Source organism: Shewanella sp. BJSY2023SW005 (assembly GCF_047314585.1).
In the GTDB taxonomy this organism is placed as follows: Bacteria; Pseudomonadota; Gammaproteobacteria; order Enterobacterales; family Shewanellaceae; genus Shewanella; species Shewanella algae.
On sequence record NZ_JBKORJ010000060.1, the window covers coordinates 1 to 55,443 of the forward strand.

57 protein-coding genes, 1 tRNA gene and 1 rRNA gene (1 of these 59 only partly in view) are annotated in these 55,443 nt (G+C 54.1%); 39 read left to right on the plus strand and 20 right to left on the minus strand.

Going from position 1 to position 55,443, the window contains the following annotated elements; translation table 11 throughout:
- The first annotated feature begins 132 nt into the window (after positions 1-132).
- The 3 genes from rrf to ACMHXI_RS18730 all read left to right on the plus strand — a co-directional run bounded on the left by rrf (position 133) and on the right by ACMHXI_RS18730 (position 2,687).
- Positions 133-248 (plus strand): 5S ribosomal RNA (rrf, locus tag ACMHXI_RS18720).
- Positions 249-828: 580 nt separating this feature from the next.
- A complete protein-coding gene (locus ACMHXI_RS18725; protein WP_187575486.1) occupies positions 829-2,433 on the plus strand; it encodes a DKNYY domain-containing protein in 1,605 nt (534 codons plus the stop codon).
- A gap of 177 nt (positions 2,434-2,610) precedes the next feature.
- A tRNA-Trp gene (locus ACMHXI_RS18730) sits at positions 2,611-2,687 on the plus strand.
- Positions 2,688-2,834: 147 nt separating this feature from the next.
- Here the strand turns inward: ACMHXI_RS18730 and ACMHXI_RS18735 are convergent.
- Complete coding sequence (locus tag ACMHXI_RS18735; RefSeq protein ID WP_208135457.1) at positions 2,835-4,937, minus strand: TonB-dependent siderophore receptor; 2,103 nt, start codon at positions 4,935-4,937, stop codon at positions 2,835-2,837.
- 125 nt (positions 4,938-5,062) lie between these two features.
- Here ACMHXI_RS18735 and ACMHXI_RS18740 point away from each other — a divergent pair, with 125 nt between their 5' ends.
- Positions 5,063-6,217: a PepSY-associated TM helix domain-containing protein gene (locus ACMHXI_RS18740; RefSeq protein ID WP_413735790.1), complete on the plus strand. Its 1,155-nt coding sequence runs from the start codon at positions 5,063-5,065 to the stop codon at positions 6,215-6,217.
- Positions 6,217-6,687, plus strand: coding sequence for a hypothetical protein (locus ACMHXI_RS18745; protein ID WP_044733879.1), 471 nt, complete (start codon positions 6,217-6,219; stop codon positions 6,685-6,687). The genes ACMHXI_RS18740 and ACMHXI_RS18745 overlap by 1 nt, the downstream gene beginning before the upstream one ends.
- Here the strand turns inward: ACMHXI_RS18745 and dpsA are convergent, their stop codons facing one another.
- A complete protein-coding gene (gene dpsA, locus ACMHXI_RS18750; RefSeq protein ID WP_025009858.1) occupies positions 6,688-7,158 on the minus strand; it encodes a DNA starvation/stationary phase protection protein DpsA in 471 nt (156 codons plus the stop codon). It lies immediately after the preceding gene.
- Positions 7,159-7,438: 280 nt separating this feature from the next.
- On the opposite strand from dpsA, the gene ACMHXI_RS18755 reads away from it, so the two are divergent.
- Entirely contained in the window at positions 7,439-7,774 is a 336-nt protein-coding gene (locus tag ACMHXI_RS18755; protein ID WP_107111520.1) for a DNA polymerase III subunit psi, read from the plus strand.
- Complete coding sequence (rimI, locus tag ACMHXI_RS18760; RefSeq protein ID WP_413735792.1) at positions 7,771-8,229, plus strand: ribosomal protein S18-alanine N-acetyltransferase; 459 nt, start codon at positions 7,771-7,773, stop codon at positions 8,227-8,229. The genes ACMHXI_RS18755 and rimI overlap by 4 nt, the downstream gene beginning before the upstream one ends.
- A 149-nt stretch (positions 8,230-8,378) precedes the next feature.
- Here the strand turns inward: rimI and lipA are convergent, their stop codons facing one another.
- From lipA to ACMHXI_RS18785, 5 genes are all read right to left on the minus strand, one after another.
- Positions 8,379-9,344, minus strand: coding sequence for a lipoyl synthase (gene lipA / locus ACMHXI_RS18765; protein ID WP_028781164.1), 966 nt, complete (start codon positions 9,342-9,344; stop codon positions 8,379-8,381).
- Positions 9,337-9,996, minus strand: a complete 660-nt coding sequence (gene lipB, locus ACMHXI_RS18770; protein WP_025009862.1) for a lipoyl(octanoyl) transferase LipB — start codon at positions 9,994-9,996, stop codon at positions 9,337-9,339. The genes lipA and lipB overlap by 8 nt, the downstream gene beginning before the upstream one ends.
- A gap of 137 nt (positions 9,997-10,133) precedes the next feature.
- Positions 10,134-10,400 (minus strand): DUF493 family protein YbeD, encoded by a 267-nt coding sequence (gene ybeD, locus ACMHXI_RS18775; protein ID WP_028781166.1) that lies wholly within the window; start codon positions 10,398-10,400, stop codon positions 10,134-10,136.
- A gap of 135 nt (positions 10,401-10,535) precedes the next feature.
- Positions 10,536-12,344, minus strand: coding sequence for an aminopeptidase P family protein (locus ACMHXI_RS18780; RefSeq protein WP_208162020.1), 1,809 nt, complete (start codon positions 12,342-12,344; stop codon positions 10,536-10,538).
- A 140-nt stretch (positions 12,345-12,484) separates the two neighbouring features.
- A complete protein-coding gene (locus ACMHXI_RS18785; protein ID WP_025009864.1) occupies positions 12,485-12,748 on the minus strand; it encodes a hypothetical protein in 264 nt (87 codons plus the stop codon).
- A 115-nt stretch (positions 12,749-12,863) separates the two neighbouring features.
- On the opposite strand from ACMHXI_RS18785, the gene ACMHXI_RS18790 reads away from it, so the two are divergent.
- From ACMHXI_RS18790 to ACMHXI_RS18800, 3 genes are all read left to right on the plus strand, one after another.
- Complete coding sequence (locus ACMHXI_RS18790; protein ID WP_338402372.1) at positions 12,864-13,520, plus strand: MFS transporter; 657 nt, start codon at positions 12,864-12,866, stop codon at positions 13,518-13,520.
- A gap of 11 nt (positions 13,521-13,531) precedes the next feature.
- The gene (locus tag ACMHXI_RS18795; RefSeq protein ID WP_338402373.1) at positions 13,532-14,053 is read left to right on the plus strand and encodes an MFS transporter; all 522 of its coding nucleotides are present in this window, start codon (positions 13,532-13,534) and stop codon (positions 14,051-14,053) included.
- Positions 14,054-14,137: 84 nt separating this feature from the next.
- The gene (locus tag ACMHXI_RS18800; protein WP_025009865.1) at positions 14,138-14,914 is read left to right on the plus strand and encodes an ROK family protein; all 777 of its coding nucleotides are present in this window, start codon (positions 14,138-14,140) and stop codon (positions 14,912-14,914) included.
- A 30-nt stretch (positions 14,915-14,944) separates the two neighbouring features.
- On the opposite strand, the gene ACMHXI_RS18805 is transcribed toward ACMHXI_RS18800, so the two are convergent.
- Entirely contained in the window at positions 14,945-15,265 is a 321-nt protein-coding gene (locus tag ACMHXI_RS18805; protein ID WP_107353230.1) for a hypothetical protein, read from the minus strand.
- A 158-nt stretch (positions 15,266-15,423) separates the two neighbouring features.
- Here ACMHXI_RS18805 and ACMHXI_RS18810 point away from each other — a divergent pair, with 158 nt between their 5' ends.
- Entirely contained in the window at positions 15,424-16,641 is a 1,218-nt protein-coding gene (locus tag ACMHXI_RS18810) for a M24 family metallopeptidase (RefSeq protein WP_101060099.1), read from the plus strand.
- A 55-nt stretch (positions 16,642-16,696) separates the two neighbouring features.
- On the opposite strand, the gene ACMHXI_RS18815 is transcribed toward ACMHXI_RS18810, so the two are convergent.
- Positions 16,697-17,167, minus strand: a complete 471-nt coding sequence (locus ACMHXI_RS18815) for an FKBP-type peptidyl-prolyl cis-trans isomerase (RefSeq protein ID WP_044733888.1) — start codon at positions 17,165-17,167, stop codon at positions 16,697-16,699.
- A 469-nt stretch (positions 17,168-17,636) separates the two neighbouring features.
- Between ACMHXI_RS18815 and ACMHXI_RS18820 the strand changes: the two genes are divergently transcribed.
- Positions 17,637-18,947, plus strand: coding sequence for a short-chain fatty acid transporter (locus ACMHXI_RS18820; protein WP_096141595.1), 1,311 nt, complete (start codon positions 17,637-17,639; stop codon positions 18,945-18,947).
- Here ACMHXI_RS18820 and ACMHXI_RS18825 read toward each other — a convergent pair.
- The gene (locus ACMHXI_RS18825; protein ID WP_025889887.1) at positions 18,934-19,482 is read right to left on the minus strand and encodes an HPP family protein; all 549 of its coding nucleotides are present in this window, start codon (positions 19,480-19,482) and stop codon (positions 18,934-18,936) included. The two genes, ACMHXI_RS18820 and ACMHXI_RS18825, sit on opposite strands and share 14 nt — an antisense overlap.
- Positions 19,483-19,598: 116 nt before the next feature.
- Here ACMHXI_RS18825 and ACMHXI_RS18830 point away from each other — a divergent pair, with 116 nt between their 5' ends.
- Positions 19,599-20,159, plus strand: coding sequence for a TetR/AcrR family transcriptional regulator (locus ACMHXI_RS18830; RefSeq protein WP_190534940.1), 561 nt, complete (start codon positions 19,599-19,601; stop codon positions 20,157-20,159).
- 44 nt (positions 20,160-20,203) lie between these two features.
- Here ACMHXI_RS18830 and ACMHXI_RS18835 read toward each other — a convergent pair whose 3' ends face one another.
- The 3 genes from ACMHXI_RS18835 to ACMHXI_RS18845 all read right to left on the minus strand — a co-directional run bounded on the left by ACMHXI_RS18835 (position 20,204) and on the right by ACMHXI_RS18845 (position 22,589).
- Positions 20,204-20,833 (minus strand): DUF1294 domain-containing protein, encoded by a 630-nt coding sequence (locus ACMHXI_RS18835; protein ID WP_413735797.1) that lies wholly within the window; start codon positions 20,831-20,833, stop codon positions 20,204-20,206.
- Positions 20,830-21,996 carry a DUF418 domain-containing protein gene (locus ACMHXI_RS18840; RefSeq protein ID WP_243880921.1) on the minus strand — a complete coding sequence of 389 codons (1,167 nt, stop codon included), beginning with the start codon at positions 21,994-21,996 and terminating at the stop codon, positions 20,830-20,832. Before ACMHXI_RS18840 ends, ACMHXI_RS18835 begins: the two co-directional genes overlap by 4 nt.
- Before the next feature lie 98 nt (positions 21,997-22,094).
- On the minus strand, positions 22,095-22,589 hold the full coding sequence (locus tag ACMHXI_RS18845; protein WP_208146466.1) for a hotdog fold domain-containing protein: 495 nt from the start codon (positions 22,587-22,589) through the stop codon (positions 22,095-22,097).
- Between the two features lie 399 nt (positions 22,590-22,988).
- Here ACMHXI_RS18845 and ACMHXI_RS18850 point away from each other — a divergent pair, with 399 nt between their 5' ends.
- From ACMHXI_RS18850 to ACMHXI_RS18910, 13 genes are all read left to right on the plus strand, one after another.
- Positions 22,989-23,909 (plus strand): DUF368 domain-containing protein, encoded by a 921-nt coding sequence (locus ACMHXI_RS18850; protein WP_413735799.1) that lies wholly within the window; start codon positions 22,989-22,991, stop codon positions 23,907-23,909.
- Between the two features lie 301 nt (positions 23,910-24,210).
- Positions 24,211-25,167, plus strand: coding sequence for a YbgA family protein (locus tag ACMHXI_RS18855; protein WP_413735801.1), 957 nt, complete (start codon positions 24,211-24,213; stop codon positions 25,165-25,167).
- Positions 25,157-26,128 carry a MerR family transcriptional regulator gene (locus tag ACMHXI_RS18860; RefSeq protein WP_413735803.1) on the plus strand — a complete coding sequence of 324 codons (972 nt, stop codon included), beginning with the start codon at positions 25,157-25,159 and terminating at the stop codon, positions 26,126-26,128. Before ACMHXI_RS18855 ends, ACMHXI_RS18860 begins: the two co-directional genes overlap by 11 nt.
- A 1-nt stretch (position 26,129) precedes the next feature.
- Positions 26,130-27,629: a deoxyribodipyrimidine photo-lyase gene (gene phrB / locus ACMHXI_RS18865; RefSeq protein WP_413735805.1), complete on the plus strand. Its 1,500-nt coding sequence runs from the start codon at positions 26,130-26,132 to the stop codon at positions 27,627-27,629.
- A gap of 27 nt (positions 27,630-27,656) precedes the next feature.
- Positions 27,657-28,151, plus strand: coding sequence for a nuclear transport factor 2 family protein (locus tag ACMHXI_RS18870; RefSeq protein ID WP_413735807.1), 495 nt, complete (start codon positions 27,657-27,659; stop codon positions 28,149-28,151).
- A complete protein-coding gene (locus ACMHXI_RS18875) occupies positions 28,148-28,897 on the plus strand; it encodes an SDR family NAD(P)-dependent oxidoreductase (RefSeq protein WP_413735809.1) in 750 nt (249 codons plus the stop codon). Before ACMHXI_RS18870 ends, ACMHXI_RS18875 begins: the two co-directional genes overlap by 4 nt.
- The gene (locus tag ACMHXI_RS18880; RefSeq protein WP_107005601.1) at positions 28,894-30,165 is read left to right on the plus strand and encodes an NAD(P)/FAD-dependent oxidoreductase; all 1,272 of its coding nucleotides are present in this window, start codon (positions 28,894-28,896) and stop codon (positions 30,163-30,165) included. Before ACMHXI_RS18875 ends, ACMHXI_RS18880 begins: the two co-directional genes overlap by 4 nt.
- Positions 30,162-30,953, plus strand: a complete 792-nt coding sequence (locus ACMHXI_RS18885; protein ID WP_062793357.1) for a DUF1365 domain-containing protein — start codon at positions 30,162-30,164, stop codon at positions 30,951-30,953. Before ACMHXI_RS18880 ends, ACMHXI_RS18885 begins: the two co-directional genes overlap by 4 nt.
- Positions 30,954-31,111: 158 nt before the next feature.
- A complete protein-coding gene (locus ACMHXI_RS18890) occupies positions 31,112-32,371 on the plus strand; it encodes a cyclopropane-fatty-acyl-phospholipid synthase family protein (RefSeq protein WP_335923608.1) in 1,260 nt (419 codons plus the stop codon).
- Between the two features lie 3 nt (positions 32,372-32,374).
- Positions 32,375-33,016 carry a DUF2878 domain-containing protein gene (locus ACMHXI_RS18895; RefSeq protein ID WP_413735811.1) on the plus strand — a complete coding sequence of 214 codons (642 nt, stop codon included), beginning with the start codon at positions 32,375-32,377 and terminating at the stop codon, positions 33,014-33,016.
- A 12-nt stretch (positions 33,017-33,028) separates the two neighbouring features.
- Complete coding sequence (locus ACMHXI_RS18900; protein WP_413735813.1) at positions 33,029-33,724, plus strand: hypothetical protein; 696 nt, start codon at positions 33,029-33,031, stop codon at positions 33,722-33,724.
- A complete protein-coding gene (locus ACMHXI_RS18905; protein ID WP_165565478.1) occupies positions 33,712-34,311 on the plus strand; it encodes a DUF3833 domain-containing protein in 600 nt (199 codons plus the stop codon). Before ACMHXI_RS18900 ends, ACMHXI_RS18905 begins: the two co-directional genes overlap by 13 nt.
- A gap of 414 nt (positions 34,312-34,725) precedes the next feature.
- The gene (locus ACMHXI_RS18910; protein ID WP_413735815.1) at positions 34,726-34,956 is read left to right on the plus strand and encodes a hypothetical protein; all 231 of its coding nucleotides are present in this window, start codon (positions 34,726-34,728) and stop codon (positions 34,954-34,956) included.
- On the opposite strand, the gene ACMHXI_RS18915 is transcribed toward ACMHXI_RS18910, so the two are convergent.
- Positions 34,957-35,298: a DUF3634 family protein gene (locus ACMHXI_RS18915; protein WP_144220263.1), complete on the minus strand. Its 342-nt coding sequence runs from the start codon at positions 35,296-35,298 to the stop codon at positions 34,957-34,959.
- A gap of 208 nt (positions 35,299-35,506) precedes the next feature.
- Between ACMHXI_RS18915 and ACMHXI_RS18920 the strand changes: the two genes are divergently transcribed.
- On the plus strand, positions 35,507-35,689 hold the full coding sequence (locus ACMHXI_RS18920) for a hypothetical protein (protein ID WP_025890124.1): 183 nt from the start codon (positions 35,507-35,509) through the stop codon (positions 35,687-35,689).
- Between the two features lie 129 nt (positions 35,690-35,818).
- Here ACMHXI_RS18920 and ACMHXI_RS18925 read toward each other — a convergent pair whose 3' ends face one another.
- The 4 genes from ACMHXI_RS18925 to ACMHXI_RS18940 form a co-directional block, all read right to left on the minus strand.
- Positions 35,819-36,541, minus strand: coding sequence for a TorF family putative porin (locus ACMHXI_RS18925; protein WP_371873320.1), 723 nt, complete (start codon positions 36,539-36,541; stop codon positions 35,819-35,821).
- A gap of 119 nt (positions 36,542-36,660) precedes the next feature.
- Entirely contained in the window at positions 36,661-37,023 is a 363-nt protein-coding gene (locus tag ACMHXI_RS18930; protein WP_071238084.1) for a cupin domain-containing protein, read from the minus strand.
- An 18-nt stretch (positions 37,024-37,041) separates the two neighbouring features.
- Complete coding sequence (locus ACMHXI_RS18935; RefSeq protein ID WP_025009888.1) at positions 37,042-38,526, minus strand: CoA-acylating methylmalonate-semialdehyde dehydrogenase; 1,485 nt, start codon at positions 38,524-38,526, stop codon at positions 37,042-37,044.
- A gap of 16 nt (positions 38,527-38,542) precedes the next feature.
- A complete protein-coding gene (locus ACMHXI_RS18940) occupies positions 38,543-39,880 on the minus strand; it encodes an aspartate aminotransferase family protein (protein ID WP_115389116.1) in 1,338 nt (445 codons plus the stop codon).
- 255 nt (positions 39,881-40,135) lie between these two features.
- Here ACMHXI_RS18940 and ACMHXI_RS18945 point away from each other — a divergent pair, with 255 nt between their 5' ends.
- Positions 40,136-41,632 (plus strand): aldehyde dehydrogenase, encoded by a 1,497-nt coding sequence (locus ACMHXI_RS18945; RefSeq protein ID WP_096141580.1) that lies wholly within the window; start codon positions 40,136-40,138, stop codon positions 41,630-41,632.
- 322 nt (positions 41,633-41,954) lie between these two features.
- On the opposite strand, the gene ACMHXI_RS18950 is transcribed toward ACMHXI_RS18945, so the two are convergent.
- Complete coding sequence (locus ACMHXI_RS18950; protein WP_096141579.1) at positions 41,955-42,176, minus strand: hypothetical protein; 222 nt, start codon at positions 42,174-42,176, stop codon at positions 41,955-41,957.
- An 87-nt stretch (positions 42,177-42,263) separates the two neighbouring features.
- Positions 42,264-43,571 carry an NAD(P)/FAD-dependent oxidoreductase gene (locus tag ACMHXI_RS18955; RefSeq protein ID WP_159353326.1) on the minus strand — a complete coding sequence of 436 codons (1,308 nt, stop codon included), beginning with the start codon at positions 43,569-43,571 and terminating at the stop codon, positions 42,264-42,266.
- 209 nt (positions 43,572-43,780) lie between these two features.
- Between ACMHXI_RS18955 and ACMHXI_RS18960 the strand changes: the two genes are divergently transcribed.
- From ACMHXI_RS18960 to gabT, 11 genes are all read left to right on the plus strand, one after another.
- Entirely contained in the window at positions 43,781-44,329 is a 549-nt protein-coding gene (locus tag ACMHXI_RS18960) for a cupin domain-containing protein (RefSeq protein WP_028780691.1), read from the plus strand.
- A gap of 369 nt (positions 44,330-44,698) precedes the next feature.
- Positions 44,699-45,463, plus strand: coding sequence for a gamma-glutamyl-gamma-aminobutyrate hydrolase family protein (locus ACMHXI_RS18965; protein WP_028780690.1), 765 nt, complete (start codon positions 44,699-44,701; stop codon positions 45,461-45,463).
- Between the two features lies 1 nt (position 45,464).
- Positions 45,465-46,814 (plus strand): glutamine synthetase family protein, encoded by a 1,350-nt coding sequence (locus ACMHXI_RS18970; protein WP_028780689.1) that lies wholly within the window; start codon positions 45,465-45,467, stop codon positions 46,812-46,814.
- Positions 46,815-46,824: 10 nt separating this feature from the next.
- The gene (locus ACMHXI_RS18975) at positions 46,825-48,198 is read left to right on the plus strand and encodes an aspartate aminotransferase family protein (RefSeq protein ID WP_096141576.1); all 1,374 of its coding nucleotides are present in this window, start codon (positions 46,825-46,827) and stop codon (positions 48,196-48,198) included.
- A gap of 155 nt (positions 48,199-48,353) precedes the next feature.
- Positions 48,354-49,451, plus strand: coding sequence for a polyamine ABC transporter substrate-binding protein (locus ACMHXI_RS18980; RefSeq protein ID WP_025009893.1), 1,098 nt, complete (start codon positions 48,354-48,356; stop codon positions 49,449-49,451).
- 118 nt (positions 49,452-49,569) lie between these two features.
- Positions 49,570-50,706, plus strand: coding sequence for a polyamine ABC transporter ATP-binding protein (potA, locus tag ACMHXI_RS18985; RefSeq protein WP_025009894.1), 1,137 nt, complete (start codon positions 49,570-49,572; stop codon positions 50,704-50,706).
- Positions 50,703-51,602, plus strand: coding sequence for an ABC transporter permease subunit (locus tag ACMHXI_RS18990; RefSeq protein ID WP_037436682.1), 900 nt, complete (start codon positions 50,703-50,705; stop codon positions 51,600-51,602). The genes potA and ACMHXI_RS18990 overlap by 4 nt, the downstream gene beginning before the upstream one ends.
- Positions 51,599-52,414 carry an ABC transporter permease subunit gene (locus tag ACMHXI_RS18995; protein WP_025009896.1) on the plus strand — a complete coding sequence of 272 codons (816 nt, stop codon included), beginning with the start codon at positions 51,599-51,601 and terminating at the stop codon, positions 52,412-52,414. The genes ACMHXI_RS18990 and ACMHXI_RS18995 overlap by 4 nt, the downstream gene beginning before the upstream one ends.
- A 165-nt stretch (positions 52,415-52,579) precedes the next feature.
- Positions 52,580-53,866, plus strand: coding sequence for an NAD(P)/FAD-dependent oxidoreductase (locus tag ACMHXI_RS19000; protein ID WP_044733905.1), 1,287 nt, complete (start codon positions 52,580-52,582; stop codon positions 53,864-53,866).
- 46 nt (positions 53,867-53,912) lie between these two features.
- Positions 53,913-55,355, plus strand: a complete 1,443-nt coding sequence (gene gabD, locus ACMHXI_RS19005; protein ID WP_044733906.1) for an NADP-dependent succinate-semialdehyde dehydrogenase — start codon at positions 53,913-53,915, stop codon at positions 55,353-55,355.
- A gap of 47 nt (positions 55,356-55,402) precedes the next feature.
- Positions 55,403-55,443 carry the 5' end (the start) of a 4-aminobutyrate--2-oxoglutarate transaminase gene (gene gabT / locus ACMHXI_RS19010; protein WP_044733907.1) on the plus strand. The gene runs 1,231 nt beyond the window's last position, so only the first 41 of its 1,272 coding nucleotides appear in the window; it begins with the start codon at positions 55,403-55,405; the stop codon falls past the right edge of the window.

The following is a 55,443-nucleotide window of genomic DNA, read 5'->3' on the forward strand; positions in this document are numbered from 1 at the left end:
AAAGGTTAATGACGCAGGTAATTGTTTGGCTGACAAAGCCGTGACGAGCGAGCCGCGCAGTGTACTGAAGTACATGAGCAGCGTAGCGAGGAAACAATACCGTCAGACGGACAATTAACCAGTAAGAATATGTCTGGTGACAATAGCATTGTGGTCCCACCTGATCCCATCCCGAACTCAGAAGTGAAACGCAATCGCGCCGATGGTAGTGTGGGGTCTCCCCATGTGAGAGTAGGTCATCGCCAGACGCCTAACAAACAGAAAAGCCCTAGCATTTAGCTAGGGCTTTTCTGTTTGTCTCGCTTCCAGCGAGAACGACTTAACATGCAGCCCAAAGCTGCTTACGCAGTGCGGGCCCCTCAGCTCGCAGCCAAGCTGCTTCGCGCTACAGCCATCTATCAAGCTGTGCTTGATGAGCAGATGTCTTTCGCCCCCATGTGAGATGGTGCTGTGGAGATATTGAGAATAGATTGACCCGCTTGTCTGGGCAGATTTATCCAGTCTCTGGAGCACAAAGACTTCACCCAACCGGTATCCTCAATAAAGGTACTCGAGGCTTAAGTAAAGAAGCCACCTGAACAAGGTGGCTTTTTTGCGTTTGGAACCTGTGAATTTTGCATTAATCCAGCTCTAGATGTCTGGCGCTGTATGGTGATGACTCACCTATCTTGCTAACCTATCATCGTTCACCTTTCCATTATTCCCTCAATTACTATTTGATGCCGCTTGGATGACAGTTACCGGACTCCCAGGAAATGAATCGATCACAGCTTGTGCTTCTTTTGGGGTTGTTTATGATCTTGGGATTGCCAGAAAAAGGAGTCAGGCATGAAGCAGACCAATTCCCAAAAGAAACTCACGGTTGAACGCTTGCTGAGAGTCGATAGCACTGAGGCTAATCTATACCGGGGGGAAGAGAACATCTTTTTCTTAGCGGATGATAAGGGTTGCCTGTTGCCGATTAAAGATAAGGAAGGAGCCACTATCTATGGCATAGATACTAAGGCTTTTGCCCATCTTGGCGGCCACTTCTACGGCGATAAGACTCATCTCTATATACGTCCTGAGCGCAGCGGTCGCTGGGGTGTCTTTCCTCTGGTCCACGGTCACTTGAGAATATTGAATGAATGGTATGCATTTGATGAGCGCTATCTTTACTCCGGGATGTTTGGCGCTCGTAGGCGTATTGAGGGGGAACTCAGGATACCTCCGGGAAAGGGATACTATGCTGTCGATAGTAAACATGCCTACATAAATTCGACCAGAATAAACAATAGCTGCGCTGTCAGTTTCATCGGCCTGGAGTGCGATTATGCCCGAGATGCGAGTCAGGTGTATTTTCGTGGCAAGGCCATTGAAGGCGCTGACCCTGATAGTTTTCTGAGCTTTAACTTCAACGAACGCACGGGATTAGGCTTCGATGCCATCGACAAATACAGGGGCTACAATCTGGGGAAGGCCGACTTGAATAGTGCGGAGATAAAAGATCTTCAACTTTTCTTCAGTCTCTATCCGGGAAGTGAAAAGACATACTCCTGGCTGTTAAACAGCAAAAGCAGTACCGACGAAACGGAACCCAGCTGGCAGTTTTTGGGTGATGGTTTTGCCGTTACTGAGCAGGCGGTTTATTTCACGCTACCGCCTTTTGCCTTGGCGGGAGAAAGTCTGCAAGGAAACCATGCAGGACGACTGCAGGATAAGGACAAGTATCAATGCTTGACTGAACTGGCACCGGGCAAGTTCCAATATTTACAGCAGGGTTATTATCTGTATGACTGCCAACTCTACTGGCGAGACCTTGAAGACAGGTACCATTTTTGTGCGTTAAAGCTCAGTAAGGTCAATACCGCGACGTTTACTTGTATTGGTGGTGAGTATTTCACTGATGGGAGCAAAGTCATCTGTCGTGGCAAGATATTGAAAGGTGTTCAGCCAGACGTTGTACAGCTTTACTCTGAATACCTATTGAGTGACGGCCTGTCGCTCTATTATCGGGGCAAGAAATTGAGTCGTGTGATGCTGGAGAACTTTGAATACCTCGGACACCATTATTTCAGTATTGCAGGACAGCTTTATCGTCATGACCGCGAGTTGAAAAACGCCAAGTCTCAATCGGTTTACCAAAGCAATTGCCGCTTTATCTCCGCTGAGTGTCTTGCCCTGAATAATGGCAGGGTGATTTATCGTAATCTTTTGCAAAACAAACAATTGGATGGTGCAAGTTTGGTAGTTTTCAATCACTACTTTGCCAAGGATGGTAATCATGTATATTGCATCGACTGGAATGACAGGTTTCATGTAATAGCTGAGGCTGATCCGAAAACCTTTCAAGCTCCAGATTTCAGACAAGATGTTAAGTTGCAGCAAAAAGGGCATGATAAGCAACGGACTTTTGATTGGCGGCAGTTGTTACCTGAGCCCGAATATTCCTGAGTCTTTGGCTTATGTTCTGGGCTGGTTCGCTGTTTACGGCTGCTTGGTTTTGTCTAGAGAAAACCCTGGATGCCCACCACGGCTTGGCTTTGCCTGAAAAAGCTGCAATCAGAGGTGTTTGTGCCAAAAAGTCCTTTACCTTTAGGAAGGCTTTTTGCATAATGCCCCTCGTTCCACAGGGGTGTAGTTCCAATTGGTAGAACAGCGGTCTCCAAAACCGACGGTTGCGGGTTCGAGTCCTGCCACCCCTGCCACATTCCAGACGGCCTGCATAGCAATATGCGGGCCGTTTTCCTTTATGGCTGCATTCAAAGTTTCTCTGTTCTCGATATAAAAACAGCAGCCCTACAGGCTGCTGTTTGAGCTACCACTTTGCTTACTGAACCATGAGCAAGCAGGGATTACCAGGTGTAGTTGATACTCAGCTCCAGGCTTCTCGGTTCACCAAAGAAACCCTGGTTGTAAAAGTCGATGCTGGAATAATACTTCTTGTCGAACAGGTTCCGGACATTTAACCTGGCAACTAGATTGTCCTGTATTTGATAGCTGGCCATCAGATTAGCCAGGAAATAGCTATCCTGCCTGGAAGAAGCTTTGTTAGGGCCTACCTGGTCTTTGTAGGTTTTACTTTGCCAGCTGATGTTGCCTCCCAGAGTCAGATCGCTCAGCGCCCCGTCGAAGTGATACAGGCTGGAAATACGCAGCAGATGCTTGGGCAAATGAGTCCCGAAGGGGCTGCCATCGGCCTTTTCTGATTCGCTATAGGTATAGCTGAAGAACACGTCCAAGTCGTCGCTGGGGTGGCCGCTAAGCTCCAATTCAAAACCTTTATTGTTGGTGCCTTTCACCGCTCGTTGAGGGAAGCTGCCATCCGGTAGCGGTGGTTGCCCGGGATCGGCTTCGGCGACATTATCTTTTTGCACCTTGAATACCGCCAGGCTTGCTGTCAGCGCTTCGTTGAAGAAGTCCCCCTTGGCCCCCAACTCTATGTTGTCGCCTGTGACGGGATCCAGGTACTGGTTATTAACGTCTTTGGCATTCTGGGGTTGAAAGATTTCGGTATAGCTGGCGTAAAGCGACAGGGTATCGTTGAGCTTGTATACCAGTCCGGCGTAAGGCGTGAAAACATCATCATGTTTATAATCCTTGTTGTCCTGGTTTACCTCCATTTCATATTTACTCAATCTGGCACCCAAGATAAGAGTGACATCGTCATGCAGAGATAATTGGCTAGCCAGATAGGCACCCTGCTGGGTTTCGGTCGATTCGCTGCGCTGGGGAGTTTGTGTGTAGGTGGGTTCATTGATGCTGCCATCCCACTCAAAGAAATTACCCACTTGCAGAGTGTCGCTGCTGTAATATGAATCGGCGTCCACTTCCTGTTTGGAATAGAGCAGACCTGCAGTCAACCTGTGGCTACGACCAAAGAGTTCGAAGGGACCCGAAACAAACAGCCTGGCTGCATCTTGATCGCGCCAGGATTGGTAAATCATGGGAAGAGCCCCCATTCCCAGGCCGGTTGTTTTATCGGGATAACCGGACAAGTACAGCAGATGGCCATCCATTTCATCTTCTCTGTGCTCCAAGTCGATTCTCAGATCCCAGTCGCTATCGAAGCTGTGCTCAACTGAAGCGAAAACATTGGTGCCTTCCCGTTCCCAACGGGACCAGGATGCGGCAGTGGTACTGGAGGTGGACAGATCGTCTGCCAGGCTCCCATCGGCATAAAACAGTGGTAACCCACCCCAAGTTGAGCCTTTGGGATCGCGTTTACTATGATCGGCTCCGATCAACAGTTTGGTTTGGTCACTGAGAGCGGCGCTGAACACAGCATAGAGTTGTAGATTTTGCTCTTCCGAGAGATTAACGTAGCTTTCTTTATCCTCGTAGGCTGCAGCAACCCGCGCCTGGTACTTACCATCCTGGTCCAGATCAAATGAGCCGTCACCCTCGACTCGATAACTATTCCAGGAGCCTAGCTTGGCACTCAGATAACCTGATGGATAGGCCTTGGGGCGTTTGCGGATCAGGTTGATGGCGGCCGAGGGTTCACCTGCACCTGTCAGGAGCCCTGTGGCACCACGGACTATCTCCACTCGGTCAAAGATGATGGTATCTGTAACCGCATCGTTGAAGAAGCTGCTGTAGTTGACCGGCACCCCATCAAACTGAAAGTTGGTGATAGGATTGCCTCTGGCATTGAAAAAGTAACGATTGGTTTCAGCCTGCTGGGCATAGATCCCTGGGCTAAGGGTCATGATCTCGGCAATATTATTCAAAGAGAAACTCTGAATAAATTCCTGATCTATGATGGACACAGATTGCGGCGTTTCCCTGAGTGTCAGTGGCAGTCCAGTTGCCGTGGCAGCCTTGTCCAGGCGACTGCCCTTGATCTGTATTACTTCAATATCGCTTGAGTCTGTTGTGGTTTCCTGGTCCTTTGCGTATGCCTGCGGTACCAGACTGATGCCCGCCAACAGGCTGGCAGTGACGACTCTGTGCATATTTCCCCTCTCAATATGATGGCTTGTGTTAGCTGAACTTGGTTTTTCTGTAGTTATTATTGCGATATTGATAATGATTTCTATTGTATTTACAATTCAGCTTTATTTTTTAGCCATGAGAAACTATGCCGAAGATAAGTAATCGCATGTGGTTCCTGTTTCACGGATGGTGTTCATTGCCTATCTGGTTGCTGTTCTGCTTCGTATGTTTGACCGGGACAGTGGCTGTTTTGAGCCATGAGATTACCTGGCTGACGAATCCCGCGGCCAGGGCATTGAATCCGGATGCTTTACCGGAAAAGAGCGTTGCCGAGTTGGTGGAGAATGTGCAGCGTGCTTACCCTGATGCCGATGTCAGCAATGTGATGCTGTTTGAGCCTTATCTGGTGAATGCCGTGGTGTTCTCCGATGTCGACAAGCCCTTTGCTATCGCTTATGTGAACCAGTACAGCGGAGAGATCCAGGAGGTGAACAGTGGTATTACCTTCATAGGATTTATGCGCTCATTGCATGGTTGGTTGCTGTTTCCCTGGCAAAACGGTTTTAGTGTCGGGTATTACCTGGTCAGTGGTTTATCACTATTGATGTTGGGGTCTGTGATATCCGGGATGGTTATATACAAGCGTTTCTGGCGTAGTTTCTTCAGCCCCAAATTAAGATTCAACCAAGGTAAGAGAACCCTGGTGACAGATTTGCATCGCCTGCTGGGTGTCTGGTCTATCTGGTTTATTGTCCTGATGAGTCTTACCGGTCTTTGGTATCTGGCACAAGGAATAATGTGGCATGCCGATGTCGATATCGAGCCCCACACGCCTCTGGTTGATATCGCCGATGTGCCAATGGGCGAAGCCAGACCTCAGCCCTCTTTGAGTCTTAAACAGGCTCTGTTACAGGCCAAAGAGCAGTTTCCCGACTTTCATCCCAGTTATATCAGTTTGCCGGAGCACAACCGGGACCTCTATCGTTTGCAGGGCAGTGGCGATTTCCTGTTTTATGACCAGTATGCCTACGGACTGGAACTGGATCCCTGGAGCGGCGCAATCGTCAGTAGCAAGTCACCACAAACCATGACCCCATTGCAAACTATGATGCATATTGCCGATCCCTTGCATTACGGCACTTTGGCTGGCGTTTGGACCAAGATAATATGGTTCCTGTTTGGCTTATTACTCAGTGGTATGTCTATCACCGGATTTATGATCTGGAGCAGTCGCATATTCAAGGCGAGCAGGCGTCAACAAGAGGTGCCATTAGTGGCAGAGCAACAGGAGAGTTATTGATGAAGAAACGGCTTTCTTTTTGGCAGCGCAATAAATTCAAGCTCAACGGAGTGTTGTTATTGCTGCCCATCTGGTTTCTCTATCGCTCCTTGACGCCTGAATTACCTGTGAGCTGGTCATCAGTAAGTGCCGGGCCGTTCGAGGTAGAGGCCACTCCGGCCGATATGGCGCCGGCTTATCTGCACCATGGTGAATATGTGAAGGACTTTGCCCTGAGGTTTATTGCAGGAGAAGTGAGTGATATTCGCCAGGGATACCTGAATATTGGTCCTGAGCCACTGGCGCTGGAGGTGTTGCAGCAAGGTGAGAGTGGCATCTTGCACGGAAGTCGCCACGGCCAACATGTACACGCCATAGCTCCGGCCGCGTTTGGCGCGGCCGATAAGTTATGGCTAACTCTCGAAGACTGGCACGGACGGTGTTATGTCGCTCATTGGCCTTTGCCGTCGGCTTGGGTGTTAGTGCAGTAATTACTGCACTAACAAGCTGCGAAGCATCCAGGCGGTCTTTTCATGTAACTGAATACGCTGGGTCAGCAGATCTGCCGTTGCTTCGTCATTGGCCTGGTTCACCAGAGGGTAGAGTGCCCGGGCGTTTCGAATAATGATCTCCTGGCCTTCCAGCAGTTCCTCAAGCATCTGTTTGGCATCTGTGATGCCTGAGTCTTCTTTTATTTCGGTCTGAGCGGCGTAGGCGCTGTAGGATCCCAAGGCTCTTTCACCCAGGGCTCTGACCCGCTCTGCTATGACATCCACCGCGGCAGCCAATTCGGTGTACTGCTCTTCAAACAGTTGGTGTAGGCTGGTGAACATGGGACCTGTCACGTTCCAGTGGAAGCTGTGAGTCTTAAGATAAAGGCTGTAGGTGTCAGCAAGTAAGCGATTCAAACCGTTGGCTATTTCCAGGCGATCGGCTTGGTTGATCCCGATATTGATATTCATAATATAACCTCCGTAAATGATCTGTTTTCTATATTACTCCGGAGGCTAATTAGTTAAAGTGGATAAAGTAGATGTCTGCAATCGATTTTGTTTAAGTAAATTGCCGGGGGATTTGCTCTCAGGTCACAGACAGTTGCTGAGCAAGCTGGTATTCTAAAGCGCTTAACTTGGAAGCTCTGTTGCGGGTTTCTTTCAGTCATTTTTTGCCCTTCTTGTTCGTCCCTCGGCTATGGGTTTTGGGCGACATTTTCAAACTGCGTTAAAGCGGAGCGCAATCACCATGAATAAATATCTGCACGCCATGGGAATAGAGCTGTGGCGCAGTAGACAAGACTCTCCCTCCCAGGTGCCTTTCATGCTGTTGGTGCCTGATGCTGACGAGAGCGTATTGCAACATCCTCTGGTGCTCAAGGTGTTGACGTTATTGGGACTGGAGGCCGGGCAGTGCAGCGTCGGTAATCGGCCTGTGGCTGGGCAAGAGGTGATATGGAATATGTTCCCTGAACCTGTTGAAGGGGCCTGGCTGAATTCATCGCAGCCGGCGCAATTAATGTCAGGCAGTGAGGGCAAGCGCGGCCTATGGCAACAGATTTGGCACAGGTTGGAGGCGAAGTGACAGAGGTTATTGCAATCAGAGCCTTGGAGGCCGATGACCTCGACGAGATGATGAAAATTGAACAACTGGCCCATGAGTTTCCCTGGAGTGAGGCGACTCTGGGCAGTTGCTTTGGCCGTTTTTACCGGGCTCTGGGGTTATATCTAGGACCGGAGCTTCAAGGCTTTTGCTTGCTGCAGGTCTTGTTCGAGGAAGCGACCCTGATGAATATCTGTATCGCTCCTGCCGCACAAGGTCAGGGGGTGGGGCGGCAATTATTACAGGCGGCAATCGAGCTGCTTAAAGAGACTGGTGTGGAGAGATTATTGCTGGAAGTCAGGGTGGGTAATGCCGCGGCTATCGCCTTGTACCGGCGCCTGGGCTTTATTGAGACCGGCTCCAGGGCCGATTACTATCAGGCCAAAGAGGGCCGGGAAGATGCTCTGTTGATGGAGTTGTCTCTTCACTCATCTTAGTCTCTTGGTTCTTCTTCGCTCATCCCGGCTAATATGGACAGAGACTGCTATGTCAGAGCCTTTGCCGCTAATCTTTAGGCCCATCATTGTACCTATGAATAGAAAAACAGCGCCTTTGGGCGCTGTTTCTTTAGGTGCTTGGGCTTGGTCTATTTGACCTCTTTCCCCTGGGCCTGAAGGTCTGCATGGTAGCTTGAGCGAACCAGCGGGCCACAGGCGGCGTGGGTAAAGCCAAGTTCGGTTGCCAGGTTGTGGAAGTCGTCAAACTCCTTGGGAGTCACGTAACGCTCCACCGGCAAGTGGAACTTGGATGGCTGCAGATACTGGCCCAGAGTCAGCATGTTGACATTGTGAGCGCGCAGATCTCTGAGCACCTGTTCAATCTCTTCATTGCTTTCACCCAGTCCGAGCATGATCCCCGACTTGGTCGGGATATCCGGATGGCGTTCTTTAAAGCGTTTGAGCAGATCCAATGACCACTGATAGTTGGCACCGGGACGGGCCTTACGATAGTGAGCCGGAGCCGTTTCCAGGTTGTGGTTGAATACATCCGGTGGCTCGGTCGCCAGAATATCCAGTGCCTGATCGATACGGCCGCGGAAGTCAGGCACCAATATCTCTATCTTGATCTCAGGGTTGAGTTTGCGGATCTCACGGATACAGTCGGCGAAGTGCTGGGCGCCGCCGTCACGCAGATCGTCACGATCCACAGAGGTGATCACCACATACTTGAGCTTCATATCCCTGATGGTCTGTGCCAGCTTGAGTGGCTCTTCGGCGTCAGGCTTGAGTGGACGGCCATGGGCTACGTCACAGAAGGGACAACGCCGGGTACAAATGGCGCCGAGGATCATAAAGGTGGCAGTACCATGGTTGAAGCACTCGGCCAGGTTCGGGCAGGAGGCTTCTTCACACACTGAGTGCAAACCATTTTTACGCAGTGCCTGTTTGATATCCAGGATCCGCTGATTGGAAGATGGCAGCTTAACCCGCAACCAATCGGGCTTGCGCAGCATGGTGTCGCGCTCTGATGGCACAACTTTGACCGGTATTCGGGCGACCTTTTCGGCGTCCCGCAATTTCACACCGGGCTGTAATCTTTCTGGCCTATTCATATGACTCTGCTAATCCTTGGTGATGCACTGTTTGCTCATAGCCCAAACGTTGGCTAAAAGTTTCAATCAGGTGTTGGCCTGCCTCCTCGACACTCTGGGGGCCACCGAGTGCTTTGCACTGGGCCATTTCGAGTCCGGCATAACCACAGGGGTTGATACGACGAAAAGGGGCGAGATCCATGTCGACATTCAGCGCCAAGCCGTGGAATGAGCATCCCTTACGGATCCTCAGCCCCAAAGAGGCGATTTTACGCTCCTCGACATAGACACCCGGCGCATCGGCCTTGGCGTAGGCTGGAATATCGAAGCGCTTGAGCAGCTCCACCAGGCTTTGTTCTATGTCGGTAACCAGCTGTCTTACCCCAAGCTTGCGCCGTTTGATGTTGATAAGAGGGTAGGCGACCAACTGCCCCGGGCCATGGTAAGTTACCTGGCCACCGCGATCCACCTGGATCACCGGGATATCGCCGGTGTTGAGTAGATGCTCACTCTTACCGGCCTGGCCTTGGGTGAAAACCGGTGGATGCTCCACCAGCCAGAGTTCATCTGGGCTGTGTTCGTCACGGGTGTCGGTATAGTGCTGCATGGCATGCCATACAGTCTCATAATCCATGTTACCCAAGTGGCGGATATGCAATGTATTGTCTGGCAAGGGCAACGTCTCCCCCTCTGTTTGAGATGATACCAATCAGTATCAAGCTGTGCTCACTCTTTGATACCGGCAGGTATTATACGCTTCGGCAGGTAAAATGTAATCCAGATCACACTTTCTCTGCCGAGTGCCAGGTATCAGAGTACTCGGCGAACGCCTTCAATAGCGGCAAGTTCAGTGTACAAGGTTTCGATATGTTCCTTGCTGGTCACTCTCACATTTATAGTCACCGAGATATAGGTGCCTTTGCTGGAGGCCTTGGTGGTGGGGCTGTAATCGCCGGGGGCGTGCTTCTGGACGACTTCGACTACGCGGTCGGCCAGGGTATCGCTGGCATCGCCAACCACTTTAAATGGGAAGGAGGTTGGAAACTCCAGATACTGATCAAAGGTGGTACTTATCATGGGATTGAGATTCTCATGGCAAAATAATAACGGCTATATGGCGGCTATTATATCCCAATTCAAGGGGCGGATCTTCTCGCGAATAGCTCAGAGAGTTTGACAAAGGGCGCCGGCCATTGACGGCGCCCTTGGGCGTTACAGCGGCGAGGTGGCCTGTTCGAGCCAGGCCAGTGATTCGCCACTCATCAGCGGTGACAGGGTCTGATAAACGCGGCTGTGATAGTCATTGAACCAATTGAGCTCAGCTTCAGTAAGCAGACTCTTGTTTATCAAGCGTTTATCCATGGGGATCAGAGTCAGAGCGTCGAACTCGAATATCTCCCGCTCGGCCCCTTTGAGCGCTTCACAGGGGCGTACTTCCACCAGGTTTTCCAGACGGATACCGAAGGCATCTGTACGGTAATAGCCGGGCTCGTTGGAAAGCACCATTCCGGGCAGCAAGGGGATGGCATTGAGGTTCTTGCCTATTCTTTGTGGGCCTTCATGAACGCTGAGGAAGTGGCCAACACCATGGCCCGTGCCGTGGTCGTAGTCAAAACCGTGCTGCCACAAGTATTGACGGGCGAAGGCATCCAGTTGTTGTCCCGTAGTGCCCCGTGGGAAGCGGGCCTGATCCAGGGCGATATGCCCCTTGAGCACCAAGGTCACCATCTTTTTCTGCTCGGCGCTGACTTCACCTATGGCTATGGTGCGGGTAACGTCCGTGGTGCCGTCCAAATACTGGGCGCCAGAGTCCACCAGATAGATGCTGTTCATCTCCATCATGGCCGGAGTGCCGTTGAGATGGTTATAGTGGCACATGGCCGCATTGCCGCCGGTGGCGGAAATAGTGTCAAAGCTTGGCTCGCGGTAGAGCGGATCCTCAAGGCGATAGCTCTCGAGCTTATCCGCCAGAGTGCCTTCATCATAGAGTCGGCCAGCAGCCACTTCGGCATCCAGCCAAGCCAGGAAACGGCTCACGGCAACGCCGTCACGGATATGGCTGGCGCGCATTCCCTGCAGTTCGGCACTGTTTTTACAGGCCTTGGGTAGTGCCACAGGATCGAGTCCGGCGATCAGTTTGGCGCCAGCGGCTTTGGCCTGTAATTGGCTGAAGGCGTTGGCATTATTGGGATCGGCTAAAAGCTTTCTGCCTTCAAGCGCTTGCAACGCTTCGGCGAGCTCCGACTCGGCGCGGAAGCTGACACCGGCCCCTACGTGGGCTTCAATCCCCTGGGGTAATTTGGCAAGCTCGGTAAACAGTGTCATCTCACCATTGGCTTCCAGCAGGGCACAGCCCAGTACCACGGGCAACCTGGGCACGTCCTGACCGCGGATATTGAGTAACCAGCAGAAGGAGTCCAGCGCCGCTATCAGCGCTACATCGGCCCCGGCCTTTTTCACCAGGGCGCCGATTTCACTGCGCTTCTGTTCGCTGCTCTTGCCGGCAGACTCGGCATTGAAGAGGATAATGGGCTTGTTTTCCGGCACGGGTCTGCCTTGCCAGTGCAAATCCACCGGGTTGTCGTCAAGCGCCACCAGTGTCATACCCGCCTTGCTCAGTGTGGCTTCGGCATCTTGCTGCCAGGCCAGGGTATGCAACCTGGGATCGTAGCCAATGCGGCAACCGGCCGGCAGCTTTTCCGCCAACCATTGTGCCTGGGGCATATCTGTCAGGCTCTCATAACTGAACAGGGTCGAGTCCACCTGTTGCCTCACCTGCACTGTGTAGCGACCATCAGTAAAAATGGCGGCGCTGTCCTTCATCACAATCGCCATCCCCGCCGAGCCGGTAAAGTCGGTCAGCCAATGCAAACGCTCGTTGTGCGCCGGCACATACTCGCCGAGATACTCGTCGGCACGGGGCTGGATAAAGGCATCGAGTTGGTGTTTGGCCATTTCGCTGCGCACGGCATTAAGCCGTGATGCGATATGGGGGCTCTTGGGCGATTGTGATTGCAACATAGGGGCTCCGCTGATGGTCGGCTTGGGTACCCTTGGCCGACCTTGTCTTTATGAGTGATAGCGGATTATGGCAAGCCCTGAAGTCGCTTCGCAAGGGTGGGCATGTTGAAAAAACTTTAACTGCTGTAAAGGGGGCCAAGTTAATTGCTGCCAAACAGAGTCGCTATGCCGACCAAAAAGGAGCTAACCAGAGTAGCCATCACTCCCTTGCTGACATCTTCACTGCGTACTCTGTCATCGCTTGGTTGTTGATCCCGCGCCAGCTTTTCATTGCGCTGCTCGACATTGTCGGCCACGTTGTCATAGAGATCCTGAGAAGGAGAGTATGGCTGGTTGCTGCAGCCTGCTCCGATGCCCAGAAGCAAGGTCAACAGTAGCACTCTGATACAGTTTCGCTTTCCCACAGTGTTCTTCCTTGAATGAAAATGTTAAAACTGATTGGCTTAGGTTAACTCTATGTATGTTTGTTGACCTGTTCAAGGTTTTTATCTGTCTCGACTTTTATTCAAGGATGCCTTTATGCCGCTAAATGTTTGGGTGTTGATGTTGGCGCAGGCCTTTGCCATGAGTGCCACACCTATCATGGTATTGCTCGGAGGCATCATAGGGGCAGAGCTGAGCCCGGTTCCCTCGCTGTCGACACTGCCTATCGCCATGATGGTAGTCGGAGTCGCTGTAGCGATTGTGCCCATCAATATCTTGATGCAGCGTTTGGGTCGGCGACGGGTATTTATCGGTGGCGCCCTGCTGACCAGTGTGGCCGGCGCTATGGCGGCGCTTAGTGTTTGGTATGCCCAGTTCTGGGGATTTTGTGGCAGTGGTCTGCTGCTCGGATGCGGCGGCGCCATTATTCAGCAATACCGTTTTGCCGCCATGGAGTCAGTGGCGCCGACTCTGTCTGCCAAGGCAGCCAGCCGGGTGTTGCTTGGTGGTTTACTCGCCGCCTTCCTCGGGCCAGAACTGGCCTTGCTGGCCAAGGATATTTTGCCGGTAACCTACACAGGTGCATTTTTGATGGTGACTCTGGTCGGTGTGCTGGCGTTGGCCTGCCTGCTGTTTTATCAAGATGAAGACCCAGAGCTCAAAGCCTCCAAGGTTGAGAGTATGGATATTCGGCCATTGCCAATTATTTTGCGTCAAAGCCGACTCTGGTTGCCTGCGGCGCCGCAGTTATAGGCTACGCCTTGATGAGTTTTATCATGACGGCGACCCCGGTACATATGCATCACATAGAGCATCACAGCCTGGAGGATACCAAGTGGGTGATCCAGAGTCATGTGATTGCCATGTATCTGCCCTCGCTGATAAGTGGCTACCTGATAGCCCGCTTGGGTCACACCCGCATCATGTTGGCCGGGCTGGCGCTTTACTGCCTGACCTTGGCTCTGGCGCTGGCGGGGCGTGACCTGCTCAACTATTGGAGTGCGCTGGTGATGTTGGGTGTGGGTTGGAACTTCCTGTTTGTTGCCGGCACTTCGCTGCTGCCTGGCTGTTATCGCCCCGAAGAGAGATTCACTGTGCAGTCTTTCAACGATTCTCTGGTATTTGGCTCTCAAGCATTGGCGTCTCTGGGGGCCGGCTGGGTCATTTATCAGCTCGGCTGGCAATTGCTGCTGGTGATCTGTATTCCCGCCATTGCGACCCAACTTATCCTGATAGCATGGTGGAAGTTAAGTAAAAGCAAAGCGTTACAAATAACAGAACCTTGATGATTAGGTGCGGTGCCGGCAGCACTGTGCTAACATCTTAGGCCGTCTACCGCCTCTGGCGGTACGGTAAAAAGGGGTTTATTGATGTCGACATTAACGATCGAAGTGGGGACTGAAACCGCGCTGTTTCAGCTGCGGCAAGGGGAAACAACAGAACAATATAAAATCCCCACCGGAGAGAGTTTCACCATAGCAGATCTCAATCGGCAATTGGCTGAACTTGAATCTGATTATGGGCTTGCAAACTACCGTCTGGCTCTGGCCTTCCCCGGCATGGTGCGAGACAACCAACTAATATCCTGTCGTGCCTTGCCGGCGCTGGTGGGGCTCAACCCGGAAAAACTCAGCAGCCGTGGTGAACTGGTGGCTATCAGCAATGATATCCACGCCGGTCTGCACGCCATTGCCAGCGTAAAACACCAGTGCGAACTCTTGGTGATGTGTGGCACAGGGATCGGCATGTCACTGGCGCTCAACGGCCGGGTGTTCAGTGGTGCCAATGGCCTGGCCGGTGAGCTTGGGGCTTGCCGGGTGATGACGGAGTCGGGGGAATTCAGCCTCGAACAGTTGGCCAGTGGCGAGTCGGTGCGGCGTCGACGCTTGCGCAACCCGGTAGAACTCTACCGCGCCGGGGCCTATCTGGGAATGGGCATTGCCTGGGCGGTCAATCTACTCAACCCGCAAAAACTCTGGCTCGCCGGTAACATGTTGGCCAATGCCGACTACTACAAGGGCTGTGTCAGCGGTGTTAAAGACTTGGCGGTTCCTGCCACTGTCAGTCAGTGTCAGATAAGTCGGGTCGACGATATGGAGACCTTGGTCTGCCGTGGTCTGCAAGTAATGCTGATGCAACAGGCCTGATAGTCTGATTCAAGGGGGAGACATCCCCCTTCAAGCCGGTTCCTGGCAGGCCTGACGCATCTTCAACCAGAAGGCCCTTTGGCACAGGTTGCTGAAGGCTTTTTGTTTTGGGCTGATATCGTTTCCTTTCAGCACCCGATAACGGGTCCAGTTATCTTCACAAAGCTCGCCGATATTGGACTGGCTTGGCTCCTGTTCCAGCTCCTGCTGTTTTTCTATAATGGCGCCATCGGCAAAGTGATATTGCCATAAACCTTCATCGTCCGTGGTGTGAATTTGCACCGACTCCAACAGTTCAGCGCTGCTTGTCCGTCCTTCTATGGCCAGAATATAGTTGGCAAGATCCTGCATATTGTACTCCCGCGTTTGGCGCAAGCAGCATACCAGCGGTCGCCGGAAATTGGCAATTTCGTTTGCCGCTTTAAAATTTGCATACAATATGCTAAAACTCTCGAGCACATTAATACCCAAGCAAATAACGACTAAAAGTAATCAAGCAGGAGAATTCTATGAGCACAGGCGTTGGTGGCTCAACCCCGGAGCAGGAGTTGGCAAAGCTGGTGGATATGACCCGGGATGTCACAGCGGTGGAAGCCGCCGAATTCAAAACCAGGCAACAAAATGCCCAGACGCTGATGCAAGAGTTGGGGATAGATGCCCTCTATCTCAATGCCGGCACCAATCTCTATTATTTCTCCGGCCTGCGTTGGTATGCCAGTGAGCGTATGGTAGGAGCGATTTTGCCCTGTCGTGGTGAGCTGGAATACCTGGCGCCGGCATTTGAGCTCGACACCCTCAAGGGCTTTATGTTGCAGCCTGGACGGGTTAACACATGGCATGAGCACCAGATTCCCTATGAGCTGTGCCGCAATGTGCTTGAGCGCATGGGCTGTCTGCGTGCGGGCGCCGTTCTGGCTATAGATGAATCTGCCCCTTTCTTTTTGTTTGATGGTCTGCGTGAGGCTTGCCCCGAGCTTGCCTTTGTCAACGGCGCCAAGATTAGCGCCCAACTGCGAATGCATAAATCGGTCGCCGAGCTGAGGCTGATTCAGCGGGCGATGGATATGACGCTCGAAGTGCACAAGGCCGCCGCCAGAATATTACGCCCGGGGATCAGTACCGCCGAGGTGGAAGATTTTATCGACAAGGCCCATAGAGCCGTGGGGGCCAGTGGCTCCTATTTCTGCATAGTGCTCTTTGGTGAAGACAGCGCCTATCCCCATGGGGTCAAGTCGCCCAAGACGCTGGAGCCAGGCGACACTGTGCTGATAGACACAGGCTGTCAGCTGCATGGTTACAACTCGGATATTACCCGCACCTACGTATTTGGTACGCCAAGCGAGCGGCAGCGGCAATTGTGGGAGCTGGAGCAGGCAGCGCAGCGGGCCGGTTTTGAAGCGGCGGCTTTAGGTGCGCCCTGCAGTGGTGTCGACAAGGCGGCCAGAGCCGTGTTGGAAGCGGCCGGTTTCGGGCCCGGATATCAACTGCCGGGACTGCCCCATAGAACGGGCCACGGCATAGGCTTGGATATTCATGAGTGGCCCTACCTGGTTGATGGCGACAACACCTCACTGGCAGTTGGTATGTGTTTTTCCAATGAGCCCATGCTTTGTGTGCCCGGCGAGTTCGGCGTTCGCCATGAAGACCACTTCTATATGACGGCAGAGGGGCCACGCTGGTTTACCCAGCCGGCCAAGTCGATTGACGAGCCCTTCGCGCAGGGTTAACAGCTGTTACTGAAACAACAAACCCGGCTTTGGCCGGGTTTGTTGTTGGGGATTGTTAGTTGATCTTGAGTAATTCCACATCAAAAATCAGCACCGAACCCGGCGGGATGGAGCCGGCAGAGCGATTGCCGTAGCCCAGGCTGCTGGGTATAAAGAAGCGCATCTTGTCGCCTTCTGTCATCAACTGAACCCCTTCGGTCCAGCCCTTGATCACCTGATTGAGTGGAAAGGCGATGGGCTCGCCGCGATCGACCGAGCTGTCAAACACAGTGCCGTCAATCAGGGTGCCATGGTAGTGCACTGTCACCTTATCCTTGGGACCCGGATGAACCTGGCCTTGCCCCTTGTGCAGCAACTGATACTGCAGCCCTGAGTCTGTGGTGACCACACCCTCTTTATGCTTATTGGCCTCAAGAAATACCTCGCCCTTGGCAATATTCTCTTTTGCCAGTTTTTGGCCATTCATGGTGGTGAAAAAGTAAAAAATAACTGCGGCGATAACCACCACGGCAAGCAACATTCTCATTTGGGGATCCTCTGTCCTGAAGGTGGCGCTATCTTAACAGTTGGACTGCGGCATTTACAGCTAAGGGAAGGTGCGAACAAGTCCCATGTGTACTCTGCGTCGGCTTACGGGCTTGGATGTAAGGCGTGGTTCGCCGCAAATGGCCCTAGTCCTTTGCAAGAAGCACAACACAGCAGGCAGGCCTGTAAGCCACGCCCTTCGGGGCTTTCACAGCAACCGGCTCTCTGCGTTATCCGACTTCGACAGGCCCCGGCATGCCTTCAGTCAGATGCCTTGAACGCCAATTGCTGTGCAAGCCACTCTCTACAAAAGAGAAGGCCACGAGGACTTATGCGCACCTTCCTTAGGGTTATAGTGTACTTTTGTCGGGCTTTATCCCACAGGCAGACTTGTGTAGGCTATTGATAAAAAAGTGAAAGCTAAATCAGCTCTCCGCAGAATAATCATAATAAGACTCAAGGAAACCCCTATGCTCAATCGCGCCTCCCGGCCACTGGTCAAGCTGGTGGATAAGTATCTGCCCGATCCCTATATCTTTGTGCTCCTGCTCACTCTGTTGGTGTTTGCCGCCGCCATGCTCGGCCAGCAAAAGACACCGGTAGAAGTGCTGGGTTATTGGGGCAGTGGTTTTTGGAATCTGCTCAGTTTCTCGATGCAGATGTTGCTGGTGCTGGTCGCCGGTTTTATGCTGGCCAGCTCTCCACCGGTGAAGAAGCTGCTGGACGCCATAGCGTCTCTGGCCCGCAGTGCGCCGCAGGCTATCATACTGGTGACCTTGGTCTCCTTGGCGGCCAGTTGGCTTAACTGGGGGTTTGGTTTGGTGGTCGGTGCCCTGTTTGCCAAGGCGTTGGCGCGCCGGGTCAAGGTGGATTACCGTTTGCTGGTGGCCAGTGCCTATTCGGGCTTTGTGGTCTGGCACGGCGGCTTGGCGGGCTCTGTGCCCTTGACTGTGGCCACACCAGGACACTTTGCCGAGGCGCAGATAGGCATTATCCCTACCTCGGAAACCATTTTTGCCGATTTTAATCTGCTGCTACTTGCCTTGCTGTTTATCATAATGCCGCTGGTCAATCGCTTTATGCTGCCGGATGACAAAGAGTCTGTGATAGTCGATCCTGCGCTGCTCGAGGATGCTGCGCCGACTCAGAGTGAGAACAAACGCCCGGCCGACTATCTGGAGAATAGCCGGATACTCGGGATCCTGGTGGGCCTGTGTGGTCTGGGGTATCTGGGGTATTGGTTCTTTGTTCAGGGGGGCAGCCTCAACCTCAACATAGTCAACTTCCTGTTTCTGTTTCTGGCGATAACCCTGCACCAGACGCCGCGCAGTCTGCTGGTCAGTCTCAATGAGGCGATCAAGGGCGGCGCCGGGATAGTGATCCAGTTTCCCTTTTACGCCGGCATCATGGCGGTGATGGTGCAGTCCGGGCTGGCACAGAGTATCTCTTCGGGTTTTGTTGCCATTGCCAGCGCCGAGTCACTGCCATTCTGGAGCTTTATCAGCGCCGGTGTGGTGAATATCTTCGTGCCGTCCGGTGGCGGCCAGTGGGCGGTACAGGCACCTATCATGTTGCCGGCCGCCGAGGCACTTGGCGCCGATGTCGCCAGGGTCGCCATGGCGGTGGCCTGGGGGGATGCCTGGACCAACCTGATCCAGCCTTTTTGGGCGCTGCCTGTGTTGGCCATTGCCGGGCTCAAGGCCCGGGATATCATGGGTTTTTGTCTGATGCAGTTGTTGATCACCGGCGTGGTGATAAGTGTTGCCCTCAGTTGGTTTTAGGCCAGCTATGCTTGCTGATCCCCTTGATATACAGGCTCTTGTGATAGGCCCAACCGAAAGCGAGGATCAGCAGCAACCCCGAAACCACAGGCGTTAACAAAAACTGCCAGTCGGCCCCGGCCAGCATCACCAGCAAGGGGTTGGCACCGGCCGGTGGATGTGTGGTATTGGTCAACATCATCAGGCCGACCCCGAGGCCGGTTCCCAGCCCCAGTGTCAGCGGCGACACTCCCAAGGTGTGCAATAACAAGAGTCCCAGAGCGCAGGTGAGCAGGTGGCCGAAGAAGATGTTTTTCGGCTGCGCCAGCGGGCTTTGGGGCAGGGCGTAGAGCAACACCATAGTGGCGCCGAATGGTGCCATCAGCAGCAGACTCCAGCTCAGGTTCTGCGTCAGCATCTCCTGTAATCCCGCCAGTAATCCAATACAGCTTCCGGCGCCCAGTGTGGCCCAGGCGGCAGCCTGCCAACGGTTTGTCGCCGCTTGGGCTGTGGTTTTTGCAGCAGGTGTTGCAGTCAGGGGAGGTGTGTTGTCCATATCTGTTTTCCTTTGGTTGTCAGCGTTTTGCTTGGTAGAACAATCGGTCTACTTTTTATGGTAGACAGACCGTTCTACTTTTGTCAAACTCATATTGAATCGTTAAGGAGTGTGAGATGGACAAGGTTTCCCAACTGCTTGCCGGCGCCTTTGAACTCTTTTATCGAGAGAGTGTGCATGGGGTGGGCATCAATCAAATTCTGGCCGAGGCCGGCATAGCCAAGAAGACCCTTTATCATCATTTCGAGGGGAAGGAGGCCCTGGTGCTGGCCGTGGTGCGTTATCGCGATCAGCTGTTTTTTGACTGGTTGAATCAAAGGCTGGAGACGGCGCAAACGCCGACGGAGCTGGTCCATGAGCTGTTTAACGCCCTGGATGATTGGTTCAACAGCCGGGTTGAGTCCCTGAGCCAGTTTCGCGGCTGTTTCTTTATCAATACCGCCGCCGAGTATCCCTCACCCGAGCATCCGGTAAATCGTCTCTGCCGTGAGCATAAGGCCAGGGTTCAAAATGAGCTTGAGCAGAAGTTGTCGTCTTGGCTTGGCCGCGAGCGCGCTCGTGAGTTGGCCGGGCAGCTGTGTTTGATTAAAGAGGGGGCGATAGTCTCAGCCCAGCTCGTCAGCCGGCAGTATGCTGCCGAGCGCGGCCGCAAGCTGGCACTTGGCTTACTTGATTGAGCTTGTTTGGTAAGTGAGCTTGCTCTTGAGTTTAGAGCCAACCGTTAAAAGGCTATCTCGGGCAGCCGTGCCAGCCATCCCAGCTTAAGAGCGGCGCCAAGCACCAACAGGTTGAGGCCGACACAGCACCAGAACAGGAGTCTGAAACTTGTTTTACTGGTCTTGTGGCGAAACTGATGGCGTGCCAGTAAAGCGCCGGGCCAACCACCGAGCAAGCCGGTCAGTTGCAGGGTCGACTCCTTGGTGCGCCAGCGGCCAGTTTCGGCGGCCTTTTTATCGCGGGCATAGAGCCAATAACAGATAAGGCTCAGCAGCAGATACCAGACGGGCACCAAGAGTGGCAGCTTACCCAGTGCCACTAAAGCCAGTAGCAGCAGGGCAAACAGGACTGTGAGCTTACCGACGAAAGACTTGTGACTGCTGCGCTTATTCTGTTGGCGCTGTTTTTGTTTGAGTCTGCCCCTGTCCTCGGGAAAGAAGGCCTGCTGCGCCTGGCGCCGGCCCTTGTCATCCAAGGTGATTTTAAACGTCAGTACGTCGCCCACTTGTGGCCTGCGACCGCTCAGGCTCAGTGACTTAATGTGCAGAAATACCCGTTCACTGCCGTCATTGGGGCTGATAAATCCAAAGCCTTTATCGTCCTGCCAATGGCTGACTTTTCCTTTGTACTTCATGTATTTGACTCGTGAGTATTCGTGGCGTTATTGATTGGCTTATTGCCAAAGGCCAGACGGCGCCAGAGCCATTCCAGCGGTCCTTGGTTGAAGAACTTAAGGTAGCAGCCGGCCAGTATTATCTGCACCAAGGCATAGCCCAGGGCTATGGCCAGGTAGTCTATGCGTTCAAGTGTCAGCAGTAACTCGGGCGCTTGATGGCGAAACAGCCAGATCCCAAAACAGGACTGCAAAATATACAGGCTCAAGGGGATCCGGCCAACCGCCTGCAGGCGTCTTGGCAACCATGGCAGGCGCCGGCCGAACTTAACCAACAGATGAGCATAGATGATAGCCATGGGAATGGCGCTCAGCATGACCAGAATATCGGAAAGCATCACCAATTTGGGGCGGGATTGCAGGCTGAGAATCGTGTCCGCCAGCGACAGCAGCAAGCTCAGCGCCAGCAATTTCCCTAATTTGCCCTGGGGTAAACCTTGGTCAAACAGCCCGCGACGATACAGGCTAATCCCCAGCAGCATCACACCGCTGACAAACCACAGCAGAGTAAATGGCAGGGAAATCAGCATCAACAAGGTCATAAACAGGTGCATCAGCAACTGCTCGCCATAGCTGCCGGTCCAGGCGCTGTATTGTTCATTGAAAAAGGCGTTGCCGCGGATCCAGGTTTCATCACCCGGCAGAAAGATCATCAGACCATAGGCCAGGGTGCCGATGGCGATAAAGAGCAGTGCCCGCCTTTGCTGTGCTTCAATCTCCAGGTTACGATAATGCCAGGCGAGGAAGCCACAAATGCTATAGGTGAGCAGGATATCCCCCGGCCAGATAAACAGGCTGTGCAGCGCCCCAAAGAGCATCAGCCAGAGTAAGCGTGAGCGGATTAAGGGGAAGGGCTCCAATCCTCTGGCGAGGAAATTCTGTTGTTGAATATAGAGGCCGACACCGAAGAGCATGGAAAACAGGCTGAGGAAGCGCCCTTCCAGCAGAAAATTACTCAGGGTTTCGGTAATGGCATCGGTTAAATGAAACTCGGGAAAGGGCGCATAACCATATAAGGTGACGCCCATAAAACTGACATTGAGAAAGAATATCCCCAATACTGCCAGCCCTCTGACGGCATCGATATTGGGGGTGTGACTAATTTTGACCGGCTGTCCCTGCATCTTTTTCCTGCTTACTCTTGAGTACCGTCTAAGGCTTCGATTAGCTGAGCCAAGTTAGCAATCAAACCCGAATGAGGGAAGTGCTGGCTTGTTTCAAATTATGATCCCTTCTCGGTCGCGTTTTTGGCCGGCTTGGCCGAGATCCAGAGCTTGATACTGCCCTTGACCACAAGGATATCATTGCAGTCATAGGCGAGCACCTCGACATCGAGATCCCCAGGCTGCCAGGCATTGGCATCAACCTTGGCCACACAGCGGATATCGCTGCCGGCCTTGGCGGTGTAATCCAGCGTCATGCCCTTGGGGATCCAGCGTAGATGAGGTGGTATTGAAGCCTCGGCCATGACTCCCATCGCCATTTCCAGGCCGTTGCAGATGGCAATGACATGTACTGTACCTATGTGATTCTCCACTGCGCGGCGTTTACGCAGCAGGCATTCACAGTAGTTGGGCTCCAACTGACTGATTATCGGTTTGATACTGCCAAAGTAGGGCGCCATCCGGCTGACCAGCAAGGAGAATATCTTATTGCCAAAGGGCAGGCGCCTGCATTTGTGATACAAGTTCAGGGTCGCATTGGCGGTTTTACTCATAGTGATTCCTTGTGGGTATTCCTTGTTGATGTTCTTTGTTGGTATAGAGTAATGTTTTTGTTATTGCTCTGGTCGGATGAGTGTGTATGCTGACGAGCGCTTTGGCAAGAGCCAAGAGCCAAGAGCCAAGAGCCAAGAGCCAAGAGGAAAGAGGCAAGAGGCAAGAGGCAAGAGCTTTGGCTGAGATGAGCGAGGAGCACGCCAATCTGATCTGGGGCTGAACAGATAGAATAAAATGGCGTGGCAGCAACTGGGGTCTGTGCTTAAATGGCGGTTTCTTCTGGAAGGTGCAAATGGTGAACCCTTTGCAAGTGCAAGAATCACTTCCTTGGACAATCCAACTTCAATCAGGATTGGTATAATCCGCGAGAATTATCAAAACAGTAGTAAGGAAACCTAGTGAAATTTCTGTTGACCTACCTCAAGGGGCTGGCCATGGGGGCCGCCGATGTGGTGCCCGGCGTTTCCGGGGGAACCATAGCCTTTATTACCGGCATCTATGACACCCTGCTGGAAAGTATTCGCCGTATCAATCCCAGCCTTTGGGGCATTATACGCGGCGACGGGATCAAGGCGGCGTTTGCACATATCAATGGCGCCTTTTTGTTGAGTCTGTTGGCGGGTATCCTCAGCAGTATTCTGAGTCTGGCCAAGCTTATCTCTTACCTGCTGGCACATCATCCTATTCCTGTATGGTCATTCTTTTTCGGGCTGATCCTGATCTCTGTGGTGCATATGCTGCGCCAGGTCAAGGGCGGTTTTTCACTGCCACGGCTATTGATATTCGCGCTGGGAGTGGCCTTTGCCTGGGGCATTACCGTGCTGAGTCCTGTCGAGTTGGAGGCCAGCTACTTTAATATTTTTGTTGGCGGTGCCATTGCCATTTGCGCCATGATACTGCCGGGGATATCCGGCAGCTTTATCCTCTTGCTATTGGGACTGTATCCTGCCGTGCTGGCGGCGGCCAAGAATATCCAGCTGGATATTCTTGGCTGTTTTGCTGTCGGTGCCGTGATAGGTATCCTGAGTTTCAGCCATCTGCTGTCGGCGCTGCTGCGGCGCTTTCACGATGCCACCCTTATCTTCCTTACCGGGCTTATGCTGGGGACGCTGGGCAAGATCTGGCCTTGGAAACAGACGCTGAGCTGGCGCACCAATTCCCATGGTGAGCAGGTACCCCTGGTGCAGCAAAACCTGTCTCCCTTTGGCTTTGAGCAACTGACACAGCAGCCGCATCAGTTGGGGTTGGCGCTCTTGTGTGCCGCCGCCGGAATTGGCCTGGTACTCCTGGTTGAGCGCCTGGGGGCCGACAAGCAATAATTTCAGGCGCTAGCGCCCTGCAGTGAAAGGTATCAATGACAGAAAACGGGAGCTCAAGGCTCCCGTTTTTTATCTCCCTTCGAATCTCTCTTAAATGCCTTTGCGTTACAGGTTTCATTCAAGATGGGTCTTGCTTCGCCAGCGGATAGCCCAGGCTTGCTGGGCTTGACTCCTTTTAAGTTCTTGTATGGCTTGCCAGGCAAGTCGGTTCCTCTTTGCTAAAAAAAATATTGTACAAAAACTTGATCATTGTACAGGTGTGTGCCTTAATCTACTACAAGGTTATACAAGGATTCTTAATATGTACAAGTTTGAGTCGCAGCGAATTCAACTGGGTATCAGTGCCTGCCTGTTGGGGCAGCAGGTGCGTTTTGACGGTGGTCATAAGAATTCTGTCTATTGCCAGCAGGAGCTTAGGCAGCATTTTGACTTTGTGCCAGTCTGTCCTGAGATGGCGATAGGTATGGGCGCGCCACGCAAGAGCATACGTCAGGTGCGCCGCGGTGATGAGATCCGGATCCAGAGCCGTGATGCCAGCCTGGATGTAACCGAGAGCCTGCAAAGTTTCAGTGAGCAAAAAGTCGCTGAATTGGGATTTTTAAGTGGCTATTTGCTTTGTGCCAAATCACCTACCTGCGGCATGGAACGGGTCACTGTCTACAAGGAAGGCGGCGACCAGGGGAATCGCAGCGGCATAGGTGTGTTCGCCAAGGCCCTGATGCAACGCTGGCCACAACTGCCGGTTGAAGAAGAGGGGCGCTTGAACGATTTGGTGATCAGGGAAAACTTTTTCACCCGGGTGTATGCCTTTCACGACTGGCAGTGTCTGCTGCACTCCGGCTTAAGCCTGCATAAATTGACCCAATTTCATGCCAGATACAAATACCTATTACTGGCTCACAGTCCGGCTCAATATCGCCAACTTGGTCCCTTGCTGGCTGACGGCGGTGAAGACTTGCAGGAAACTGCCCAGCGTTACTTTGAAGGCTTTATGGAGGCGCTGAAAAACAAGGCCAGTCGCCGCAATCACACCAGTGCGCTGCAGCATATTCAGGGCTATTTCAAACAACACCTGACCAAGGCGCAGAAGTCTGAGCTCAGTCAGGCGATAGATGAATATCGTCAGGGGCTGCAACCTCTGTTGGTGCCGCTGACATTGATTAAACATTACTTGAGGGAGCATCCACAGCCGTATATTGCGGCCCAGGTTTATCTCAACCCTCATCCACAGGAGTTAAAACTGCGTTATGCCTACTGATAACAATGCCAACCTTTCCATCGGCGAAGTCGCCAGACTGACCGGGGTGAATCCTGTCACCTTGCGCGCCTGGCAGCGACGGTTTGGACTGGTTATCCCGCAGCGCACCCCCAAGGGCCATAGACTCTACAGTCAGGAGCAGGTTCAGCAGATCCGTGAAATCCTCTCCTGGCTTGAGCAGGGCGTGGCCATCAGCAAGGTCAAGCCACTGCTCAGTGGCCAGACAGAAAAACAGCTGCAGCAAGAAAATGAAGACGACGACTGGCTGAAGTTCAGCAGCAGTCTCACCGAGGCGGCACTTTCTCTCAGCAGTGCCCGCTTTGGCCGCTTGCTGGATGAATTCAGTGCCCTCTATCCCATCGCCCTGTGTTGTCGGCGCCTGCGCCATTGGTTGCAAGTATTGGACACCCAGCTCGATGAACGCCTCGACGGCGCACTTGTCCGCAGTTGGCTCGAAAGCCGTCTGGCTCACTATGTCGGCGCCCGCAGCGAACAGTTGCTGCGCCAGAAACCCCGCTGGCAACTTCTTTATCTGCCGCTTGGCAAGCAGCCGGCCTGGAGTGAGCTCTTGCTGCAACTGGAGCTTATCACCCGGGGTGTCAGCCTGTTGCCGCTCAATATAGAGGAGCCTTTGGAAGGCCAGGGGCTGCAACTCTTGGCACACAGGCTGCCGCTGCAGGGACTCTTGTTGCTACCGCCTTCCCAGTTGCCCGGCAGCAGTGTCAAAGCCCTGTTCCAGTTGGCGAGCGCTTTGGATTATCCACTGATCTTGAGCGGGGATTATGTGGCGGCTCACGCCAGTGCCTTTGAGCACTATGCCAAGGAACTGGCTGTGACTGAAAAAGGCGCCAAGAAGGGCGGGGAGCCCCTCAAGAGTCCTGTGCTTTGCAGCAGCAATGCCGCCATATTGGCACTGCTGGGGCAGGCCGAGTCCGCCTCAAAACAACCGGAGGACAAGTAACATGTCCCAGTCCTTGCCCAATCATGTGCCTTCCCGTGAAAAGGCCTGTGTTGTCATCTGGTTTCGCAGCGATCTGCGCACTTCAGATAACCAGGCTCTGTGGCTGGCGTGCGAAGCGGCAAGGGCTCAAGGTCTGCCGCTGCGGGGTTTTTATATTGCGACTCCGGCCCAGTGGCAGCAGCACTCTGTTGGCCCCATGCAGCTGGATTTCATCGAACGCAGCGTCAATCAACTGCAACGGGCGTTGGCATCTTTGGGGATAGCTTTTGATTTACTGCACTGTGACGATTTCTCTTTGGTGAATGCCACAGTCGAGGCGTATTGCCGACGCCAGGGCGTCAAGCAGATTTTTGCCGGGCGCGAGGTGGAGATTAACGAGCAGCGCCGGGATCAGGCGCTGGCGCAGCTTACCAGGACTACAGGGGTAGGCCTGCAGTTTACCGATGAGCACTGTTTGCTGCCGCCTGGGAGCGTCCGTACCCAAGGCGGCGAAATGTATCGGGTATTTACCCCTTTCTTTCGCCGTTGGCGTGAGCTGCTGGGAAGAGAGGCGATAACGCCGCTGCCGGTACCTGCGCCTCTGGCCCCGGCATTACCCGAACCCGCAGAGCTGAGTTTTAAGGTCAGCAATCAAGGCAGTAAACAAGACAGCCATCACTGGCCAGTGGGTGAAGGGGCGGCCAGGCAGCGGCTCGATAGTTTTATTGCCAACCAGCTTGCCGATTACGGTCAGGAGCGGGATTTCCCGGCCCTCGATGGCACCAGTTGCCTGTCGCCCTATCTGGCGTTTGGTATTCTCAGCCCACGGCAATGTGTAGCAGCGCTGCTCAACCGCTTCCCCGAGGCTATGGCAGAGGACAATAGTCCGGGTCGCAGCTGGCTGGCTGAGCTGGCCTGGCGCGAGTTTTACCGCCATCTGCTGCATGCCTGGCCCCAGCTGTGTATGGGCCGCAACTTCAACTCACTCGGCGATGACATAGTCTGGCGTAATGACCCGCAAGAGTTTGCTGCCTGGTGCGAGGGCCGCACCGGTTATCCGCTGGTGGATGCCGCCATGCGTCAGCTAAACCAAACCGGCTGGATGCACAATCGGCTGCGAATGGTGACCGCCAGCTTCCTCACCAAACACCTGTTGGTGGACTGGCGCTGGGGCGAGCAGTATTTTCGCCGCGCCCTGATAGATGGCGACCTGGCGGCCAATAACGGCGGCTGGCAGTGGTCTGCCGGCACCGGCTGTGATGCCCAGCCCTATTTCAGGATCTTCAACCCCATGAGCCAGAGCGAAAAGTTCGACCCTGACGCCAGTTTTATCCGCCGTTATCTGCCTGAACTGGCGCACTGGCCGCTTAAACAGATACACCATCCGGGCACAGCTGCATCGTCCCGCTTCACCGAGCCGAGTCTGTTTGCCACTGCGGCTTATCCGCCACCGATAGTCGAGCACAGCGCGGCGCGGCAAAGGGCGTTGACCGCCCTGGCCGTGTTGAAAAAGTCTGCCTGAACTCAGTTCATTAGCCGAGGGATTATCATGACCAGCCACTCAGTTGCCGCGGAGATAGCGCCCGCTTCACAGCCGGCATCGCCGCAGTATCAGGAGATTATTCAGGCATTTATTGCCTTGTATCAATCCCTGGGCCCCGAGCAATTGCCCACATTGCGCCAAAGGCTGCAGGCCGTCTATGCGCCTGAGATCTGTTTTTGCGATCCCATGCACCGACTGGAGGGGCTTGAGCAACTGGAACAGTATTTTGCCGGTTTGTATCGCAACCTGACCGAAATCGCCTTTGAGATCACTGACGTCTTGCCCACCGGTGACCAGGCCGCCATCAGTTGGCAGATGAAGTATTGCCACCCCAAGTTGAACCGGGGGCAGAGTATCAGCGTCGATGGTATCAGCCTCATCAAGTTTGGCGACAAAATCCATTATCACAGGGATTATCTGGATCTGGGGCAGATGCTCTATGAACAGTTGCCACTGCTGGGCTCAGTGGTGCGCATGGTCAAGGGCAGGGCAAGCCGATGAAGACGGTATTGATCACGGGTGCCAGCTCAGGCATAGGTGCCGAGCTCGCCAGACAATATGCCGCCGCCGGTTGGCGGGTCTTGGCCTGTGGCCGCAATGAACAAGCTCTGGCCGCCCTCGAAGGCTGCGAGCCTTTGAGGTTCGATGTCACTGACAGAGACTCGGTGCTTAAGCTTGGCAGCAAGCTCAAATTGGAGTTAGGCCAAGCCAACGGTGTGGAGCTGCTGCTGCTCAACGCCGGTACCTGTGAGTACATAGACGAGGCCATGGCCTTTGACAGCGCCCTGTTTGAGCGGGTTATCCGCACCAATCTGTTGGCTGTGGGCTATTGCCTGGAAGCCTTTATGCCTTTGCTTGCCCGTGGCAGCCAACTGGCGCTGATGAGTTCAAGCGTTGTGATGCTGCCTTTCCCGCGGGCGGAGGCCTATGGCGCCTCCAAGGCCGGGATTAGTTACCTGGCGCAGAGCTTGCGGCTCGATCTGGCCCACAAGGGAATAGACGTCAGCGAAATTCGCCCTGGTTTTGTTAAAACGCCGCTCACCGACAAAAATGACTTCGCCATGCCGATGCGGATTTCCGCCGATAAAGCCGCCAACACCATCATCCAAGCCCTGGCCGCTAGACGGCGCCTGATAGCCTTTCCCGGGCGCTTTATCTGGCTGCTGACTCTGCTGAGCTGGCTGCCCCGCAGTTGGTTGGCCGCCGCCCTTGGTAAACCCTCTGCAAAAAACGGGAGCCCAGTATGACAGTTTCAACCGGCAACAAGCCGCGCATCGCCATAGTCGGTTCGGGGATCTCCTCGCTCACTTGTGGTTATCTGTTGTCACAGCAGTATGAGGTGACGTTGTTTGAAGCCGCCGATTATCTGGGCGGTCATACGGCCACTGTGGATGTTGAGCTTGGCGGCAAACCCTACGCCATAGACACAGGGTTTATTGTATTCAACGATCGCACCTATCCCAGGTTTCAGGCTTTGATGGCCCGGGTCGGTATCAAGGCGCTGGCGACCGAGATGAGCTTCTCGGTGCAAAACCTTGTCAGCGGTCTTGAATACAACGGCCATAGCCTGGCGACCCTGTTTGCACAAAAGCGCAATCTGCTGAGTCCGACTTTCTGGGGGTTCCTGAGGGAGATTTTGGCCTTCAACAGCCGCTGCAAAGCCTTGTATCAAAGCGGTCGTTACCCGGCGGTGACACTGGGGGAATTTCTCGAACAGCAGGGGTTCTCCGACTTCTTCTGTCAGCACTACATTCTGCCGATGGGCGCCGCTATCTGGTCGTCCAGTATTCAGGATATGCGCGCTTTCTCGCTGCCTTTCTTTATCCGTTTCTTTGAACATCATGGACTGTTGGCCGTCAGCAATCGGCCGCAGTGGTATGTGCTCGAAGGCGGCTCCCGCAGTTATATTCCGGCGCTCAGCGCGCCCTTTGCCGAGCGGGTGCATCTCAACTCGCCTGTAGAACAAATCCGCCGCCAAGCGGGGAGCGTGCAGCTCAGAGTCAAGGATAGCTGGCATGAGTTCGATCAGGTGATCCTCGGCTGCCACAGCGATCAGGCGCTGGCCATGCTCGGTGACGCCAGTGAGCTGGAGCGGGAGATACTCTCCAGGCTTAAATACCAGGATAACCAGGTGACCTTGCATACAGACACCTCGTTGCTGCCGAAGCACCGCGCCGCCTGGGCCAGTTGGAATTATCGTCTCGATGGCGATGCCAGCCGTCCCGCCTGCGTAACCTATAACATGAATATTTTGCAGCGCCTGCCAAAGTCTGCGCCGGATTTTTTGGTGACCCTGAATCAGGATGAGGCGATAGCCAAGGACAAGGTGCTCAAACGCTTTGTCTATGCTCACCCGGTATTCAATGAACAGAGCCAGGCGGCGCAGCAACGCCGCAGCGAGATCTGCGGCCAAGACCGTATCCATTTTGTCGGCGCCTACTGGTACAACGGCTTTCATGAAGACGGGGTGCGCAGCGCCCTGGATGTTTGTGAAAGGTTCGGGGTAAGCCTATGAAACCTGAAACGGGTATCTACCTCGGCAGCGTCAGCCACTTGAGGCTAACACCGGTAAGACACTGTTTTCGCTATCCCTTTGCCCTGATGCTGCTGGACTTGGATGACTTGCCAAGGCTTTCGTCCCTGAGCGGCTTGTTTGGTGAATCCCCTTGGTCTGCGCTGCGTTTTCGGCAGCAGGATTATCTCAAGGCGGCTTCAGAATCGAATACTGCCACCTCGCTGAAACAGCGGGTGCTGGATAAGGTGATTGCCCTCGGCGGCGAGGCCGGCTGCGACAGTGTGCTGTTCGCCGGGCAACTGCGCCACTTTGGACTCTATTTCAGCCCGGTCAACTTTTTCTACTGCTTTCAAGGTGATGAGTATAAATACCTGTTGGCTGAGGTGAGCAATACCCCTTGGAATGAGCGTCACTGTTATCTGGTGTCGGCCGAGGCGCCGGCACTTGGCGACAAGTGCTTCCATGTATCGCCTTTTATGTCGCTGGATTATCGCTATCGCTGGCATATTCCGGCGCCGGCAGAGCGGCTCGATTTGCGGATCAGCAATCTGCCCGGCAAGGGGGACGTGGCAGGGCCGACACCCGAGTCGCAAAAGGCCAGCTTCGATGCGGTATTAAGCCTCAAACGCCGCCCCTTCAATGGTCGTGAGCTCAGGCGTTATCTGTGGGGCTTTCCCTTGATGAGCCTGAAAATTCTTTGGCTCATCTATTGGCAAGCGCTGCGTTTGTGGCTTAAGCGGGTGCCCTTTGTGCCTTACGAGCGCAAGCCTCAGGGCGGCACGGACTGATGCTAAGGAAGGTGCGAACAAGTCCCATGTGTGCTCTGCGTCGGCTTACGGGCTTGGATGCAAGGCGTGGTTCGCAGTAAATGGCCTTAGTCCTTTGCAAGAATCCCCTAAAGGTTTGGAAATTTCCCCGAGTGTGACAGCAAACATTGGAGAATGAGATGGAAAACACAGTAGCCAAGAACAGACAGCAGTTGGCCGCCAGCGGCAAGAGTCTATGGGCCAGAGTCATGCAACAGGCCTTGAATGCCTTGGAGGGCGGTTGTCTTAAACTGCAGTTGGGGAGTGAGCAGTGGACCTTCGGCCCGCTCGATGCAGACCTGGTTGCCATAATTCGTATTCACGATGAGCGTTTTTTTCGCCAGGTGATTCTGGGCGGCTCCATCGGTGCCGGTGAAGCCTATATTCAGGGGCACTGGTCCAGCCCGGATGTTACCGCCGTGGTACGCCTGTTTGCCCGTAATCTGCCGCTGCTGGATAAGATAGAGCAGCGGTTTTCCTGGTTTTCCAACACAGTTAGCCGGGTGAAACACCTGCTGCGCCGAAACTCAAAGGCAGGTTCAAAGCGCAATATTCTGGCGCACTATGATCTGGGCAATCCCTTGTATCAGGCATTTCTCGACCCTGAGCTGCTCTATTCAAGCGCCGTCTATCCCCATGAAGAGGCGCAGTTGGATGAGGCGCAGCAGTATAAGCTGCAACTGATTTGCGAGCGGCTGGATCTGCAGCCCGGCATGACTCTGCTGGAAATAGGTACCGGTTGGGGCGCCCTGGCTATCTATGCCGCCAAACACTATGGCGTCAAGGTAACCACTACCACTATTTCCGATGCCCAGTACCAATATGCCAGTGAACGGGTTGCCGCCGAAGGACTGAGTGAGCGCATTACCCTGTTGCGGCAGGATTATCGCCAGCTCAGCGGCCAGTATGACCGTTTGGTTTCGATAGAGATGGTAGAGGCAGTAGGCCACGATTATCTGCCGGGCTTTTTTGCCGGACTGGATGCCCTGCTCAAGCCGAGCGGCAAGCTGTTACTGCAGGCGATCACTATTAAAGATCAGCGCTATGACAGCTACCGCAAAGGGGTGGATTTTATTCAGCGCTATATTTTCCCCGGCGGCTGCCTGCCATCTGTCACCGAGATGACGCGCCACTTGCAGCGGCAAACCTCCATGACCCTCTGGTCGTTGGATGATATAGGTCTCGACTATGCACGCACCCTGAATGACTGGCATGCCAACTTCGATGATGCCAGAGAACGGGTGCGCGAACTCGGCTATGGTGAGGACTTTGTGCGTATGTGGAAGTTTTACCTGAGTTACTGCGAAGGTGGTTTTCTTGAGCGCACCATAAGTACAGTGCAACTGACTGCAGTCAAGGACGGCTATCGTCCGCTCAGCTCAAGGCAAATTGCAGGTTAGGCCATGAGACTCTCATCGCCTTGGTTTTTTCTGCTGCTCAATGCGGCCATTTTCCAGTTGGGCTGGTGGTCTTTGATCCTGTTTGCCAATCAGGCGCTGGTGTTTGCTCTCTTGCTGCTTTGTGTCCAGTTGCTGCTTGTCAATCCGGGCTACCGCTCTGCCCTCATGGCCGAGAATGCCCAGGATGAGAAAAGCCAACGGGTAGAGCAAAGCCAACTGGCAGAGCAAAGCGTAAAGCGCACCGGATCCAGCATGAAAACATTCAACGCCGTGCTGATACCGGCTGTTATCGGCATAGCCATGGACGCCATGCTGCACCTTGGCGGAGTATTTGAGTTTGACAGTCCCTCGCGGCTTTTACCCTTGTGGCTCTGTTGCCTTTGGGGGCATTTTGCCGCGACGTTGGGGGTGAGTCTGGCCTGGCTTAGGGACTTGCCCAGATGGCAGCAGGCGTTCTTTGGCGCAGTGGGTGGCGCCGGCAGCTATCTGGCGGCATTTAGGTTGGAGGCCGTGGCTTGGCCTCTGGGGCAATCGGCTACCTTTAGCTTGTTGATACTCATCTGGTCGCTGCTGCTGCCACTGTTAAGTTATTGCAACCTCAGGCTTGAATGGGGTAAAAATCCCCCAATTACAGGATTTCTCTGACGGAGACCGGCAATGAAACGATTCATCAAGGGTGTAAACAAGGGAGCAAAGCAAGCCGGTAAGCTGCATAACCCAGGCTTTGCCGGGCTGCTGATGATACTGCTTGGTCTGCCCACTCAGGGATGGGCAGACAATTTACAGATTCAAGCACAGACTCAAGCACAGCAGGCTCAAGCGCTGAGCCAAGTGCAGACACCTGAGCCCAAAGCTGCCCAGGTCGAGCCCTCAAAGGCGGAGCTTGCCAGCTTTCGGGAAGTGGGCCGCGGTGAAATGGACTGGTGGTTTATGACCCTTTATCGGGCCAGGTTGCTGACGCCGGATGGTAGTTACCAGCCCAATAGCTTCCCGCAGCAGCTGGAAATTCAGTATTACCGGGATATCCCCGCCTCGCGACTCCTTGAGGCCACCAAACACCAGTGGCTGCATCTGGGATATGACAGAGAGCAGATATCTGCCTGGTTGGCGCTGCTTGAAGGGCTCTGGCCGGATGTGGAGCAGGGGGACAGATTGAGCTTTGTGGCAAGCGGGCCGCAGCAGGGATACTTTCTGTTCAACGACAAGCCGTTAGCCGCGATTGCCATAGATGAGAGCGCTTCGAGCGAGCATAAGCGTTTTGCTGATGCCTTTTTGGCGATTTGGTTGTCAGAGCGCAGCAGTCGGCCGCAGCTGAGAGCCCAGTTGATAGGAGAGCAGGCATGCAAATGTTAATGAGCAGGTTTATCGGTTTCACCAAGGTTTGGTTGTTATTTCTGATGCTAGGGCTGAGCGGTTGCGGCAGTGTCGACATTCATGACTATAGCGCCAGCGAACCTAAGTTGGATCTGCAGCAGTTCTTTAACGGGGAGCTGCAGGCTTCAGGCATGGTGCAAGATTACAGCGGCCAGGTGGTGCGCCGTTTCAATGTGCGGATGACGGGTAGTTGGCAGGGGAATCAAGGTGTGTTGCAGGAGTGGTTTGAGTATGACGATGGTGAGCTTGCCGAGCGAACTTGGCAGATTACCAAGCTTGCCGATGGCCGCTATCAGGGCAGAGCCGAGGATATTCTGGGGGTGGCAGAAGGGCAAGCTGAGGGCTTTGCCCTGCGCTGGCGCTACGACATGCTGCTGAAGTTAGATAGCGGCGAGTATCAGGTGCATTTCGACGACTGGATGTATCAAACGGCGCCGGACACCATAATCAACCGCAGCGAGATCCGCAAATGGGGCCTGACGGTGGGGGAGGTGACTCTGGTGATCCGTAGGTTGAATGAATTTGATGCTAACAAGGAAGCACTCCCGCTGCACAAAAATAATTGAATATTCCTTATTTATTCGTTGGTTGAACAAGAATAATTGCGGCAGGACGTTTTACCGCTTGTGTCTAAAAACATTTGCGGCGTCTATTGGACGTCCAAAATTACTGTGGTTTTGTGGCGATTTCCCTAATTGCTTCATTGCTTCATCGTATTTGCTCCAATGATCACAACAGCTTATGTCTCTACTGAAGAAATGATGCTCATTTAAGAACGCGTCACAGGCTGCGCAATAGAACAGTGAGCAGTCCTGCTCAAATTGATCTCCATGTATATAGTGCCTTTGGTTCATTTGCATGTTGTCTCCTGAATAAACGCTATCAATTATGGTACGCCATGACTAACGCCGAGTCTCAGCCTGGGTTAAGCTTAGCTCTGTTTTAATAACAACCATCTCTCAACACAGGTTTCAATATTGATGAACAACAAGTCTCTGCTGCTGCCATGGGTTTCAATGGGCTTACTGGCACTGGTATCCCTTGGCGGCTGCTCGAATGGTATCGATTTCAGTTTTGAAGCGCCCGAGGAGGAGCGGGTGAATCCCAATCTTCCCGACGAAGATCCCATGGCACAGGATAACCAGAGGATCATAGATGATGCGCGCCGGGAAGGTAAAATCGACCCTCAAGTGTTTCCCGCTAAACGCTGATCAGCCTAGTTGTTTGCTGTTGTCGCTCTGCTTGCGGTCATAGTATTTGAAGGGAAATAGGTTGCGCAGGCGCTGAATATTGGCATCTCCGGCATTGGCGCTGATGTGCAGCCGCACCTCACCACTGCGTTCGGCGCGTACTGTACAGGTGAGTTTCTCTTTCTTGACCAAGGCGCGGCATTCGCGTTCAAACCTCTCCGGGATCTTACCCTTGTGGGAGGTCATACGACCGTCCTTGAAATGCATTTCAAATATTGTCACCCCTTTTTTGTTAGTGAAAACCAGTTTGTAGATAAGCACTAACGCCAGGGCGATAAAGAATATTTTTAACATAGTGGCCATAGTGAGACTCCTTGTTTCACCAAGAGTGAATACTGTTATCCGGGTGTTATCTTATATCCTCAGTTATACCTGCAAGCGGTAGCGTTTGACAGTGCATCCAAGGCGGATTTTTGTGATAAGGCTAAAAGGACTGGCAAATTGGCTATCCTTGGTTATTATTTGTTCAGGAATATCTGTTTTACCACAAGCCAAGATCAAGGATGAAGCCATGTACCTTTCCAATGCCGAGCGCTGGGCGCAAATCTGTGACAAACAAGTGGAACTGATGGGAAAGCTCAGTGAGCAGTTTCCCGAGCGGCGAGAACAACTGCAACACCTCACCCATAGCTGGCAAGACGTCAAACAACAGGTGCGTCAGGGCGATACCCCTCACATACCGCCACTGCGTTGAGAACTGAATCAATTTATAAAAAAGAGCCGCTCAGGGAGCGGCTCCTTTACTTTTGGTTGGTGGGAGGAAGATGGGGCTTGCCCGTGCAGGTCTGTCCTATGGCTTGCCTGGGCAGCGCAATTTTGCTGCTTAGAAAGCGTAACTGACACTCGCCAGCACAGTGCCGTCATTCTGGAAGGTGCCACTGCTTATCTCGGCATCCGAATCTATATCTGTGTCCAACCAGGCCACAGACAGACCAAAACCGGCAATCTCAGTAGAGACACCTATGGAGTAATCCAGATATTTGCCCATATCGTCATCGGGCGCATCGCCGAAGTTGTAACCCAAGTGCATATCCAGGCTCCAGTTTTCGGCAAACTCATAACTATAGTTCAGCTCGGCATAGTGATAGTCCAGATCTGAACCCGCATAGTCATTGGTGTACCAGTAGGCAGCCCTAAAATCACTGAACTCCAGGCCGAAAGAGATTTCGTTGTAGTCCTGAGAGACATTGTCGCCCGGGTACATATAGCGCAGCAGAGTAATGTCATAGGCCAGGTTGTCGTTGATTTCACCGGCGTAACCCAGGTAGACATCCAGTTCGAAATCGGCACCCACCTGATCCTCTTTGGGAGTACCATCTTCATCGAATTCCACATTACTGGCCCAGGCCCCGACGAAGAAACCCGAGTCGTGACTCCAGTCCAGCCCGCCCTGAACGGCAAAATCACCGGCGGTTTGTGACACGGCCCTAAAGCGGTAGTCATTGGTCACGGCTATCTCGCCGCTGACTTCGGCCATGGCAGAGGTTGAGGTTATGGCGCCGCCAAGCAGCAGTGCCCATAGCAGAGGGTTGGATCTTCTTATCACTTGGTTCACAAGCTCTTCTCCCTTCTTTGGTTTGCCGGCCCCGTCCGGGAAGATTCCGGCGCGACCTGGTTTATGCCAAACAACAGCAGCTATGCTGAGACCTCATGGCGGTTTTGTTTTTATCTGTTGGATTCAAACACCACATAGAGCTTGCGGCAGGGAACCGTTACCTGCCAGCTGCCGCGAAACCCGGCCGGGATCACAAACCTGTCGCCCGGGCCAACTTCGAGACGATTTCCCTGCTCATCGCTGATGACACTGTTACCCTCGAGGATTTCGCAATACTCGTGCTCAGTGTAGTCAACTTTCCAAGCACCTGTTTCGCTTTGCCAAATTCCGGTATGAAACTGCTCACAGGGGCTGGAGTAATGGTTCTCCAGCCGTTGGCGCGGCGCGCCCTGCAGACGCTTTTCCTCGGCGATGGAGTATTCACTTACCTCGGGAGTATTACGCGCCAGTACTCTGATATTGTTAATGTGCATCAGGCTCTCCCTCTCTCCCTATTTCATGGTCGGCATGATGAAATCGGCACTCAGCTGTTTGGGCCAGCGGGCGGTAACGGCTTTGCGCCGGGTGTAGAAGCGAACTCCATCCGGGCCGTGCATATGCAGTGGGCCAAACAGCGAGCGTTTCCAACCGCCGAAACTGTGAAATGCCATGGGCACAGGGATAGGCACATTGACCCCCACCATGCCGACTTGCACCGAGTGGCAAAAGTCGCGCGCCAGCTCGCCGCTCTGAGTAAAGATGGCTGTGCCGTTGCCGAACTCATGTTGATTGATAAGAGCCAGCGCCGAGTCATAGTCGGCCACCCTGACTATGCAAAGCACTGGGCCGAAGATCTCTTCCCGGTAAATCTGCATCTCAGGGGTTACGCCATCGAACAGGGTCGCACCGAGAAAGAAACCTTCGCTGTCTGCCAAGGTATTGCGGCCATCGACCAGACAAACTGCGCCCTGCTGTATACCGCTGTCTATATAGCTGCAGACCTTGTCCAGATGCGCGCGGGAAATAAGCGGCCCCATTTCCATACCCGGCTCCAGACCGTTACCTACCTTGAGCGCGGCTATTTTTGGTTGCAGTTTTTCTATCAGGGCATCGGCCACATCAGCAACCGCCAGTACCACGGAAATAGCCATACAGCGCTCGCCAGCAGAGCCATAGGCCGCACCCATCAGGGCGTTGCTGGCCAGTTCCAGATCGGCATCCGGCATCAGCAGCATGTGGTTCTTGGCGCCGCCGAGTGCCTGTACCCGCTTGCCGTGAGCCGATGCCTTGCTGTAGATATACTCGGCCACAGGCGTAGAACCGACAAAGGAGATGGCTTGAACATCCTGATGGCAGAGCAGGGTATCTACTGCCAGCTTGTCGCCGTTGATAACATTGAAGACCCCATCCGGCAGCCCGGCCTGGGTCAGCAGCTCGGCAATTCTGAGTACCGGCGCCGGATTCTTTTCCGATGGCTTCATCACAAAGGTATTGCCGCAGGCGATGGCAATCGGGAACATCCACATGGGAACCATCACAGGGAAATTGAACGGCGAAATGCCGGCAACCACCCCAAGCGGTTGATTGATGCTCCAGGCATCGACGCCAGTGCCAACCTGCTCCGTGTGTTCCCCCTTGAGAAGATGGGGAATGCCGCAGGCAAACTCCACCACTTCCAGCCCTCGAACCAGCTCGCCCCTGGCATCCTCAAGCACTTTGCCGTGTTGCAGGCAGATAAGCTCGGCCAGTTCATCCATGTGGGCTTCTACCAGGGCTTTGAAGCGAAACAGTACCCGTGCCCGGTTAAGGGGCGATACCTTTGACCAAGCGTCAAAAGCCTGCTTGGCCGAGTCTATCGCCCGTTCTGTATCTGCCTTGGAGGCGAGGGCGACTCTGGCTTGCTCTTCGCCGTTGGCTGGGTTGAAAATGGGCAGTGAAGCCTGAGCCTGGCTGCCATCTGTCTCATGTCCATCTATATAGTGGCTGTAAATACGCATAACTATCCTGTGTGCTTCAGTCGACGGTTTGGATGGCGTCGGCCAGGGTGGAAATCAGTTGATCTATTTGGGACTCTTCCACTATCAGTGGTGGTGAGAGGGCGATGATGTCGGCGGTGGCCCGTACCAGCGCACCTTGCCAGAAACAGCGCTCGAAAATCTGATAGCCGCGTTTGCCAACACCTTGCGGGCTGGGGGCCAGCTGAATGCCACCCACCAGGCCGGTATTGCGAATATCGATGACATTGGGCAGCCCCTTGAGACTGTGCAGCGCCTGCTCAAAATAGGGCGCCAGCGTTGTAGTGCGCTCAAACAGCTTTTCGTCACGGTAGATATCCAGGGTGGCCAGTGCCGCCGCGGCCGCAACCGGATGCCCCGAATAGGTATAGCCGTGAAAGAACTCGATCATTGCCTCAGGGCCCTGCATACAGGCATCGTGAATCGCTTGCTGCACAAACACCGCGCCCATGGGGATGGCGCCATTGTTGAGCGCCTTGGCCGTGGTCATTATGTCTGGGGTCACATCCCAGTGGTTGCTGGCAAAAGCGCCGCCCACCCGACCAAAACCTGTAATCACCTCATCGAATATCAGCAATATGCCGTACTTTTGAGTGATCTCCCGAAGGCGCTTGAGATAGCCCTTGGGTGGCAATATTACCCCGGCCGAGCCTGACATGGGCTCGACGATAACGGCGGCGATATTCTCTGCGCCATGCAGGGCAATTAGTCCCTCGAGCGCCTCGGCCTTGTCGGCGCCATGCTCGGGCAAGCCGCGGCTGAAGGCGTTGGCTTCCATATCCAGAGTGTGGGGTAGATGATCGACGCCGCCGAGGAGCTGCGGGCTGAAACCTTTGCGGTTATTACCAATTCCGCCCACCGAAATACCGCCAAACCCCACACCGTGATAGCCCAGCTCACGGCCGATAAAACGGCTGCGGCTCGGCTCGCCATTGGCTCTGTGGTAACACAGCGCCAGCTTGAGTGCGGTGTCGACTGACTCTGAGCCCGAGTTGGTAAAGAAGATACGGTTCATGCCGGGCGGGGCGATTTCACTGAGGCGCTCGGCCAACTCGAATGCCAACGGATGACCCATCTGAAAACTGGGGGCATAGTCCATTTCGCGGATCTGACGGCTGACCGCCTTACTGATCTCCGCCCGGCCATGGCCGGCATTACAGCACCAAAGACCTGCGGTGCCGTCCAGCACCTGACGGCCATCGACATCCCGGTAATACATGCCTTCGGCCGAAGCCAGTAGCCTGGGAGTCTGCTTGAATTGACGGTTGGCACTGAAAGGCATCCAGTAATGCTCAAGATTGCCCTGTGTTTTCGCCTGTTGTTTTAGCTCTGCCATAAGCATTAACCTTAGTGTTGCGGGCTTGTTAATGGTGATTGATATTTCGCTATGCTATGTCAGAAATAATGAACATGGAAGGCCTGTGTGCAATTATTTATGCCAAAAAATCTATTTTTGTAAAATATATTGAATTTATGCCGTGCTCGAGGCTAATCTGGAGCGACCCGAATAACTCGCGATGGCTGCACGAGTTGGCCGCGATAGGCCTACTGAGGTAGTGGAATGCCCGCTTGCAAGCAGATGAGAGGATTTATGAGTACACCGCAAACCCGTCAGCAATGGCAGCAGTTGGCTGCGCAATTGCAGATCTGTGGCCAGGCCTTTATTCATGGAGAGTATTGTGCAGCCGTATCCGGCGAGACCTTCGATTGCATCAGCCCTGTGGATGGCAACAAGCTCGCCGCCGTAGCCAGTTGCGATCTGGCCGATGCCGAGGCAGCGGTGGCCAGTGCCAGAGCCAGTTTTGAATCCGGAGTCTGGTCGCGAATGGCGCCGGTAGAGCGCAAAAAGGTGATGATACGCTTTGCCGATTTGCTGGAGGCGCATAGCGATGAACTGGCCTTGCTGGAAACCCTGGATATGGGCAAGCCAATCCGTTTTTCCAAGTCGGTGGATGTGACCAATGCCGCCAGGGCCTTGCGTTGGTCCGGCGAAGCGGTTGACAAGATTTACGACGAAATAGCGCCCACCGCTGACAATGAAATCGGCATGATCACCCGTGAGCCTGTCGGGGTAGTGGCCGCGATTGTGCCGTGGAACTTCCCCCTGCTGATGGCCTGCTGGAAACTGGGGCCGGCGCTGGCCAGCGGTAACTCTGTTATCCTCAAACCCTCGGAAAAATCCCCTTTGACGGCGATTCGTATGGCTGCCATTGCCTTGGAAGCCGGGATCCCGCCCGGAGTACTCAATGTATTGCCCGGTTTTGGTCATACAGTTGGCAAGGCGCTGGCGCTGCATATGGATGTCGATACCCTGGTGTTTACCGGCTCCACTAAGATAGCCAAGCAACTGATGGTCTACGCCGGTCAGTCCAATATGAAACGTGTGTGGTTGGAGGCCGGTGGCAAGAGCCCCCACATAGTCTTTAACGATTGCCCGGATCTCAAGGCCGCGGCGCAGGCGGCAGCTTCGGCCATCGCCTTCAACCAGGGCGAAGTTTGCACCGCAGGTTCGCGCCTGCTGGTGGAGTCCGGAGTCAAGGAGCAACTGATAGCGCTCATTATCGACGAGCTCAAATCCTGGCAGCCGGGGCATCCGCTGGATCCGGATACCGTCAGTGGCGCCGTGGTGGATCAGCAGCAGTTGCAGACTATTCTCGGTTATATCGAGGCGGGTAAGCAGCAAGGTGCTGTGCTGGCCTGTGGCGGCGAGCAACTCATGGCTGAAACCGGTGGCGTTTATGTGGCGCCGACCCTGTTCCGTGAAGTGAATAACCAGATGAGTATCGCCCGCGAGGAGATCTTCGGCCCTGTGCTGAGTGTGATTGAATTTGAGGGAATGGAGCAGGCGATAGCCATTGGCAACGATACCATCTATGGCCTGGCGGCCGGTGTGTGGACTTCTGATCTCAGCAAGGCCCACAGAACTGCCAAGGCGCTGAGAAGCGGCATGGTGTGGATCAATCATTATGACGGCGGCGATATGACGGCGCCTTTCGGTGGTTATAAGCAGTCGGGTAACGGCCGAGATAAGTCGCTGCATGCTTTTGATAAATACACAGAAATTAAGGCAACCTGGATAGCCATTTAATTGGTTTGCTGTCATAGACAATCCCCCTGCCTTGCGGGGGGATTGTCGCTAAGGAAGGTGCGAACAAGTCCCATGCGTGCTCTGCGTCGGCTTACAAGCCTGGATGCAAGGCGTGGTTCGCAGCAAATGGCCCTAGTCCTTTGCAAGAAGCACAACACAGCAGGCAGGCTTGTAAGCCACGCCCTTCGGGGCTTGCACAGCAATCGGCTCTCATCGTTATCCGACTTCGACAGGCCCCGGCATGCCTTCAGTCAGATGCCTTGAACGCCAATTGCTGTGTAAGCCAGAGTGCCGCGAGGACTTATTCGCACCTTCCCTAAGTTCAGGGCTTGAGGTGTTCACGCACAGGTTCAAACAGCGCATCGAGTAGCACTTGAGTGCGGTTATCTTCGACTCGCAGCTCCAGCCAACCGTCACTGCCGAGAATTTCAAGCTGCCTGCACACGAGTTTCGGCGGTGAGGCTTGCAGTTCCCCCTTGAGGCGAAAAATCCCCTGCGGCGTATGAATGCGGCTGATATCGAAGGGAGTATTCACGACTGCCACAACGCCTTTGCTGTACTTACTTTCAAAATGGCTCCCTATTCAACATACACTTGTCTTCAAAACAGGCTTTTTCAAGACAAGCCTTGTTCAGAATAGATCCTTGAATCTATGGTACAGCATGCCTGCCGCCAGAATGGGCGAGCGCAGCGCCGGGCCACCCGGGAAGGTCATATGCTCTATTGAGGCAAATATATCGAAGCGCTCAGCCTGCTGACTGATAGCTTCTGCCAGCAGACGACCCGCCATATGGGTGGCATTGACGCCATGCCCGGCATAGGCCTGGGCGAAATAGATGTTGGGGCTATCCGGCAACCTGCCTATCTGCGGCATACGGTTGGCGCCTATTCCTATCATGCCACCCCACTGATAATCTATTTTCACGCCCTTGAGCGCCGGGAAGACTCTTTCCATATTGGGCCTGAGCGCGGCGCAAATGTCCTTGGGATCTCTGCCCGAGTAGTTGCACAGCCCGCCAAATAACAGGCGGTTGTCGGCCGACAGATGAAAATAGTCCAGTGCTATGCTCATATCGGCGAAGGCCATATTCTGCGGAATAATGTCAGCGCAGAGAGCTTGCGACAGGGGCTCGGTCGCCAGCAGATAACTGCCGGCCGGTAGCACCTTGCCGCCGATATGAGGTTCGAGTTTGGCACCTATATAGGCATTGCCGGCCAAAATCAGATAGCGGCAACGGACTTCACCGCTCTCAGTCCTGACCCGTATCTGCTCGCCCTTGATGATTTCGGTGGCGGCGCTGTCTTCATAGATGTTAACCCCCAGGCTTCGGGCTGCACGGGCCTCGCCGAGGGCCAGATTCAAAGGGTGCAGATGGCCGCTGCCCATGTCGCTGAGCGCGCCGAGATAACGCTCAGAGCCTATGACTTCGGGCAACTGCTCCTTGGATAACAGCTTGAGTTTATGTGGGTAGCCAAGTTGCTCAAGCTCGGTAAGCTCCTGCTCAAGCTCCTGCATATGTCTTGGTTTCAGCGCCAGATCGCAGTAGCCCCAGCGCAGATCGCAATCGATTTGATATTGCGCGATCCGTTGCCGGACGATGTCGACGGCTTCAAAACCCATCCGCTTGATAGCCAGCACACCTTCTTTACCTATACTGGGCTCAAACTGTTCAATATTATGGCCAATACCGCGGATCAACTCTCCGCCATTACGCCCTGAGGCGCCCCAGCCCACTTTTTTGGCTTCCAGTATGGTGACCCCAAAGCCACGTTCAGCCAGTTCTATGGCACTGTTGAGGCCGCTGAAACCTGCGCCTATTACGCAGACATCTGTCTCCAAGGACTCTTCCAGCCTGGGATGCTGAAACAGTTCTTTGGCGGTCGCATGGTAAAAAGAGGCGGGATAGTTGTCACTGTGAATGGGGGACTGGATTGGCATCATGGCTCCGTTCTTGTTATAAGTTTGGACTCGGCTGGTTACATCCGACGGTCGTCGCACTCTTGCCTTCAAAGTGTTCGTTTTATTTAACATGCTTTTGTCATATAATACAAAACAATTTCACCGGGACCCTGGTTGCCCTTGTGCAGAAGCCGCTGCCGACCGTGTCCTGTAACCGCCTGATAAGAGATTTTTGGGGGATTTGCGATTTGGATATAGGTGCCAGCCTCAAGGCTGTTAGAAAGATGAAAGGCCTGTCCCAGCGTGAGCTGGCTAAACGCGCCGGGGTGACCAACAGCACCATCTCTATGATAGAGAAAAACAGTGTCAGCCCTTCAGTCAGTTCACTCAAGAAAGTGCTTTCGGGGATCCCCATGTCGCTAGTGGAGTTTTTCTCCATAGGTGAAAACGGCACTACCGAGCAAAAAGTGGTGTATCGCTCCAATGAGCTTTTGGACATAGGCACTGGGCCACTGGAGTTCAAGCTTATTGGTCGGGATTATCCCAACCGTGCCATGTCTGTGATGTCGGAGACTTATCCCCCGGGAGCCGATACGGGTGAAGAGATGCTGCGCCACGAAGGGGAAGAAGCGGCGCTGGTGATCACCGGTCGCTTTGAACTGACGGTCGGTGAAGAGGTGTTTATTCTGGAGGCCGGTGACAGCTACTATTTCAATAGCGAACAACCACACAGGTTCCGAAATCCTTTCGATGAACCCTGTCATCTGGTCAGTGCCACCACTCCTGCCAACTTTTGATCTTCCATTTCCTCTGCTGATTGCGATTTGCTGCCCGTAAATTCACTTCGGGCAGCATATTTGCCTGTAAGTGTAAATAATATCGACCGTATAACCCCGTGTGCACCGAATTGGTGCCCGCTGAACCAGTGTGATGCAAAGCCAATTTTTTGCCTTGTTCAAGCTTGTTTACACCTATCTCAAACACAAGGTGTTTTTAAATATTCATTTAAAAATAAAAGCTTAAACAATTTTAGTTTGAGGCTGCGTTTAACAGGATATTAACCTCTTGCCTGTGCGAAAAAATCCGTGTAGCGTGTGAAAAAATGAACATTTGCTTTAGTGAATGTTCAAAACTGAGACCTGGATTTGAGTGTTTTGGGGTGAGATATGGCACAGGCAGCAATGGCGTTGGTGGGTGTAACCGCATGCAATGAGCAGTTGGGGCTGCATCCTTTCAATATTGTTGGCGAGAAATACCTCTTGGGCGTGGTCGAAGGTGCCGGAGCCTGGCCCCTGGTGATCCCGGCATTGGGGGCCGATACCCCGATAGCACAACTGCTCGAACGCCTGGACGGCATATTGTTTACCGGCTCCCCCTCCAATGTTGAACCTCATCATTACCAAGGCCCGGCCAGCGAACCGGGCACCCACCATGATCCCAAGCGGGATGACACTACCTTGCCTTTAATTCGCGCTGCCATAGAGGCCGGAGTGCCGGTACTCGGGATCTGCCGCGGCTTTCAGGAAATGAATGTGGCTTACGGCGGCAGTTTGCACCAGAAGCTCTATGAAGTGGGTGGTTTTATTGAACACAGAGAAGACAAGAGCGCGCCGCTGGAGGTGCAGTATGGCTTGTCCCACGAGGTCAGCATAGAACCTGGAGGGATGCTTTTCGACGCCTGGGGCCGTAGCCATGCGATGGTTAATTCCGTCCATACTCAGGGCGTGGAGCGCCTGGGTCAGGGGTTGCGGCCTGAAGCGCATGCTCCAGATGGTCTGATTGAAGCCTTCTCTGTCACCGACGCCAAGGCATTCGCCTTGGGAGTGCAGTGGCATCCGGAATGGCAAGTCAGAAATAACCCCTTCTACAGCGCAATTTTTAAGGCCTTTGGGGAGGCTTGCAGTCTTAGGGCGCAACAGCGGAATAAATAATATGAATAAGCTTGAAGCCTTCTTAAAAGAACAAAAAATAACCGAAGTTGAATGTGTTATCTGCGATATGACAGGTATCGCCCGCGGTAAAATTGCCCCGGTAGACAAGTTTATCGATGAAAAGGGCATGCGGCTGCCCGAGAGTGTGTTGCTGCAAACCGTGACCGGTGATTATGTCGATGATGAGGCCTACTATGGCCTGCTCAACAGCGCCGATATCGACTTTGTCTGCGTGCCCGATGAAAACGCGGTCTTTATGTTGCCCTGGACCCTGGAGGCCACGGCTCAGGTGATCCACGATACCTATGACAAGATGGGCAATCCGCTGGAGCTGTCGCCGCGCAACGTATTGAAAAAAGTGCTCAAGCTCTATGAAGACAAGGGCTGGGAGCCTGTGATTGCCCCCGAGATGGAGTTTTATCTCACCAGTCGCAGTGACGATCCCGATCTGCCACTCAAGCCCCCGGTTGGTCGTTCCGGCCGCGCCGAATCAGGACGTCAGTCCTTCTCCATCGATGCCGCCAATGAGTATGACCCCCTGTTTGAGGATATGTACGACTGGTGTGAGGCGCAGGAGCTGGATATCGACACCCTGATCCACGAGGAAGGCACGGCGCAGATGGAGATCAACTTCAGCCACGGCAATCCACTGGCGCTGGCGGATCAGGTGTTTGTGTTCAAACGCACCCTGAGAGAGGCCGCCCTCAAGCACGGCGTCTGCGCCACCTTTATGGCCAAGCCTGTGACCAATGAGCCTGGCAGCGCCATGCACCTGCATCAGAGCGTTATCGACAAGGAAACCGGCAAGAATATCTTCACCCGCGAAGATGGCACCATGAGCCAGAACTTTCTCAGTTATATCGGCGGGCTGCAGCGCTTTATGCCGGAATTTTTGCCGTTGATGGCGCCCAACGTCAACTCATTCCGCCGCTTCCTGCCGGGCACCTCGGCGCCGGTCAATCTGGAGTGGGGCGAGGAGAATCGCACCTGTGGCCTGAGGATCCCTGAGTCTTCACCGCAAAATCGCCGCATTGAAAACCGTATCCCGGGGGCCGATGCCAACGCCTATCTGGCCATTGCCGCCAGTTTGTTGTGCGGCTATTTGGGAATCGTTGAAGACGTGAAACCTTCGACGCCGGTGCAGGGCCGGGCCAACGAAGACCGCTCGGGGATCTCTTTGCCGCAGACGCTGGAAGAGGCGATGGCCATGATGGAAGAGAGCCAATATTGCCGTAAATATCTGGGGGAAGACTTCACCACAGGTTTTGTCGCGGTCAAGCGCGCCGAGCTTGAGAATTTCCGCCGGGTGGTGAGTTCCTGGGAGCGGGAATTCCTGCTGCTGACTGTCTAAGGAGGGAGAGATGAAATCACAACAGACCCAAGGCTGGCAGGCCAAGGACCATGCCCACCACTTGCATCCCTTTACCGATCCCAAGGCGTTGAAACAGGCCGGCGGGCGGGTGATCACCCGCGCCGATGGCGTCTATATCTGGGATTCACAGGGCAATCAAATTCTCGATGGCATGGCCGGACTCTGGTGCGTCAACATGGGCTATGGCCTGCGTTCCATCGCCGATGTGGCGGCACATCAGTTACTGGAACTGCCTTACTACAACAGCTTCTTTCAGTGCAGCCACCCGCCGGCGATTGAACTGGCCGCCGAGATAGCCGCGCTGGCACCACCTCATATGAACAAGGTGTTCTTCACCGGCTCTGGCTCAGAGGCCAATGACACCAACTTGCGCCTGGTGCGTCATTACTGGGACATCCAGGGCAAGCCGGAGAAGAAAACCATTATCTCACGCCACAATGCCTATCACGGTTCCACAGTTGCCGGTGCCAGTCTTGGTGGCATGAGTGGTATGCATGCCCAGGGCGATTTGCCCATTCCAGGCATAGTCCACATTGCTCAACCTTACTGGTATGGCGAAGGCCAGGGACTGTCTGCCGAAGAGTTTGGCATTCGCTGCGCCCGCGAGCTTGAAAGCAAGATCCTCGAGCTGGGTGAAGACAAGGTGGCGGCCTTTATTGCTGAGCCTATTCAGGGCGCCGGCGGCGTGATAGTCCCGCCGGACAGCTATTGGCCGGAGATCAAAAAGATCCTCGCCAAGTACGACATATTGTTCATCCTCGATGAAGTGATCACCGGCTTTGGCCGCACCGGCTGTTACTTTGCCGCCGAGTATTACGATCTTGAGCCGGATCTTATCACCATAGCCAAGGGGATGACTTCGGGCTACGCCCCCATGGGCGGAGTGATAGTGTCGGATAAAGTCGCCGATGCGCTGGATAAGGGCGGTGAATTTGCTCACGGCTACACTTATTCGGGCCATCCACTCAGTGCCGCGGTGGCACTGGAAAACTTACGCCTGATGAAGCAGGAAAACATAGTCGCCAAAGTGGCCGAGGAAACCGCGCCTTATCTGCAGCAGCGGCTGCGGGAAGTCTTGGCCCAGCATCCGCTGGTGGGTGAGGTGCGCGGCGTTGGCATGGTGGCCGCGCTGGAACTGGTCGCAGATAAGGCGAGTCATCAGCGCTTTGCTGCCGAGCTTGGGGTAGGTACTCAGTGCCGGGAGCATTCCATTGCCAGTGGCTTGGTGATGCGGGCGGTGGGAGACACTATGATCATCGCGCCACCCCTGGTGATAACCCAGGCTCAAATCGATGAATTGGTAACAAAGGCGAAACAAGCGCTCGATATGACCTACGCGGATGTACAAAAATCGAACGACTAAGATTGCCTGCCATTGGCGGTAAGGGCATGATATACCTTGCTGCCAAGGCGCCGATGCGGGTTTTAGGGAGTAGCATTGGTGACACTAATAACAATGACAATAAGTTAACAATTGAAGGCGGGTTACAACCGCTGCTACCCGTAAAAGGAGAGAGCATGAAGCTATTGACCAAAGTAACGTCTGTGGCACTGTTGGGAGGCCTTGCGGCCGCTGCCACGGCCCAGGCCGAAGAAGTCGTCCGGGTATATAACTGGAGTGACTATATCGCCGAAGATACCCTGGCCAACTTCCAGAAGGAAACCGGGATCCGGGTGATCTATGACGTGTTTGACAGCAACGAAGTGGTTGAAGCCAAACTGCTTTCCGGCCGCTCCGGTTATGACATTGTCGTGCCTTCGAACAACTTTCTTGCCAAGCAGATCAAGGCCGGGGCCTTTAAGCCTCTGGATAAAAGCAAGCTGAGCAACTATCAGAATCTGGATCCCCAGTTGATGAAACAGCTGGAGAAGGCCGATCCGGGCAATCAGTATGCCGTGCCTTACCTCTGGGGCACCAACGGTATAGGCTATAACGTCGCCAAGGTAAAAGAGCTGCTGGGAGAGGATGCTCCCACAGATTCGCTCGAACTGATGTTCAACCCCAAGTATGCCGAGAAGCTGTCATCCTGCGGCATGTCCATGCTGGACTCGGCCGATGATATGGTGCCGCAAGCGCTGATCTATCTGGGATTGGATCCCAACAGTACCAAGGCGTCCGACTTTGACAAGGCCGGTGAAGTGCTGGCCAAGATACGGCCTTATATCACCTATTTCCACTCATCGCGTTATATCTCGGATCTGGCCAATGGTGATATCTGTGTCGCCTTCGGTTTCTCCGGCGATATCCTCCAGGCGGCTACTCGCGCCGATGAGGCAGGTAACGGCAACAAGATTGCCTATGCCATTCCCAAGGAAGGCGCCAACCTCTGGTTCGATATGTTGGCTATTCCTGCCGACGCCGGCAATGTCGACAATGCGCTGACCTTTATCAACTACCTGCTCAGGCCGGAAGTGATAGCCCCCATCTCCAACTATGTTTCCTACGCCAACCCCAATGTACCGGCACAGAAACTGGTGGATGAGTCTATCCGCAACGATCCCGGCATCTATCCACCACAGGCAACTCTGGACAACCTGTATGTGGGGGAAATTCGTCCACTCAAGGCCCAGCGGGCCCTGACCCGGGTTTGGACCAAGGTTAAATCCGGCCAATAACAATAACTCAGGGGCCAGGTGCCCCTTCATTGTCTGATTGCGTAGTACAGGCAAACTTTACTCGTTCCACCAGCGGCGGCCGCTGAGCCGCCCATTTGGTATTTTGCGGAGAAGTATTATGGCAATCACCTCGGGCATTCCTGTCAAACCCAATAATAAAACCCAGGATGAAGTGCTGCTCAAAATCGAGCGGGTCAGCAAGCTCTTTGACGATGTTCGCGCCGTGGATGATGTGTCGCTGACCATCAACAAGGGCGAGATCTTTGCCTTGCTCGGCGGCTCAGGCTCAGGCAAGTCGACTCTTTTGAGAATGTTGGCCGGTTTTGAAAAGCCTACCGAAGGACGCATTTTTCTCGATGGTCAGGACATTACCCACCTGCCACCCTATGAACGCCCCATCAATATGATGTTCCAATCCTACGCCCTGTTTCCCCATATGACGGTGGCGCAGAATATCGCCTTCGGCCTCAAGCAGGACAAGTTACCCAAGGCTGAAATCGAGCAGCGGGTGCAGGAGATGCTCAAGCTGGTGCATATGGAAAAATATGCCCGCCGCAAGCCGCATCAACTCTCCGGCGGTCAGCGCCAGCGGGTGGCGTTGGCCCGTTCTTTGGCCAAGCGGCCGAAACTCCTGTTGCTGGACGAGCCCATGGGGGCGCTGGATAAAAAACTGCGGACTCAGATGCAGCTTGAAGTGGTGGAAATTCTCGAGCGGGTGGGGGTGACCTGTGTCATGGTTACCCATGATCAGGAAGAAGCCATGACCATGGCCGAGCGGATTGCCATCATGAGCGATGGCTGGATAGCCCAGACCGGCTCGCCTATGGATATCTATGAAAGTCCCAACAGCCGGATGATTGCCGAGTTTATCGGCACAGTGAATCTGTTTGAGGGGGAGATCACCGCCGATGAGGTGGACCATGTGATCATTCAGTCAGAGAGCCTGAACCAGGCGTTTTACGTGGGTTATGGGGTGTCTACCAGCGTCGAGGACAAGCATGTCTGGTTGGCGGTCAGGCCGGAAAAAACCCTGATCAGCCGCGAGCAGCCCGAAGAGCAATACAACTGGGCCAAGGGCATAGTTCACGATATCGCCTATCTCGGTGGTTTCTCCGTGTATTACATTCGCCTTGGCAATGGTCAGATAGTCCAGTGCAGCATGACCAACCGTGAACGCCGCGCCGATCACCCCACCTGGGATGATGAAGTCTATATCAGCTGGGAGGACACCAGTGGCGTGGTGTTAAGATCATGAAGAAGCTCAAGTTAGGATTCAAAGGCCGCCACCTGACCATAGGCTTTCCCTATCTGTGGTTGCTGCTGTTTTTCGCGCTGCCGTTCGCCATAGTATTGAAGATAAGCTTTTCCACCGCGGCGATTGCCATTCCGCCCTATGAGCCAAGTTTTCAGTATGCCGACGAAGTGCTGCAGGTATTTATCAACCTGAGTAACTATCTGTTGCTGCTCAGCGACTCCATGTACTACTCGGCCTATCTCAACTCGCTCAAGATGGCGCTGGTTTCCACCCTAGGCTGTCTGCTGCTGGGGTATCCCATGGCCTATGCCATTGCCCGGGCGCCGGCCAGGTTGCAGACAGTGCTGCTATTGTTGGTGATGTTACCCTCCTGGACCTCATTTCTTATTCGGGTCTACGCCTGGATGGGGATTTTGAGTAACACAGGGCTTATCAATAACCTGCTGCTGGGGCTTGGGATTGTTGATGAGCCGCTGCAGATGCTCAATACCAATCTGGCGGTGTATATCGGCATCATCTATGCGTATCTGCCCTTTATGATACTGCCGCTGTACGCCACCTTGGTGAAGCTGGATGTCAGCCTCTTGGAAGCCGCGGCGGATCTCGGCTCCCGCAGTCTCAATACTTTCTGGAAGGTGACTTTGCCCCTGTCCAAGAGCGGCGTCATTGCAGGCTCCATGCTGGTGTTTATTCCGGCCGTGGGGGAGTTTGTGATCCCCGAGCTGCTTGGCGGGCCGGACTCGCTGATGATAGGTAAGGTGCTGTGGCAGGAGTTCTTCAACAACCGTGACTGGCCGGTGGCTTCATCGCTGGCGATAGTGATGCTGGTGCTGCTGATTGTGCCCATCACCCTGTTCCATCGCTATCAGAGCCGCAGTCTGGAGAAAGAGATATGAAGAAGCTGAGTTTCTCGACCCTGATGTTATGGATTGGGCTGGTGTTTCTGTATGCCCCCATGTTTATTCTGATTTTCTACTCTTTCAACGCCTCCAAACTGGTAACTGTCTGGGGTGGCTTTTCCGCCAAGTGGTACGCCGAGCTGTTTGCCGATCAGCAGATACTGGATGCGGTCTGGACCAGTCTGCAAATCGCCTTCTACAGCTCGACCATGGCGGTGATCATAGGCACTATGGCGGCCTTTGTGATGACACGTTTTCGTCGCTCCTGGGCCAAGCTGACGCTGTCGAACATGATTACGGCGCCCTTGGTTATGCCCGAGGTGATCACGGGTCTGTCGCTGATGCTGCTGTTTGTGCATATGTCGGATCTGCTCGGCTGGCCGGCTGAGCGGGGCAGGATGACGGTCTGGATTGCCCATTCTACCTTCTGCGCCGCCTATGTGGCCGTGGTGGTGTCATCGCGCCTCAGGGAGTTGGATCTCTCTATTGAAGAGGCGGCGATGGATCTGGGGGCGACACCGCTGAAGACCTTCTTCCTGATAACTGTGCCCATGATAGCCCCGGCGCTGATGGCGGGTTGGCTGTTGTCGTTCAGCCTGTCGCTGGACGATCTGGTGATTGCCAGCTTCGCCTCGGGACCTGGCGCCACTACACTGCCTATGGTGGTGTTCTCCTCGGTGCGGCTCGGGGTGTCCCCCAAGATCAACGCCCTGGCGACACTGATCATTCTGGTGGTATCCCTGATCGCTTTCCTGTCCTGGTATCTGGCGCGCCGCGCCGAACGCCGTAGCAGACAAACAGAGGAATAACAATTAGGCGGTTGGCTGTGACAGCCACCGCCGCTATTTTTCTCACGTGTTTTAAATTTTGAACAAAATGTGTTTTATAATGCGTTTTCTACTGGTTTTAGTCGATTTAACTGTGTAGGATGACGCAAGTGTTAAAAATAACAAACATAAAAGGCTGGATTAACCATGACTGCCACTGCCCACACCTCCTCTTATTATGCCGATTCGGCCAATGACACCCGTGAACGCAACAGCTTAAGCGAGGTGCTGGAAACCGATGTCTGTGTGATTGGGGCCGGTTATACCGGGCTCAGCTCGGCGCTGCACCTGTTGGAGGCCGGTTTCAAGGTAGTGGTATTGGAAGCGGCCAGAGTAGGCTGGGGCGCTTCGGGCCGCAACGGTGGCCAGATAGTCAACAGCTACAGCCGCGATCTCGATGTGATAGAAAGCACTGTCGGTAAGGCGCAGGCCAAGCTCTTTGGCGAAATGGCCTTCGAGGGCGGCCGTATCATCCGCGAACGCATCGAAAAATACCAGATCGATTGTGACCTCAAAAACGGCGGGGTATTTGCCGCCATCAACCGCAAACAGATGGGGCATCTGCAGCAGCAAAAAGCCCTCTGGGAGCGATATGGTCACACAGACCAGCTGCAGCTGTTGGATGATGCCGGCATTCGCCAGGTGGTCAATACAGACCGTTATATCGGCGGCTTGCTGGACAAGAGTGGTGGCCATATCCATCCGCTGAACCTGGCGCTGGGTGAGGCGAGGGCAGTGGAATCTCTCGGTGGAAAAATTTTTGAGGACTCGGCCGTAGTACGTATCGACGAAGGGGAGTACCCTATAGTACATACCGCCAATGGCCAGGTTAAGGCCAGGTTTGTGGTGGTGGCAGGAAATGCCTATCTTGGCAAACTGCTGCCCCAACTTGCTGCCAAATCCATGCCTTGCGGTACCCAGGTTATCACGACAGAACCCTTGGGTGAAGAGTTGGCCCACAGTCTGTTGCCGCAGGACTACTGCGTCGAGGACTGTAACTATCTGCTGGATTATTTCCGCCTGTCGGCCGACAAACGCCTGATCTATGGTGGCGGTGTAGTGTACGGCGCCCGAGATCCGGAGAATATCAAAGCGATTATCCTGCCCAAGCTGCTCAAGACCTTCCCCCAATTGAAAGGGGTCCGTATCGACTACACCTGGACAGGCAACTTTCTGTTGACACTCTCCCGTTTGCCTCAGGTCGGCAGGATTGGCAGCAACATCTATTACTCCCAGGGCTGCAGTGGTCATGGGGTGACTTATACCCACCTGGCGGGCAAGTTGATTGCCGAGGTGCTGACCGGACAGGCGGAGCGTTTCGATGCCTTTGCCAGCCTGCCCCATTATCCATTTCCCGGCGGACATGCCCTGCGAGTCCCCTTTTCTGCGCTCGGCGCCTGGTATTACAGCCTGAGGGACAAACTGGGTATTTGATGCCTATCCGTACAAGGGCGCCCGGCGCCCATTTAAAGGAGTCGCAATGAAACTTAACCAGAGTGCGCTGCTGCGTGAACAAGCCTATATCGATGGCCAGTGGCTGGACGCAGACTCAGGCAAGAAGGTCAATATTTTCAACCCGGCCACCGGCGAGCGTATCGGCAGTGTGCCCGAGATGGGCGCATTTGAAACCCACAGAGCCATAGATGCCGCCGAGCGGGCTCTTCCGGCCTGGCGGGCGCTGACCGCCAAAGAGCGCAGCACCATTCTCAAACGCTGGTTCGAACTTATCAATCAACACGCCGATGACTTGGCGCTGCTGATGACCACAGAGCAGGGTAAGCCTCTGGCAGAAGCCCGCGGTGAGGTCACTTATGCCGCCTCCTTTATCGAGTGGTTTGCCGAAGAGGGCAAGCGGGTTTACGGCGATACTATCCCCGGGCATCAACAGGACAAGCGCCTGTTGGTGATCAAGCAACCCGTGGGCGTGACTGCGGCCATTACGCCCTGGAACTTCCCGGCGGCGATGATCACCCGTAAGGCGGGTCCTGCACTGGCGGCCGGTTGCACCATGATAGTCAAACCGGCGCCGCAGACCCCTTTTACCGCTCTGGCGCTGGCCTACCTGGCGATTGAAGCCGGCATTCCTCCCGGCGTCTTCAGCGTGATCACCGGCGATGCCAAGGCGATAGGCAATACCCTTTGCGACAGCGCCGTGGTGCGTAAGCTGTCTTTCACCGGCTCGACCGGCGTGGGCATCCATCTGATGCAGCAATGCGCCGCCACCCTGAAGAAACTGTCACTGGAGCTCGGTGGCAACGCGCCCTTTATCGTGTTTGACGATGCCGATCTGGACGCGGCGGTGGAAGGGGCAATGATCTCCAAATACCGCAATGCCGGCCAGACCTGCGTCTGCGCCAACCGCATCTATGTGCAGTCGTCCGTTTACGATGCCTTTAGCGAAAAGCTGGCCGCCAAAGTGGCCGAGCTCAAGGTAGGTGTCGGCACAGAGTCCGGCATTACCACAGGGCCGCTTATCGACAAGAATGCGGTGAAAAAGGTGCAGGCTCATCTTGAGGATGCCGTCTCCAAAGGCGCCAGGGTCAAGACAGGCGGCCGGGCGCTGGGCGGTAACTTCTTCGAGCCCACTATTTTGACCGAGGTGAATGGCAGCATGCGGGTCGCCAAAGAGGAAACCTTTGGCCCGCTGGCGCCGCTGTTCCGCTTCGACAGTGTCGATGAAGTGATCGCCATGGCCAACGATACCGAGTTCGGCTTGGCGGCCTATTTCTACGCCAGGGATATCTCCAGAGTCTGGAAAGTTGCCGAGGCGCTGGAATACGGAATGGTGGGGATCAATACCGGGCTTATCTCCAACGAAGTAGCGCCTTTTGGCGGCATCAAGGCTTCGGGGCTGGGACGGGAAGGCTCTAAATATGGCATAGAGGAATATCTGGAGATCAAGTATCTCTGCCTCTCGGTCTGATTAACCCATGTCCCGGCGGTGCCGGGACAACAACAGAGGATAGCAGGATGATAAGCAATGACTCTCTGATGGTGCGGCGCCAGGCCGC

Bases quoted from the DNA above. Each gene is read 5' to 3' on its own strand.
- ACMHXI_RS18725 (WP_187575486.1), top strand. From the start codon at position 829: ATGAAGCAGACCAATTCCCAAAAGAAACTCACGGTTGAACGCTTGCTG.
- ACMHXI_RS18735 (WP_208135457.1), bottom strand. From the start codon at position 4,937: ATGCACAGAGTCGTCACTGCCAGCCTGTTGGCGGGCATCAGTCTGGTA.
- ACMHXI_RS18740 (WP_413735790.1), top strand. From the start codon at position 5,063: ATGCCGAAGATAAGTAATCGCATGTGGTTCCTGTTTCACGGATGGTGT.
- ACMHXI_RS18745 (WP_044733879.1), top strand. From the start codon at position 6,217: ATGAAGAAACGGCTTTCTTTTTGGCAGCGCAATAAATTCAAGCTCAAC.
- dpsA (WP_025009858.1), bottom strand. From the start codon at position 7,158: ATGAATATCAATATCGGGATCAACCAAGCCGATCGCCTGGAAATAGCC.
- ACMHXI_RS18755 (WP_107111520.1), top strand. From the start codon at position 7,439: ATGAATAAATATCTGCACGCCATGGGAATAGAGCTGTGGCGCAGTAGA.
- lipA (WP_028781164.1), bottom strand. From the start codon at position 9,344: ATGAATAGGCCAGAAAGATTACAGCCCGGTGTGAAATTGCGGGACGCC.
- ybeD (WP_028781166.1), bottom strand. From the start codon at position 10,400: ATGATAAGTACCACCTTTGATCAGTATCTGGAGTTTCCAACCTCCTTC.
- ACMHXI_RS18780 (WP_208162020.1), bottom strand. From the start codon at position 12,344: ATGTTGCAATCACAATCGCCCAAGAGCCCCCATATCGCATCACGGCTT.
- ACMHXI_RS18790 (WP_338402372.1), top strand. From the start codon at position 12,864: ATGCCGCTAAATGTTTGGGTGTTGATGTTGGCGCAGGCCTTTGCCATG.
- ACMHXI_RS18795 (WP_338402373.1), top strand. From the start codon at position 13,532: ATGAGTTTTATCATGACGGCGACCCCGGTACATATGCATCACATAGAG.
- ACMHXI_RS18800 (WP_025009865.1), top strand. From the start codon at position 14,138: ATGTCGACATTAACGATCGAAGTGGGGACTGAAACCGCGCTGTTTCAG.
- ACMHXI_RS18805 (WP_107353230.1), bottom strand. From the start codon at position 15,265: ATGCAGGATCTTGCCAACTATATTCTGGCCATAGAAGGACGGACAAGC.
- ACMHXI_RS18810 (WP_101060099.1), top strand. From the start codon at position 15,424: ATGAGCACAGGCGTTGGTGGCTCAACCCCGGAGCAGGAGTTGGCAAAG.
- ACMHXI_RS18815 (WP_044733888.1), bottom strand. From the start codon at position 17,167: ATGAGAATGTTGCTTGCCGTGGTGGTTATCGCCGCAGTTATTTTTTAC.
- ACMHXI_RS18820 (WP_096141595.1), top strand. From the start codon at position 17,637: ATGCTCAATCGCGCCTCCCGGCCACTGGTCAAGCTGGTGGATAAGTAT.
- ACMHXI_RS18825 (WP_025889887.1), bottom strand. From the start codon at position 19,482: ATGGACAACACACCTCCCCTGACTGCAACACCTGCTGCAAAAACCACA.
- ACMHXI_RS18830 (WP_190534940.1), top strand. From the start codon at position 19,599: ATGGACAAGGTTTCCCAACTGCTTGCCGGCGCCTTTGAACTCTTTTAT.
- ACMHXI_RS18835 (WP_413735797.1), bottom strand. From the start codon at position 20,833: ATGAAGTACAAAGGAAAAGTCAGCCATTGGCAGGACGATAAAGGCTTT.
- ACMHXI_RS18840 (WP_243880921.1), bottom strand. From the start codon at position 21,996: ATGCAGGGACAGCCGGTCAAAATTAGTCACACCCCCAATATCGATGCC.
- ACMHXI_RS18845 (WP_208146466.1), bottom strand. From the start codon at position 22,589: ATGAGTAAAACCGCCAATGCGACCCTGAACTTGTATCACAAATGCAGG.
- ACMHXI_RS18855 (WP_413735801.1), top strand. From the start codon at position 24,211: ATGTACAAGTTTGAGTCGCAGCGAATTCAACTGGGTATCAGTGCCTGC.
- ACMHXI_RS18860 (WP_413735803.1), top strand. From the start codon at position 25,157: ATGCCTACTGATAACAATGCCAACCTTTCCATCGGCGAAGTCGCCAGA.
- phrB (WP_413735805.1), top strand. From the start codon at position 26,130: ATGTCCCAGTCCTTGCCCAATCATGTGCCTTCCCGTGAAAAGGCCTGT.
- ACMHXI_RS18870 (WP_413735807.1), top strand. From the start codon at position 27,657: ATGACCAGCCACTCAGTTGCCGCGGAGATAGCGCCCGCTTCACAGCCG.
- ACMHXI_RS18875 (WP_413735809.1), top strand. From the start codon at position 28,148: ATGAAGACGGTATTGATCACGGGTGCCAGCTCAGGCATAGGTGCCGAG.
- ACMHXI_RS18880 (WP_107005601.1), top strand. From the start codon at position 28,894: ATGACAGTTTCAACCGGCAACAAGCCGCGCATCGCCATAGTCGGTTCG.
- ACMHXI_RS18885 (WP_062793357.1), top strand. From the start codon at position 30,162: ATGAAACCTGAAACGGGTATCTACCTCGGCAGCGTCAGCCACTTGAGG.
- ACMHXI_RS18890 (WP_335923608.1), top strand. From the start codon at position 31,112: ATGGAAAACACAGTAGCCAAGAACAGACAGCAGTTGGCCGCCAGCGGC.
- ACMHXI_RS18895 (WP_413735811.1), top strand. From the start codon at position 32,375: ATGAGACTCTCATCGCCTTGGTTTTTTCTGCTGCTCAATGCGGCCATT.
- ACMHXI_RS18900 (WP_413735813.1), top strand. From the start codon at position 33,029: ATGAAACGATTCATCAAGGGTGTAAACAAGGGAGCAAAGCAAGCCGGT.
- ACMHXI_RS18905 (WP_165565478.1), top strand. From the start codon at position 33,712: ATGCAAATGTTAATGAGCAGGTTTATCGGTTTCACCAAGGTTTGGTTG.
- ACMHXI_RS18910 (WP_413735815.1), top strand. From the start codon at position 34,726: ATGAACAACAAGTCTCTGCTGCTGCCATGGGTTTCAATGGGCTTACTG.
- ACMHXI_RS18915 (WP_144220263.1), bottom strand. From the start codon at position 35,298: ATGGCCACTATGTTAAAAATATTCTTTATCGCCCTGGCGTTAGTGCTT.
- ACMHXI_RS18920 (WP_025890124.1), top strand. From the start codon at position 35,507: ATGTACCTTTCCAATGCCGAGCGCTGGGCGCAAATCTGTGACAAACAA.
- ACMHXI_RS18930 (WP_071238084.1), bottom strand. From the start codon at position 37,023: ATGCACATTAACAATATCAGAGTACTGGCGCGTAATACTCCCGAGGTA.
- ACMHXI_RS18935 (WP_025009888.1), bottom strand. From the start codon at position 38,526: ATGCGTATTTACAGCCACTATATAGATGGACATGAGACAGATGGCAGC.
- ACMHXI_RS18940 (WP_115389116.1), bottom strand. From the start codon at position 39,880: ATGGCAGAGCTAAAACAACAGGCGAAAACACAGGGCAATCTTGAGCAT.
- ACMHXI_RS18945 (WP_096141580.1), top strand. From the start codon at position 40,136: ATGAGTACACCGCAAACCCGTCAGCAATGGCAGCAGTTGGCTGCGCAA.
- ACMHXI_RS18955 (WP_159353326.1), bottom strand. From the start codon at position 43,571: ATGCCAATCCAGTCCCCCATTCACAGTGACAACTATCCCGCCTCTTTT.
- ACMHXI_RS18965 (WP_028780690.1), top strand. From the start codon at position 44,699: ATGGCACAGGCAGCAATGGCGTTGGTGGGTGTAACCGCATGCAATGAG.
- ACMHXI_RS18970 (WP_028780689.1), top strand. From the start codon at position 45,465: ATGAATAAGCTTGAAGCCTTCTTAAAAGAACAAAAAATAACCGAAGTT.
- ACMHXI_RS18975 (WP_096141576.1), top strand. From the start codon at position 46,825: ATGAAATCACAACAGACCCAAGGCTGGCAGGCCAAGGACCATGCCCAC.
- ACMHXI_RS18980 (WP_025009893.1), top strand. From the start codon at position 48,354: ATGAAGCTATTGACCAAAGTAACGTCTGTGGCACTGTTGGGAGGCCTT.
- potA (WP_025009894.1), top strand. From the start codon at position 49,570: ATGGCAATCACCTCGGGCATTCCTGTCAAACCCAATAATAAAACCCAG.
- ACMHXI_RS18990 (WP_037436682.1), top strand. From the start codon at position 50,703: ATGAAGAAGCTCAAGTTAGGATTCAAAGGCCGCCACCTGACCATAGGC.
- ACMHXI_RS18995 (WP_025009896.1), top strand. From the start codon at position 51,599: ATGAAGAAGCTGAGTTTCTCGACCCTGATGTTATGGATTGGGCTGGTG.
- ACMHXI_RS19000 (WP_044733905.1), top strand. From the start codon at position 52,580: ATGACTGCCACTGCCCACACCTCCTCTTATTATGCCGATTCGGCCAAT.
- gabD (WP_044733906.1), top strand. From the start codon at position 53,913: ATGAAACTTAACCAGAGTGCGCTGCTGCGTGAACAAGCCTATATCGAT.